Origin of the sequence: Paraburkholderia bryophila, assembly GCF_003269035.1 — a bacterium.
GTDB lineage: Bacteria > Pseudomonadota > Gammaproteobacteria > Burkholderiales > Burkholderiaceae > Paraburkholderia > Paraburkholderia bryophila.
In genome coordinates this window covers 1-52,531 of the sequence record NZ_QLTK01000043.1, presented here as the reverse complement: position 1 = coordinate 52,531, position 52,531 = coordinate 1, and the positions used below count along the sequence as shown (strand labels likewise).

Here is a 52,531-nt window from a genome sequence, read left to right as displayed (position 1 = left end):
CCCGCCCGTTGCCGAGCAGGTCAGTGTTCTACGTGGGTCAATATTCGATGCAAATTACTACGCAGGGTGGGTCAGGATTCCGTGCAAATCAACAAGAAGAGAAAAGACCTGTGGTGCCCCATCGTCGGCGTGGAATCCCATCTTGAATCGCAGTCGGCACAGCAGCGCCAGAGCAAGGTTGACGAGCAAGCGCTCAAGGCATCGTTGACCGAGAGCGAGCGCAAGGCATTGGGCTCGCTCTCGAAGGTACCGAAAGTTGGGGGAAAGAAGCCGAGGAAGGCTCAGGTGTTCTCAATTCGGCGTGAGCCAGACGATGCAGCAACGCTACTGAAGAATCTGGAGCTACTCGATTCGAAGCGGTGAAAGTCCGAGGGGAATTTTTCATGTCGCCCGGACGAGTTCATCATTTTTCGCGTTGATGCAACGGGCCGTATGGTTGGACTTGGGAGTAGACAATGACTGACAAACTTGCGGCTCCTGACAGTTTTTAGCGAAAGTTGTGGAGCGCATTCATATCACGTCGTCGAGCGCTACGTCGAATGTCCTACGTGTGCTGACGGGCAATGTATGCGCAGGTCGGGACATCGTTGAGCTTGCACGTAGTCCCGTCAGGTCGAGAGGATAGATAGGATTTTTGCCGCCAGGAGATTGCGATGCCCGTCTGGAGACCCCGTCCTGTTTCCGAACTGCCGAGGATTCCATTGTCTCGATGGCGCGTTTTCGAGACCGAGGATGGAAGCCGGCATTTTGTTGGCGTGGATATGTTTGACCGCTCGGGGCGCGTCAGTTCCCCGATAGTGACGTTCGACCCGGTCGCCATGGAGGGGACGACTGAGACGGGACGTATTTACGAACTTGTCGGCAGGCAAGGCTCGTCACTGAATGTTGAATACGTCTGGACGAGGTGGTGCGAACTGTACGAGGTGACGTCGTACACCGATGTCACAGAACGTCTACTTGGTGGAGCTGAAGATGACGACCCCTTGTGAACGCACGAAGGCTGTCACCGATACGCGCGAGCTGTTGCAGATGCTCGCCCGCGCCGACGAGATAAGGGTCGGCGGCCTAGTCCAGGCAGTGGCTCTCGGCCTGCTCAGACACTACCCACTCGACATTGACCTCGAGGTGTCGGCCTCGGCATTACCGGGACTCTGGGCCGCCCCCAAACGCCGACGGGTTGAATCTACGGCAGCGACAGGACGTCCGTCCCCCATCCCCGGTCGCGACGAAGCTGATGAAATTCGCAACCAAGGAGTTGATGATGGCCAGGCCGCATGTGGTTCCTGACGACTTCCCGAGAGAGCGCCCCTTTGGACTGGTGTCGGGTACGCAGCCAAAGCTTCTTGTGCACGAGGTAGCCGGGCGGTATTACACCGGCCTCACGGGCGAAGAGCTGTGGACGCGCTATGACGCATGCGAGGACCTTGCTAGTCAGCTGGCGGAGTACGCGTCGCGGAAGATGTCTGCGTCTGGCCTGTCGCTGGACGACGCACTTGGACGGGTCGAGAAGGGGCTGAACGCAAAGGTCGGAGCCGGCCAATGGGATTTTTCGCGTGCAGAGATAGCGTGGACGTTAAATCGCACGCGAACGTTACTGTCGTCAACATGAAGGAACACAAGAGACCGGCGGCGTCGACGCGAATACATGGCCCTCGCAATTCTCACGTTGTGAGGGCCGATTCATGAGGCGCTTGACATAGGAGGCCGTTGTGACTGTCTCAGAAGCAGCGAAATACCTGTTCGTCAGTCGTCCGCACATTCGTAAGCTCCTCGCTGCAGGAAAACTTATGGAGGTGTTGCCAAGAGACCCAAGTGGCAGCATCAATATCGATGTGGTTTCTGTAGAGGCATACCGCACCGAGATGGACGTCGCGATGCGCGCCTATCTCGACGCGCAGGCCGGGGACAACGACCCGTTGGGCCTTTGAGAGCCGGTTACGTCCGGCTGTGATTCGGTCGCCTCAGATTTTTGCAGGCGAAGTACACACGTGAATTGCTGTCGGAAACGTCAAAGGACGAGCGAGGTATGGATTTCCGGAATGTCTATGCACACAGGCCGTCCACTAACCTCCGGTCGCGCACTGACCACTCAACTACAGCCTGTGATTGGTGAGGGAAACATATGTCTTCGCAAAATTGTCTGAACCTCGAAATTGCGCTTCGGAAGATTCAAGAGCTTGCCCTTGCAGATGGCGATTTAGGGTTCGCATACTGGCACGAAGTCGGTCGGCTTCTACGGCGAGCAGGTGGGATGCAAGCCGAAATAGATTTCCTCAAAGATGAGCTGGAACGATGTCGCGCCGTGCTTGCTCGCAGCGAGGCTGAGCGTGCCCATCTCCAGCCGTTTTCTGCGTCCGGCGACGTCCCACCCCGACGTGCATCAATAAGGCCGAATCAATTCTGGTCGTTCGCCGCCGCGTTGCCGCGCACGCATCCGAAGCTGGCAGAAGCATCGATATTTTGTGGGCGACTCACGACAGTTTCGCGAGCAACTTGATGAAGTTGCGCTTCGCTCGATACGCCGCCCGAATCTCCTCCAGTTCACCGGCGAACTCTGTACGTTCATCCAGCCGCGCCCGCAGCATTCCGATAGCCCGCACGATTTCGAAGGCCTCGTCATATCGGGCGTTGCGCGTACCGCCCTCGGCAGCTATTGGCAGCAGCCGGTGATACAGGGCGATGGCATCGTGCGGATGAGTCTTGCCGCGAACAGCCGCCATTTCAGGCCATAGCTGCGTGGCGACCGGGCCGCTGGTAAACGTTTCCCATGCGACGTCGTTTTCCTTGCCAGCGAGAAAAATCCTGACCAGCTCGGTTCGCGCGCCGCGTTGCCAGACGGTGCGCTTCGATTTTGCCGCTGCTTCCTCTTCGCTGACCAGCGCCCAGAGATGTTTGAGTGCACGCTCCCGGGTTTCTGCACTTCTGCCCGTGACAGTAGCGACCTCCATCAAAGCCGGAAATGCTTCAGCCGTCGGACGCATCTCGAAACGTCGCCACGCGTACGCATCGGCCTTGTCGAATTCGCTGCGCCGCAGATACGCGTCGATGCAGAAGTCGAGCAGACGCTGGTCGAAGCTTTTGCCGGATTCCTTGATGCCGCGCTCGGCCCAAGCGAGCCCGTCGTCCGGACGACCGTGCTTCGCACAAAGCTCGGCGACCAGCAGAAAGCGGTACGGACTCGACAGGTCCTTCGAGCGGATGCGGATGAGCGCGTCGACGTCGCCGTCGAGTTCAGCCAGCGCCCCCATCGCATGTTCGAGCTGCATGCGCGGCGAATCGTATGACCGTCGATACTCCTTGCCAGCGGCGAGTGTGGGCATCGATGCCCATGCCTCGTTGACGAGTTCACGATAGCGGCGCAACCCGTTCTTGCCCAGTGGCCCCGCGTACGCCGGAAGGACGTTGTAGAAGGTGTCCCATCTGCCTTCTGTCTGGAAGCGGAAGAGCCGCTCCGCAAGCTTCACCGGGTCGGGGCCAGTTACCTTGCAGGCCTCGAGATGCACAGAGGCCAGTTCGAGAATCGCCGGCATCACGTCGCCATTGGAGTCGTCAATCTGTTCGAGACTCTTTTCCGCACCGGCAATCGCCAGCTCGCATAGCTCGACCACCTGTGCGGCGTGAGGTCCGGAAAGCCTTTGACGCAGCATGTCGGCCAGCGACATGAGCCCGTCGCCATATGCACCAGACTCGCGCCAGTCCAGCGGACGTGAAATGCGCGTCGCCTGCTTGACGGCAGCCTTCATGCCGGGCAGGTCGGAGGCCCCTGCCGCACGCGCAGCGAACAGCAGCTTGTCGCGCAGCGCAAGGTCCTGTTCGACGGCGTCCATCAACAACTCCTGAAGCGCGTCCCTGTCTAACGTCGCCACATATTCCCGAATGACTTCCTCGTAGGTCTTCCTCTTCTTGCGCGGCTTCCCCGGCCCAGGCTCTTCGGCGTGAAACACCTCCTCACCCGAATTTTCGAGCCAGGAGAGTGCAACGGCAACAGCGTGCTTGCAGAAAACGCCATCGTCTCCTACGGGGCAGTTGCAGTCGTATGCGAGTTCGCCATTGTCGACTGCGAGTTCGACCCGGTATCTGTGCGTGCCGCGTACAGTCGCACGAAGCGCCCCGTCGCGCTCGTCCAGGTGGGAGACGACGCCATCGAGGAAATAGGCCTTGCCGCGCGCAAACGTCTTCGTGTCAGCCAGCGACTGGACTTCGGCAAGCGTGAGAACCTCGGAAAGCTTTGCAGACTTGGACATCAGGTAACTGGTGAAAGAAGGGAGATGCCGCGACGGGCAGCGCACAGGCACGATGATACGGCGATGGGTGGGCGGTCGCCAGATACGGCACGTGTGCGCACTGACCTGTACAGCAACATGCTGCGCGATTCGGCGCAGTTTTGGTTCAGTTTCAAGGTGGGAATTCCGACGGGCAAACAGCAGAAGCTCACTGGAATTGTTAAACGCTGAGTGTCTCAATCAACCGGAATTGTCGAGCTGCGAAAATCCCCTTATTATTTCGCTCGACTTTAAGGGATGCCCCGACAAGGAAAATCTAAATGGGAGCGCAGGACATTATCTCATTTATGCAGTCTGCATTATTTCAGGCTGACCGGCTCGTAAAACTCGACTCCCCGGCGGGGGCGAATGCGCTATTGCCGCAAATCGTGATGGGTACATCACGGCTTGGCCGCAACTTCGAATACGTCATCGACGCTGTCTCGACGAACAGCTCGCTCGAGCTGAAGTCTCTTATTGCCCAGCCGGTCACGCTCTGGCTTCAGCGTGCGGACAAATCCTATCGCCCGCAGCATGGCTATGTCCATACCGTGCGGCGTCTGGGAGCCGACGGGCAACTGACTAGCTACCAGCTGGTCTACTCCTCATGGTTGTACTTCCTGAAGTTCCGTAAGGACGCGCAGATTTTCCAGGACAAGTCAGTAGAGGCTATCCTCGAATCTGTTTTCCAGATGCATCCGCAGGCGGCTGGTGCATTCCGGTTTGACATTCGAAATGCATCGCCTGTGCGTTCATTCTGCGTTCAGTACGAGGACGACTGGACTTTCGTGCACCGGTTGCTTGAGTCCGAAGGCTGGTTCTACTACTTCGAGCACGCCGATGACGGAAAGTCGCACACGCTTGTCATAACCGACGACCTCTATTCGCTCAAGGCCATGTCGCCCCAGGAGGTGGACTTCTACCGTGCCGGCACCTCCAGCCAGACGGAAGCGTTTGTGCAGTGGTCCGGCACGCGCACGCTTCAAAGCACGACCTACAGCACGCGCACCTTCGACTACAAGAATCCTGGCGCCACCAAGGAGACTTCGTTTCCGACTGTCGCGAATCAGGGCAACCTGCCGGAACAGGCAGAGGTCTACGAATACACCGGCGCCTATAGCTGGCAGGACAGCAGCCGTGGCGACAAGCTCACCAAGCTCAAGCTGGAAGAGTGACCGACAAAATCAGCCTCTTCGTCCAGAACGCAGGGATGAAGCTCTTCGCCGCGAAGGGCAAGGTCGAGATTCGCGCGCATTCGGACAACATCGAGCTGACCGCGCAGAAGACAGTGAAGGTGCTGTCGGCTTCCGAGAACGTGGAAGTGGCTGCGAGCCAGGGCGTCCTGCTGACTGCTGGGGGCGCGTACATCCGCATTCACGATGGCAACATCGAGATTCATGCTCCCGGACAGATAGACATCAAGGGTGCGCAGCATGCATTCAACGGTCCCACAAGCAGTCCATATGACCTGCCCACATTGCCGAAGGGCGACCTGCACAACAAGCTCGAGCTGAACCTCACCGACAGCAACCTCAAGCCTGTACCCGGCGCGCCGTACAAGGTCTTGTTCGAGAACGGTACGACGATGGCAGGCAAGCTGGATGCCAACGGCCACGCTGTACTGCGTGACGTTCCCGAAGGCACAGCCAAGGCATTTTTTGGCGAGGACGCACGCCCGTTCGCGCAACAAGCGCTGCCTGAAGCGAAAACGCTCGACCAGGCTGACGTATTGAAGGAGCTTGGCGCTGGTGGTCACGAAGGCATCAACGAGGAAAATCTCGCGAGCCTCTTCAATCAATTCTCGGGCCGCCCGGATATCCAATGAACGACAACGACCAACAGGCCGTCGAAGACGCGGTCGAGCAGATTGGCATCTCGATGGCGGCAAACGCGTTCCCGCTATTCTATGTCGCGCAGAACGTCTATGACACGTCGGAGAGTGTCTGGAACGTGTGGAATGCACGCAGCGCCACCGACGAGATGACGAAGATAGAGACGGGCATCGACCTGGTGTTCGCGGTCGTGGGCTGGGTGCCCGTGGTCGGTGCCGGCGTGAAGCGCACGTTCAGGCTCGTGAACCACCGGTCCGAAATCTACGGGCCGCTGCTCTTCGACATTCTGCGGATGGTGCTTCAGCGTGCGCACTGCCCGACGAGCCCGGAAGAACTGGTCGACAAGCTCTTTGACGCGTCGGGGCTGAAGAAGCTGCTGACCGAATCCCGCGAGCACATCGAGAAATCGTGGCTTTATCGTGAGATGCCGCCGACGGCTCAGACCACGTTCGAAGAGGCGCTCGGATTTGTTGAGACCAACCTGCCGTACTGGCTCACCCAGTTTATCGAGCGCAAGCTGATGCACTGGAAGAAGAAGCAGCCGAACTCGTCATCGGATGGAACAGTCGCCTTGCGAAAAGAGACTGAGAAGCCGGGGAAAGTGGGCGTCGAGGCCGAGGACGGTCACAACCGCTCGAAGTCCGCGCCGAGCGCCGGAGGGGTTGTGAATGCCAAGCTGGCAGTCAAGGACATCACGAACAAAATCACCGGGCTTCTCGGTGAGCACATTGCCGACTACTACTGCTATGAGCACATGAAATGGGGCGCCGGTTGGACCTCACACGACCAGGGCGCACTCGGCCATTGGGCGACGGCCCCGGGCGCCACGGTCCTCGGCAAGTTAAACGATGACAGGCAGCTCAACAAGCTCTTTGCGCCCAAGGCTCGTGGGCAAGGCATAGACGGTGTCTGGCGCGCGACGCCGGCAAACAATAACGGAAAGCCCTATGCGATTGTCGAAGCGAAGTCGTCAAGGGTCGCTTCAAAGCCGAAGGGTGACAGCAAGCCCAATGTGTCCTCCAAGCTCGGGATGGCAAGCCGAATCGCAGACGAGGTGCTTCCACGGCCCGACGAACTGCTCGAGCCGCCTATCGACGATGACGGCGCAACGCAAGCGGCATCCGCACAAGCGACACCGGGGGGCAGGAAGGGCGGCGGCAAGAAGGGCGGCAGGCGAGAGACCTCTGGGGCTCCGTCCACACCGCAATCATCCACGCCTACTCCGAGCACGGGTACGGTAGCCCCAGCAGGCGATAAGATTGCGCAAATGACGACGACCTGGGTTCGGCAAAGCCTTCCGGACGCGGTAGGCAGAACCATGGCCAGAACCATCGTGGAAGAGGGTTATGCGCGACACATCCTGTACGTTCCCTTCTACTTGCCCAGTGCGATTCAGCACGAGGAAGCGCTAATGATGGGCAAGGAGCACGACCACGACAACCATCACGTGCCCCTTCACTACACTGAAGGCGAAGTGGCCAAGGCGGCGAATGAAAAACAGGCACGTTTAGACAAGAAATTTGGAAGAGCGTAACGATGAGTGATTTTTCGAATCAACGGCGTCAGCGTTTCATCAGTGAGCCCTATTTCAAATGGCTCTCGCGCTTTCTCCTTGAGTCCATAGACAAATGGTCTCGCATTTTGCCTGCCAACGGTTCTGAGGACGAAAAGCAGGCCGGAGCTGCGGCTTTTCGCGCCAGTGACCGGTTTGAACTGGTGCTACTGCGCTACACCGCGGGAGAACCTATCGGACCAATGCGCGACGAGATGGACGGTATCGTTGCTGAGTATGAGGAACTCGCGAAATGGCAGCGCCTGGCGTTGGGACGCCCGGACTGGCCCGCCTTCCGGCTTAGTGACCTTGGTGAGTACGAGCGCGCGATGCAACTCATCGGCCTGTGCTTTTTGCTGCACCGCCAGGACTTGCTTCCGCGCATTGCTGCGCTTCAGGACCCTCTTTATCGGGGCCGCGACACACTGTATGAGGAGCTGCTGGACTACGGTTTGGACGGCAGGGTCGACGTCGACAGCTGGATTCACGAGTCGTACCGGAACTGTATCAATAGCATGTTCGGCGACTCGAATGAAGAGAGTCTCGCGGACCTGAACGCATATCTCGGTCAGTGGTACTCGTCCATGAGCAGCGTCGACTGGCATGACAGCCATCTCGACCTGTCGGAGGAGCGGGGCCTCTATTTTGGCTACTGGGCAATCGAAGCCGCCGCCCTCGCGTATCTGCTGGAACTCGACGACACCTCGCTGCGCGAGCACATTGTCTACCCGAAAGACCTCGTCGACTTCGCGCGTAGCTTCCAAGAGAACGCTCCGCGCGAGACTCCCCCGCCTGGACCGGTCACGGTCCGAACTGGGCAGGTTTGCCCCGAGACGGGTGTCTGGAAAGCACAAGGCCACAATGTTCCGGGCGTGCTGGTAAAGCAGGGAGACACAATGCCGGACGTCTTCGCACCCGACCGCAGCGGGGCGCACCGGCCGCAACCGGCGGTCTGGGAGTTCGAACGTAAAGCCTGACGGCTAGGTGAGTACCCGCCACGCTAGACTTTCGGATAGAGAAAATGAAGCTAGCAAACGCTTCCGTGGCTGATGTGGGCGGGAAGAAGGCGCGCTGGGTACATCGTGCTCAGAAAGCACTTATCGTTGCTGCGCTCGCGACAATAGGACTCACGTTTGCGCTGATTTTCAGCCCCGACCTCCTTTCCCTTAAGTCGTCGAACTCCGAGCCATCAGATGCGCAGACGGCAGGTAAGGCGACCGAAGCAGGTGTGCTGAAGAAATCGCACACTTCGCCGCCGGCGCCCGTAGCGACTACGAGTCGCACGTCGACTGTTCTCTCGACTTCGTCGCCAACGATGAAAGCGCCGCATTGAGAGAGGCGGCGGGGCAACGGACGTATCACTCGGGACTGGCAAAAATCACGGTCTATCGACCGTCCGTTAAGCAATGCGCGGCAGGGCATCGGTTGTCGCGACGGGTGAGACGACTGTACGTCCCGTTCTATCTTCCGTCCGCGGTGCAACACGTCGAAGCGCTAACTACGGGCGCTGAACACGACCATGCTGACCACGACCTTCCTTTTACTCATCAGTACAAGGAAGGAGAGGTTGAAGAAGCGGTCAAGCTGAAAGCGAGCAGGCTAAGATAGCCCGGGGCTAAGAGATTATGGATATGAACGAAGACTTCGATTCGACGCGGCGGCAACGCTTTCTTGGCGAGGACTACTTCAAGTGGCGGTTGGGCCTCCTCGATGAAGGCATCGCCTACTGGTCCGAAAATACTGCACCAACCGGCAGCAATGAGAACGAGCGGAAGGCGCTGACGCAGCGTTACCTTGTTTCCGATATCTATCGACGCTTCCTGCTCCGGTACACGAGCGGAGCGGACCTCAAGCTGCTGCGTGGTGAACTCGAGCCGGTTCTCGAAGCCTTTGAACGGTACGCGGAAGCTCAACGGCTAAATCGACAGGATGACAGCGAACCGCCGTTGGCCTTCGAAGCAATTGACGAGTATGAAACGGCGATGCAGCTAATCGGCTTTTGCTACCTGTTGCATCGACGCGACCTGCTGCCGCGCATTGTCGAGATGTTCGACCCGTCTTACCGGGGGACGGACACTTTGTATGAGGACCTGCTGGCTTATGAACTCGAAGGTCGAATCAACGTAGACAGCTGGTATCACGACGTGCCGTATAGGCCTCTCGTTTTCAGTCTCTATCGCGAGACGAAGAAGGAGTCTGTCGACGACATGACGGAATACCTCGAAGCGTGGTATCCGGGAATGGCCGCAGCTCCATGGCACGACGGACATGTGGAGGCCCAGAAAAATGGCAAGGGCACCTACGTCGGCTACTGGGCTATTGAGGCAGCGTTGGTTGCATTCCTGCTACAGCTCGACGACAGTGCCTTTCGAGACCATCTGTTGTATCCGAAGGACCTTGCTGATTTTGCGCGGAACTTCGATGCCGCGAAAAACGGCGCGCCAATGCGCCGGGACGGTGAACCAATGACGGTACGAACGGGGCAGCCGTGCCCGGAAACCAGCGTCGGGAAAGCACAAGGCCACAACGTACCTGGCGTGCTTGTGAATCAGGGGGACGTTATGCCGGATGTCTTCGCGCCCGACAGGAGTGGCGCGTACCGACCGCAGTCGGCGATGTGGGAGTTCGAACGTAAAGCCTAAGGGTTTGAGAGAGCTTCGTGGGCACGAAGTCGGTCAGCTTCTACGGCGGCTGGCGAGATGCCACCGCGCCGCGGGTAACCCTTATCACGTAAGGCTCGACAGACTTTATCGTCGCAAATCGTTGCTCCAGCGCCCAGGTTAGCGCGTCCGACAGACTTTGCTCGCAGTTTGTCCATTTTTCGATGCCAATAAAATCAAGGGCTTACAGTGGGTTTGCCCGACAGACTTAATTGTTTCCTATCATAGGCGCGGCTAGGGCTTCAGCGGCGTGCAAGCGCCGAGGCAACCGCTACGCAATGAACTTGCCACTACGCGCTTCTTCGGCATCGCGGAACCAGGTTTGCGCGTGAGAGCGGTCGGACACCCACGAACGTGCCTGCGGCGTATTGAACTCGCGATCGATGAACCGGCGGCCCCATTCGATTCCATCTCTCGCCGCTTCTGCTTCGGTGAGCCATTGGGGTTGAATCGTCGCCGGACGAATATCGACGACGGTTCGCGCGCCGTGGCTCACGCTCACGCTCGCGACCCACGCGCCGAGCCTGTTTGTCTCGGGGTGGACGATGATTTTGAACTCGCCGTAAGAAACAGTGCTTGCCGGCATTGCGTTCTCCTTCGCAGCGTTCACGACGGGTAGTCATCCGCGGATACCACCATGCGCCAACTGTCGCGTCATCATGCCGCAGTTCGATCGTGTCGAACCGATAGATCTATTCCGCCAGTATTAAACGCCGGAGAACCGGGCACTGCGCTGGCCGCTCCCTGCTCATAGATTAGTTGAAACGGTACGCCGCGCGAGGGGTCAAAAAGGCAGGAAGCCGGTTTCTATGTTTCTGCATTAATCTGAAGAAGCCGACACGTGTGCAACGCAATCAAGCCAAGGGAGCCAATCATGGCCGACCAGCAGAGCGACCTGAGTGAAGAGTTCATCGCGCGGCAGCGCACGCGCCTCGAGGCGCTGCGCCGGCAATTGCTGGGCGGCGAGGCGAGCACGACCGCGGATGACCGTGCGGCCGAGGAAGAGCATGGCGAGGAGGCGAGGGAATTCGAGGACACCGCGCAGAGCATGGCGCAGAACGAGATCAACCAGTCGCTGCACGACGTGAACGATCAGCGGGTGAGCGATATAGAACGCGCGCTGCGCAAGATCGACGAAGGCACCTACGGGCTTTCCGACGAAAGCGGCGAGCCGATTCCGCAGGGCCGCCTCGAAGTCATGCCGGAAGCCATCCTGACCGTCGCGGAGCAGAGCCGGCGTGAAACCGGGCAGTGAGCGTGTTGCGACGCCGCTCACCGTATCGGGTTGAAACTCGCGTCGAATAAGCCGCGAGACAGTCAGGGTCTCGCGGCAACCTCATCCAGATGCTCCAGCAGATCGGCCGGATCGTCATAAACGCGCAACGCGCCCGCACGTTCCAGTTCCTCCGTGCCATACCCACCCGACAGCACGCCCACACCGAGTGCGCGGCAGCGCTTCGCGGCCAGCATGTCCCAGATACTGTCGCCGACCACCACGCTCTGTTCGACCGGCACACCGAGCCGGATCGCCGCCGCAATGAACAGGTCCGGGTCAGGCTTCGCGTATTTGACGTCGTCGCGTGTGACGACCACGGCTTTGGCCGGGTCGACGCCCAGTGCCTCCAGATTGACGGCCGCGGTTTCCATCCGGCCACTGGTCGCCACCGCCCATGGCGTGCCGGCTTTCGTCAGTGCGGTGAGCAACTCGCGTGCCCCCGGCAGCGGGCAGACCTGATCGCGTAAGCGCCGATACGACGCGGCGTGCGCCTGGCGCAGCCGTTCCTGGAGTTCGGTACTGATCTCCTTGTGCGTTTCGCGCAGCAACTGATTCGTGAACAGGCCGCCGCTCATGCCGATCTTGCGGTGAATCCGCCAGACCGACAGCGGAATGCCTTCGCTGTCGAGTGCTTCTTTCCACGCCAGCACATGCTGATAGACGCTCTCGACCAGCGTGCCGTCGAGATCGAACAGGAATGAGGTTTGAATTCGCATCGTGAGCTCCCAGGGCAATTCGGTGCCAGGAATCATAGCAAGCCGGTGTGATGTCATGCGCGCGCGAGCACAACGGGCGAGCGGGCAGATTGCCGCACTTATAAAGGATCTGCGCTGCCGCGTTCTGTCACGAATGGCAGCCTACGCACCACGCAAAAGAACATCGGGCGATAATCATGTCTCCCGTCGTTACGCAAAAGCCGTTGCCACCCGGAGCCGCAGATCCATCATGGAACTCTTCGATGCTTTCCATCTCGCCAGGCTGCAGTTTGCGTTCACCGTTTCGTTTCATATTATCTTTCCCGCGATCAGCATCGGCATGGCGAGCTTCCTCGCGGTGCTGGAAGGGCGCTGGCTGATGACCGGCGACGTCGTCTATAAAGACATGTTCCTGTTCTGGTCGAAAATCTTCGCGGTCGGCTTCGGCATGGGCGTCGTGTCCGGCGTGGTGATGGCGTACGAGTTCGGCACCAACTGGAGCGGCTTCTCTTCGTTCGCCGGCAATATCACGGGGCCGCTGCTGACCTACGAAGTGCTGACGGCGTTCTTTCTCGAAGCCGGCTTTCTCGGCGTCATGCTGTTCGGCTGGCAGCGTGTCGGTCCCCGCGGGCACTTCTTCGCCACGCTGATGGTCGCGCTCGGCACGCTCATTTCGACCTTCTGGATTCTCGCGTCCAATAGCTTCATGCAGACGCCGCAAGGATTCGCCATCGAGAACGGCCGGATCGTGCCGGTCGACTGGCTGAAGGTGATTTTCAATCCGTCGTTTCCGTATCGTCTCGCGCATATGACGATCGCCGCGTTTATTGTCGCGGCCTTTATCGTCGCGGCTTGCGGCGCGTGGCATCTGCTGCGTGGCCGGCGCGACGGCCCGATCACGCGCAGTTTTTCGATGGCGCTGTGGATTCTGCTGCTGCTCGCGCCGGTGCAGATTTTCGTCGGCGACGCGCACGGTCTCAATACGCGGCAGTATCAGCCGGCCAAGATCGCGGCGATCGAAGGGCTGTGGCAAACCGAGAAGGGCGGCACTGCGCTCAACCTGGTCGGCCTGCCCGACATGGACGCGGAAGTCACGCGCTACACGCTGCAAATACCGCACCTGGGCAGTCTGATTCTGACCCATAGCTGGGACGGAGAAATTCGCGGACTGAAGGAATTTCCGGCTAAAGACCGTCCGTATTCGCCGATCATTTTCTGGACCTTCCGGATCATGGCGGGTCTCGGCATGCTGATGCTGCTGACCGCGCTGCTGGGGCTGTTTCTGCGGGTGCGAGGCCAGTTGTACGAGACCCGCTGGTTTCAGGTGCTGGTGCTGTGCATGGGACCGTCGGGCCTCGTCGCGTTGCTGGCCGGGTGGATCACGACCGAAGTCGGTCGCCAGCCCTGGACGGTGTATGGCGTGTTCCGCACCGAAGACTCGCTCTCGCCGATCAGCGCGCAACAGGCGGGCGTGTCGTTGCTGATTTTCGTGCTGGTGTACTTCCTGGTGTTCGGCATGGGCGTCTATTACATGCTGAAAATGATGGGGCGCGGGCCAGAGTCGCAGGTCGACAGTCCGCCTTCCGTCAAGCATCCGGTATTGCGGAATCGTCCGCTCGACGCGCTGAAAGGAGAGTGACGCCATGCAACTCGATCTTCCCGTGGTGTGGGCTGCGATCATCGGCTTCGGCGTGTTTCTCTACGTGATGCTGGACGGTTTCGATCTCGGCATCGGCCTGCTGTTTCCGTTCTTCGAGCAGAAAGCCGACCGGCAAGTCATGCTCAATACCATCGCGCCTGTGTGGGACGGCAACGAGACCTTCCTCGTGCTCGGCGGTGCCGGACTCTACGGCGCGTTTCCGGTGGTCTATTCGACGCTCCTGCCGGCGAACTATCTGCCGCTGATCCTGATGGTGGTGGGCCTGATCTTTCGCGGCGCGGCCTTCGAATTGCGCGCGCGAGCCACGCGCACGCAGCATGCGTGGGATCTGGCGTTCATGGCCGGGTCGGCGTTGGCGGGGTTGTGCCAGGGCATCGTGCTGGGATCGCTGCTGCAAGGCATCAAGATCGTCGACGGCCGGTTTGCGGGCGATCCGTTCGACTGGCTGTCGCCGTTCAGCTTGCTGTGCGGCATCGGCGTGCTCACTACTTACGCGACGCTTGGCTGCGGCTGGCTCATCCTGAAGACCGACGGCGACCTGCAACGCCGCATGCGCGAAGTGATGCGGCCGCTCGTGAGCGTGCTGCTGGGGGCCATGGCGGTCGTGAGTCTATGGACCGTGATCGGCTTGCCGGCGGTCGCGCACCGCTGGTTCGGCAGCGGCAAGCTCGGCTGGTTCCTGCCGGTGCCGATTCTGGTGGTGGCCTGCGTATGGGGAATTTTTCGCACGCTGCGGCTGCGGCATGAAGCGACGCCGTTCCTGCTCACGCTCGCGCTGTGCTTTCTGGGCTATAGCGGCTTGCTGATCAGCATCTGGCCGAACATCGTGCCGCCGTCGCTGACCATCTGGGAAGCCTCGTCGAGTCATTCGAGCCAGCTGTTTGCGCTGGTCGGCACGGTGATCGTGCTGCCGGTCATTCTCGTCTACAACCTGATGCAGTACCGCGTATTCCGCGGCAAGGTGCGCGAAGGCGATGCCGGTTATCACTGAGTGGTTCGATACGCGACGCCATCGCCGCGTGCGCGCAACGCGCGGCGATGGACCAGGCGACGTGCTACAGGTGCCGTTTAATCAGCTGACTACCCGGCCCGACTACTCAGCCTGGCTCAACGTCACCGACGCTTCGCTCGTCAGCATCAGGAACGTCAGCGACTCGCGCAGATAGAGGCGCACGGTCGTCTCGGTATGGCTCACATAGCCGATCGACACATCTTCACCCAGGTGCAACTCGAAGTCGCCGCCGCGCATGGACAGCACGCTGCCGCCCGCGAGGGCCGGCGCCCAGATGATCTCGCCGTTCACGATCCGCTTGATGTGTTCGAGGATCGGGTAGCCCTGGTCGCGTGCTTCGCCGAGCGCCGTGTAGGCATCGGCGCCGAGCAGCACGGAATAGGGGCCGTCCACGCCGGCCAGCCGCAACTGTTCGAGCGCTTCGCTGATCGCGTTCGGATAGTCGCTGATGTCGGCCGGCAGCGCGAGCACCGGATTCGACGAGCCTTCGCGCAGGCCACCGATGCCCGCCGCCTTATAACCGTCGAAGATCGCCCGGTCTTCGGCGTAGGCGAGCTGCCTGGCCGCTTCTTTCGCGGGTTGCCAGTCGGCGTCTTTTGCGCCGCGCAGCACGCTGTCGATCGCTTCGCGCTGCAGTTCGAACGGCACGGTCAGTTCGACCAGACTTTTGACTTCGGCCAGCTTTGCCACCACGCCGTCCTGCGGCGCGCCGATGGTGGTCTGATGCCCCGTGCCGACGCCGGACAGTTCCGTGCCGCCCGGACCCTTGACGTCGACCACGCGGCGGCCGGCGACGCTACGTTTGAAGGTGCGCGCCACTTCCTCTTCGAGTTGCGACCAGGCGGCGCGGGAGATGGGGGCCAGCTCGCGATGCAGATTGTTCATGTTGGGCGATTCCCTTTTGTGAGTCCGGTGGGTCCAGTGAGTCCGGTGAGTTCCTTGAGCGAGCCGATATTCAGCGAACCTTCGTGTTCGCGATCCGGCTCGGCGGATGAAGACGTGTCCGGCGGCGTCTCGACCTCCGCGGCGGGTTGCGGCTCGCGGTCCGCTAGTTCGTCGAGCATCGTGGCCGACGGCACGAAGTACAGGCTGCCGGTGACCGCCCGGCTGTAGTCGAGCAGCCGGTCGTAGTTGCCCGGCGGGCGGCCGACGAACATGTTCTCCAGCATCTGTTCGATCGGCGCGGGCGAACGCGCATAGCCGATAAAGTACGTGCCGAATTCGTTCGAGCCGGGGCGGCCGAACGACATGTTGTCGCGCAGGATTTTCACTTCCTTGCCGTTCTCGGTCAGCGTGGTCAGCGAGCTGTGCGAGCGGGACGGTTTCACCGCATCGTCGAGCTCGATATCCGACAGCTTCTTACGGCCGATAATCAGTTCCTGGGTCTCGACCGGCAGCGCGTTCCAGCCCGCCATGTCGTGCAGATACTTCTGCACGAGCACATAGCTGCCGCTTTCGAAGCCCGGGTCTTCGTCGCCAATGAGCGTAAACTGCACCGCCTCGCGGCCCGCCGGATTTTCCGTGCCGTCCACGAAGCCCACCAGGTCGCGCATATCGAAGTAGCGGAAACCATGTACTTCGTCGACCACGGTCACGGCGTCGCCGAGCGGCGCCAGCAACTGCGTGGCGAGTTCGAAACACAGGTCCATGTGCTCGGCGCGAATGTGCAGCAGGATGTCGCCCGGCGTTGCGATGGCGCGGCGCTCGCCGGTGCCGAATTCGCGGAACGGATGCAGGCGGGCGGGACGCGGCGCGCCGAACAACCTGTCCCATGCGTCGGAGCCGAAGCCGCACACGCACGAGAGGTCGCCGGCCGGCACGCGCTTGCCGACGGCGCGCACCCGCGCGGCGATGTCGCCGGTCCAGGCGCGGACTTTTTCCACGGCGTCGGTGTCGCTGGAAATAGTCGCGACCAGAAAGATCGCGCTACGGGAGACGTCTTTGCAGATGCCCTGCGGCTCCGGAGGATCGGCGCGTTCTGGCGTGACGGGGAGTTCTTTAGTCATCGGATTGAAGGTGGGTAGGTCGTGACGGGTTCCGATTGCAATGAAACGGCTGTCGAGGGTCTTTACGCCTGCGCGGTGACGTTTTTATGGCGGTGGCCGACTCTGTTCGAATCGGCGCGAATCGCCGGAGCAGGTTGGCGGTCGGGTGCGTTGCCATCGGATGTTATACCGACTACGCAATTCATGACCGCTACGCTGCCTTATCGTTGCCTCAGGTTGCCAATGAGGGCGTTGCACACCTTGCGCGCAGGCATCCCGGATGCGGGCTTATGATGGAAGCGGCGAGCGTATCGGGCTCGCCGCGACCCTTCCCCGGAGCCACCGATCATGACGTCGCCCGCCAGCGAAGCTCAGATTCACCAAGCCATCGACACGTTCTATCGCGCCTTCGAGCAGAAGAGCGTCGCCCTGTTGCGAACCGTCGTCACGTCCGACTGGGAATACGTTCCGGAGCCCGCCGGCGTGGCGCCGGGACCGGACCAGATGATTCCGGTCTTCGAGGACCTCGCCACGGCGCTGCCCGATATGCGCGTCACGATTCTCGACGTGCTGATTCACGGCGAGCGGGTCGGCGTTCGCGCGGAGATCAGCGGCACGCAAACGGGGACGCTGCTCGGCATGGCGCCGAGTTCCAAGCCGATCAGATTCGCGATCCACTCGTTTCATGAAATGCGCGCGGACCTGATTGCGAAAACCTGGCACCTCGAGGACTGGCTCGCGGTGTTCCGGCAACTGGGGCAGTTGCCGGCGTCGCTCGAGCGGCCTTGAAGCCGACGCGACGGCGCTCAACTTCGCGCTCGACTTCGCGGTTGGCGATGCGCGCGGCGTCCGAACGACAGGGGAGCGACAAGGCTAATGATGCATTGCCGCGGCGATCATGAGATGAAACGGCAGCACCAGTAGTGCTGTGCCGGCGACGCCGAGCAGCCACAAGGCCACGAACCATAGGAAGCGGTGACGCGGTGCCGGCCTGGCGGCGTCGCGGGGTGTGGGTGGTGACATCGCATCTCTCCTGGCGGTTTGGCCTTCGCGCATCTTATCCACAGAAAATGTTCATATCCTTGTGGACAAGTCCTGGCCAACCTCGCCAACTGCTTGAACACAGAGCGTTTTCCCGGCGGGAGCAGCGAACGCGCGATTGCCTGCCAGATGTGGATAGCCAGGCATCCCACGCCTTCGTCAAACCGGCGTTTTATTCTACCGGCGAAGCCAGCAGCGCCACCTGCACGCCGTCGCAAATCACCTTGGCTACCACCGACGCGCCGAGCGGCGCCCCGGCGCGTGCGTGGGAATCGAGCGTGCTTTCGGAGCGGTCGACCCGCAGGATGTTGATCGGCCACGAGGCCCGCGACAGCCGCTCATGCGCGAACGAGCCGACCCACAGCGGCGTGGCCGAGATGCCGTTCTCCACCGCGTAACCGCTCGGCCAGAAGCGCAGCACGTCGCGTTCGTCGCGGGTGTCGCCGGCACGCATGAAGACCAGCGAGGACGGCACGCCGTTGTTGAGTTTCGGCAACACCGGCAGCGACACCGCCGCGACGTTGGGCGACGCGAGCGAGAGCAGGCTGTGCGCGGACAGGTCCGTGCCCTCGACCCACCCTTGCGCGCGCAGTTGCCCGCGAATCGAATCGGCGTTCGACAGCCACTGCAGCGTAAGCGGCTCCTTGTGGTCGCCGCCCATGTCCGAGCGATAGCAGGGCAGACGCTTCCAGGCCGAGAGCGTCCACTGAGCCTGCGTGACAAGCACGGGCGGCCGTCGCAAGGTCGTGTCGGGCCGTGGCGCGGGCATCGCGACACCCAGTTGCACGCCGACGCTGACCAGCACGACCGCCAGCACCACGACCGGCATCAGCGTACGGGCCGGCGGCGTCTCCGGGTGCCGCCACATCGCGGTGAGCGCGACGATCGCGACCCACACGTAGGCGAGCGCCGCGCCGCCGATCGCGTCGGATACCCAATAGCGGCCGAAGTACAGTCCCGCGAGTGCGACCACGATCACCACGATCGTGCTGACGGTCGCGACGAACACGCCCTCCAGCTTGCCGACCCGTCGCGCCAGCAGGAAGGCCAGAAAGCCGTAGACGATCACCGTCGCCGCCACGTGATTGCTCGGAAACGCGTACGCGTTGGAGATCAATTCGTTGGGCGGCGCGCGGCGCATGGCGAACTGCAGCGCGTAGATCAGCAATTGGGAAAACACGACCGCGGCGAGCCAGTAGCCGATGGTGCGCCAGCGCCGCTCCCACAGCATCCACACGACGACCGTGACGACCAGCGCCGTCAACGTGAGCCCGCTGCCGAGCGTCGCGAGACTCGCGAGGACGGTGTCGCCCCACGGCGTGCGAACCGACTGTAGAAAGTGATAGACCGACAGATCGACTTGTGTGAGCGGGTCGCCGCTGATCACGTCGTCGAGCACGCCGAAGAACAGCGCGCCCGCCACCAGCACGACCAGTGAGGTGAGCAGAACGCTGCTGGCGTCCGGCGTCTCGGGATCGAGCATTTTGCGCGCGAAACGGCCGAGCGGACCCGGGTGCCGGCACGCCCAACTGCCGATAAAGCGGCCCGCAGCGCCCGACCAGGCATTCGCATGCGAAAGCAGAAAGCCGGCCACGCGAAAGCTCAGCCAGACGATCGCCACCAGCAGCGCGAGGATCACGACGAGCCGGAACGACACCGCGCCCGCCAGCAGCACCGACGCGCCGAACACCACGCCGGGCAGGATATGGGCCGGCGCCCACAGCAGCGCGGACAGCACGTTCATGGCGTAGAAGCGCAGCGGCGACATGCCCAGCATGCCGGCCACGACCGGCACGATGGCCCGCAAAGGTCCGACGAAGCGGGCCAGCACGACGCTCTTCGCGCCATGTTTGCGAAAGAAGCGGTGCCCCGCTTCCAGCACTTCGGGATGTCGGCTGAACGGCCACATCCGCACGATGCGGTCCTTGTAGCGACCGCCGAGCCAGAAGCTCATGCCGTCGCCGGCAATCGCGCCCGTGATCGCCCAGACGAATACCCAGACGAGACTGAGCGAACCGGTGCCGGTCAGCGCACCGGCGAGAAACATCGCGGTGCTGCCCGGAATGAAGGTGCCGATAACCGCGACGGCTTCCAGGAAGGCCGCGAGAAAGACGACCGCGAGCATCCATTGCGGATGCCCGGCGAGCGAATGCAGGAAGTGAAGGTAGGCGTGCTCCATCGTGCGCGATCGGGCGTCCTCGGGTAACGCTTGATCATAACGCGGAGCGGCGCCTTCTTATTCCCTCGCTGACACGTGCCGGCCATGTGCCGGCCGGCAGAACCGGCCGAATCGGCAAAACCGGCTAAACGCTCACGAAGCGCTCAACGAATCGCCCGAAACGCGCACACGTTCGCCGATCTGCACGGGCGGTTGCGTTTCATAGTTGAAGTTGCGGTAGCTGCCGTCCTGCATGCGCACCTGGACCTGATACGAAGTCTGCTTGCGCACCGCATGCTCGATGCCGTTGCCCGCGAGACCGCCGCCGACCACACCCGCAATGGTCGTGAAAATCTTGCCTCGTCCACCGCCGATCTGATTGCCGACCAGACCGCCCGCCACCGCGCCGCCTAGCGCGCCGAGGCCGGTGGTCGGCTCAGGCGTCTGCACCGTGTTGATGGCGACGACTTCGCCCGCGTACGGATCGGCGATCGGCCGCTGCGCCGGGGATTGATACGGAGGTTGGTATTCCTGATTGTTCGCGTAGGACGGCGCGCTCACGGGGGGGCGCGGGCGAACGTGATGCACCGGCGGGCGCACCGGTGCGGCTTGTTGCATGGGTTGTTGCCCGGCTTGCTGCGCGATTTGTTGCGTGGGTTGCTGAACCTGTGCCGGCTGGGGCGCGGCGATCTGTGCGCTGGCGGTCGGCGCAGGTTGCGCGGAGATCGCGCCGATTGCGGTGGCCGGCGTCGCCGGTTCCGTGACGGCGTGCGAGGTAGGCAGCAGGCCGGTCATCGCCGCGATGCCGGTTGCGCTTGCGAGGATCACGGCGACCGCGGCCCCCGCGACCAACGGATGAATGCGACTGCGTTGCGGCTGGGTGGAAGTGAGGTTGTTGTTCATGACGGACTCCGCTTGTAGGTGCGTGTAGGTGCGTGTAGGTGTCTGCAATACCGCCGCAGCGAGGCGAGCGGTGTACGCAAACAGCAAGCGGCTTTGTAAGGATTTGTATAGCTTTGTCCGCCTTGTTACAGATTCAGATTTCCTCGCTGAATTCGTCGAGAAAACGCTGCAGACGGGCGTGCCGAATGCCGGCTAAACGTATGCCGGTCGCGGTCTGAAAACCGGAGGCCAGCTTCAGCAACTTGGTGTGGAAATGGTCGAGCGCGTAGCGCGTGTCGTCCAGCGGCCGGTGCGTCGCGTGCGGGTCGGCCGGATCGTATAACGCGCGGCCCATCCGTCCGGCGACGTAGAAGCAGCGCGCCACGCCCAGCATGCCGAGGGCGTCGAGGCGGTCGGCGTCCTGCAGCGTTTTCGCTTCGAGCGTGGCCGGCGTGACGCCGGCGGAAAAACTGTGCGCCTCGACAGCGTGCGCGGTGGCCTTGATGGCCGCGTCCGTCCAGCCGAGCGACATCAGCACGCGTGTCGCTTTCTCGGCCGACAGTCGCGAGGCCTGCGCGCGTAGCGGCGAGTTTTTCTCGACGGCGACGCAGTCGTGCAGCAGCGTCGCGGCGAATAGCACTTGCGCGTCGCCGCCTTCTTCGGCGTGGATGGCCGCGGCGTTTTTCCATACGCGCTGCAGATGCGAGGTGTCGTGCGAGCCGTCGCCGTTGTCGTCGTAAGCGTGCGGCAGCAGGGTTTGCGCGAGGTCCTGGAAAGGGGCGAAAGCGGTGGCGGTCATCGGTGCGGTCCGTCAGGAAAGCCGGCGATTATCGCGCATCGCCACGCGATTGTTGATTGCCGATTGCCGATGCGTCGACGCTGAACAAAGCGGGAATTGCGTCGTCATACACATTGAGCGGTCGCCTTTCAGGCGCGACGCTCGCGGGCGAGAGCAGTTCGACGACGTAACGGAGTGGGCGATGAAGATCGTAACGGGTAGGTTTGCCGTGTCGGTGTTGGTGTCGGCATGGGTCTTGGGTGTCGCGGGCGCGGCGTACGCGCAGTCGGGCGGCAGTAGTGGCGCCGCCGGCATGAGTGGCGCGCCGTCCGGGGGCGCGAATAACGCAGGACTCCCGGGACTTGGCTTGACGCCGGGGGGCGGTCCGAACGCCAGTCCCAGTCCGATGCCGGGCTTGGGCACAGCGCCCGCCGTACCCGCGATGGGCGCAACGGGTGGTGCAACAGGCGGCGCGGGTTCCAACGTCAGCACCGCACGGGCCAACGGCACGAGCGTGTACGCGAATCCGGACCCGCGCGCGCCGGGGCTTGCGGGCCGAGTTGCGCCGCCGTCACACTAATGCTTAACGACAACCAGCCAGCGCAGCTTGCGCCGCCACTTTGGCGCCCACCACTGGCCGCTCACTCTGCCACCCTGACGCGAAACGCCAACGCCAACGCCAACGCCAACGCCATCGGCAACGCCGCCGCTGCCGGTACGCATATAAAATGCACGTCCCGACAACCGAATCCGGATCAATCACCAAGGAGAAGGGCATGGCGCACGGCGAGCACAAATACGACGTATCGGTGCAGTGGACAGGCAACCGCGGCAGCGGCACCTCGGGATATCGCTCCTACGGCCGCGATCACGTGATCACGTCAGGCGGCAAGCCGGCGATACCCGGCTCGGCGGACCCGGCCTTTCTCGGCGACGCCGAGCGCTGGAATCCTGAAGACCTGCTGGTGGCCTCCGCCAGCACCTGCCACAAGCTCTGGTATCTGCACCTGTGCTCGGACGCCGGCATTATCGTGCTCGACTATCGCGACGACGCCGAGGGCACCATGCTCGACGATCCGCAGCAGGGCCGCTTCTCGCAGATCGTGCTGCGCCCGCACGTGGTGATCCGGGCGGGCGGCGACGTGGAACTGGCTGCGCATCTGCATCACGCGGCTCACGAAAAATGCTATATCGCGAATTCGGTCAACTTTCCGATTCTCTGTGAGCCGTCCATTTCGACCGACGCACCGTAAAAAAGCATAGACCCCGCATTAACGCAGCGCAGCCGCATGCAATACGGTCGCCGCGCCCGCACTGAACAACAACAGCGAGCGCGGCAAGCGGCGAAACTTCCCTCAGTGCAGCAACGTCATCTGCACGACTTTCACAATCACCAGCGCGACCGCCACGATCAGATAACCGCGCAGCACGCCCATCCATACGCGTTTGGACATCGTCAATTGCGGCGCCGGCAGATCTTCCAGCGGCGGCATGCGCCACGTGTCGCGTGCGCCCTTTGCATAGGTCGGTTCGGTTTCGCGAGCCATGCCGTTAGCGGCGTCGAGCCGGCGCTTGCGCACCACCAGCGTCGCCGCGTAGCCCACCACCGCCATCAGCGTGCCGCCGGCGAGTACTTCGAGAATCGTTTCGCCGGTAATGTCCGGGTACATGACCGATGCCGTCAGAATGATGGAGAGCATGACGAGTACCCAGACCACCGCGCCGGTGAATAGGTTGAGTTTCTTCGAGTTGACCCACGGGCCGAGGACCGCGCGGTCGTTGCACAACAGCAGCAGGAACACGGTCGCGCTCGGCAGCAGCACGCCCGCGAGCGTTTGCACCGCTTCCGTCAGCAGGCCGAGCGGGCTGCCTGGAATCAGCACCAGCGTCGCGGCCGCTGCGATGATGCCGAAGTAGACCAGATAGAAACCCTTCGCGTCCGACACGCCGCGATGCAGCGAGTGGCGAATCCTGAACACGTCGCCGATCGCATAGGCGGTCGACAACGACACCGCCGCCGCGCCGATGATGCACGCGTCGAGCAGGGCAATCGCGAACAGCACGGCGGGGGTCCGGCCAGCGTATTTCTCGAGGCCGGCGAGCACGCCGCCCGCATCCGTGAAATTGCCGAATTCCGGCTTGCCGGCATACAGTGCCGCGCAGAACGAGATCATCGCCACGGCGCCGATCATCACGAAGACGATACCGATCCACAGGTCCGCTTTTTCATATTTCATGAAGCGCGGCGTGATGCGCTTATCGACAATGTAGCTCTGCTGGAAGAACAACTGCCACGGCGCGACGGTCGTGCCGACAATGCCGATCACGAGCAGCATCACGTCGCTGAGTTTCGAATGGGCGGGCCAGCCCGGAACGAAGAAGTCGTGCGCCATCTGGCCGACCGGCGGATGGATCGACACCAGCACTGGCACCAGCAGCAGGCTCAGCAGACACAGCACCACGGCGAAGCGCTCGAAGCGCCGGAAGTTGCCGGTACTGACCGCGGCCATGGTGACCGCCGCGGCGATACACACACCGGCCACTTTCGGAATGCCGAAAAAATCCAGCACGAAGGTAATGCCGATGAACTCGGTCACGATCGTCAGCGCATTCAGAATGAACAGATCGACCACGCTGAACGCGCCCCAGAACTTGCCGAAGCGCTCGAAGATCAACCGGGCATGGCCGACGCCGGTGACGGCGCCCAGACGCAGCACCATTTCCTGATTGACGAACAGCACGGGCACGAGCAGCAGCATGGTCCACAGCAAGGTGGTGCCGTAGTTCTGGCCCGCTTGCGTGTAGGTGCCGAAGGCGCCGGCGTCGTTATCGCCGACCATCACGATGAGACCGGGGCCGAGGATCGCGAGCAACGTGCGAAAACGCGCCCACCAGCTATTGCGCGGCGCGGTGTCGTGATGGGCGATGGTGCCCAGCGCGCCTTTGATATCGCCGAGGTGCGCCTCGTCGAGCACCGCGCTGCGAGGCGGTGAAACATGGATGGGAGTGGACATGATGTGCGCCTGATTGGTTTGACGGGTTGAACGGATGCGGCGCGCCTTCGGGATCCGCTGGGCGGCAGTCGTCGAACGACTGCCGTTCATGCGGATCGCGATGGCGTGCTGCCGATAGGGGTAAGTCGATTACGAAACCGAGAACGTCACGGCGTGGGCAGCGACCGCTTTGACGCGGTGCCAGAACACGGTCAGCCAGTGCGGCTTGATGCTGTGCAGCGCGAGGGCCGCGTCGCTGTGAATGTGGGTTTGTTGCAGCGTGGGAACGAGGATGGCGATGTACATGTTTTTTCTCCGTGCGCAATGTCTTACGTGGCATTTGCGCGGGCTTTACGCGGTGTGCGGAAAGCCGGTAGACACGGAGCGGCGGCGCCAGGCGCGCGGCGGCATACGTCTACCTGCTTTCCTTGGGCAAAACCAAACCTGAAATGGCGATGGATCGGCATATGGGATAACTGTCACTGTCCGGCATGGCGGCTCCTTATCTGCGGTGTGCGTACCGGTGCGCATGGCGATATGCCAGGCGCTCGCGGTACCCACGTGTTTAACCACGCGGGACCACACCGCGATTCGAACGAAACGCACCATTCGAACCGGCGTGAGCCAGCGAGGCCGCGAGCCGAAGCTCGCGACGCGGTGCCAGACGGAATGCGGACGTGCGAAAGCACACCGCGCCCGAATGGCGCTAGTGAATAAGGTGCACGGAGAGGGTTACTACGGCGCGCACCGTCTGCCTGTTGGCATGACGGCGGCTGAGAGAAGAAAGCGCGGGCGTCGTGCGGTCAGGCAGTGAAACTGTTCGAAGATCGACTACTGCTTGAGTCCAAGGCATTGGCCCCGTTTGTGAAGACGGGCGAATTTTATGCACTCCCGCAAGCAGAAGTCAACATGCTTCGTTAAGCGAAGCAAATATTCCTGGGCCGCCCTGCGAATAACACGCAGCGCGTTGCGAAAAGGCCGTGAAGTCTTTCAGCAGCGACAGGAAGGAAAGGCGGATGAAGGAACCGGGGACCGTGGTGAATGTTCTCGGAATCGTGCTCGCGCGCGTTCATTACGAGGATTCGGAGTGCGATATCTCTTACGCGATCTTTGCGCGGTTTTTACTTGCGATTTTCCAGACGTGCCGAATACAATCCGCCCGTCTCGTCAAATGGAGTCCCTCGTGGACACATGCTCCAGTAGTGGAAGTCCGACGCCGGTCTACGCCGGCGCAGTATCCGCGGGTTAGCAGCAGGATCCTTCCTTCGCCGCTAACTCGCTCCGTTCGGGTTAGCGCGCTTCTTCAGTGACCGGTTCTCGCCGGTCAGTCAGTCGCACGCTCCCTCTTTTTGATCGCTATCGCAACGTTGCTTGCGAGGGACGATCACGTCTTTACATCGCCCGGTTCAAGCCAGGCTCGATGGGAGTGAGCTTATGTCCGTAAAAAAGTCGTTGGTAGGTGGGGTGGCGCGCTGGGCGCGCAATGTGCAGTTCGATGCAGTGGAACTCGACGCCGGCAGGTCCGCAAAAGCAGGGCGATGGCAGGCCGGGGTGCCGGTTGGATTGAGCGTGCTGTTGTCGGTTGGGATCGTGCCTTCGGTGCTGGCGCAGACGGCGGGGGCTGGGGTCGCGCCGAATCCTGCGCCGAATTCGGCGCCGATGTCCGCGCCCGTGTCTTCACCGGAGCCGACGCCTGCCGCGGCCGACTCGACGCTCGCCGCGCCGACCGGTTTGTGGGAGCGTTCGAACCTTCTCGGCGACATGGGCGGTTTGCGTCCGTGGCTCGACAATGACGGCGTGACCTTCACTCTGCAGGAAACCAGCGAGTATCTGAACAACCTGAGCGGCGGCACCCAACGCGGCGGCGCTTATGACGGCCTGACCCAGTTCGGCCTCGTCGTCGATACGGACAAAGCGCTCGGGCTGCCGGGCGGCACTTTCAACGTGTCGGGCCTGCAGATTCACGGCACCAATCTCAGCACGCGCAATCTGCAGACGCTGCAAAGCGCGAGCGGCATCGAAGCGGATAGCACCACGCGGTTGTGGGAACTCTGGTACCAGCAAGCGCTTCTCGGTGGCAAGGTCGACGTGAAGGTCGGGCAGCAAAGTCTCGACCAGGAATTCATGGTGAGCCAGTTCGCCACGCCCTTCGTCAACGCGACGTTCGGCTGGCCGGTGTTGCCGTCGATCGATTTGCCTGCGGGTGGTCCGGCGTATCCGCTTGCGTCGCTCGGGGTGCGCGTGCGCGCCAAACCGTCGGATGCATGGACCGTGCAGGCCGGCGTGTTCAATGGCAATCCGGCAGGGAGCGACGTCGGCGATCCGCAGCAGCAGAACCGCCACGGCACCCAATTCAATCTGCGCGGCGGTGCGTTGTTCATCGGCGAAGTGCAGTACGCGATCAATCAGCCGCCGGCGAGTGGGTCGGGCGCAGCGTCAAGCGGATTGCCGGGGACTTACAAGCTCGGCTTCTGGTACAACACACAGCATTTCGCCGACCAGCGTTTCGACAACACCGGGCTCTCGCTCGCGAACCCGGCGAGCAGCGGCGTGGCGGCGAATCATCGGGGCGATTACAGTTTTTATGCGGTCGCCGATCAGACCGTCTGGCAGCGCGGCGGCGACAGCCCGCAATCGGTAGGCGTGTTCGCGCGAGTCATGGGCGCACCGGGTGACCGCAATCTGGTGGACCTCGGTGTGAATGCGGGCGTGACGCTCAAGGCGCCGTTCAAGGGACGCGACAACGATGTCGCCGGCCTGGCGGTCGGCTACGCAAAGATCGGCTCGCATGCGCAGGGTCTCGCGAGCGATACCGCGGCGCTGGGCACGCCGGGTTATCCGTCGCGAAGTGCGGAGACGGTGGTCGAGGCCACGTACCAGTATCAGGTCGCGCCGTGGTGGCAGGTGCAGGCGGACTTCCAGTACGTGTTCCGACCGGCGGGCGGTGTGCCGGATCCGCTGAATCCGGCGCAGCGTGTGGGCAATGAAGCGGTCGTGGGGTTGCGGACCCATATTGTTTTTTGAGCGGATGCGGCCGCAAACCCACTCCCTTAACGATTGCCGTCGAGCAGGTCGCCCAGCAATTCGTCGAACGCGGCTTGGGCGTCTTCGAGCTCCTGCAGCGCGGCGTCGAACGTGGTCAGCGCGAATTGCGACGGCTGACCGCTACCGGCCGGCGGAAATTGCGATTGCAGCGACGTGAACGCCGTCTTGACCCGCTGGGTCGCGGTCAGGACGCGTTCCATCGCGGCGGCTTCTTCGGCTCGCGCCTTGTCGTGTTCCATGAAAAACTCCGTGCTCGTTCAGGCGGCTCGCGCCGCATCAAAGGGGTGACTATGCCACGATCCGCGCTTCGCGTTCAGAACAGCGGCAAGCCGCCGTTGGCCTTCACTTCGCGCAAGGACAGCGCCGATTCCACCGACGTCACGCCCGGCAAACTGCGCATCTCGTCGCGCATGAAGGTGCCGTAATCGTCGAGATCGCGCGCCACCACCTGCAGGATGTAGTCGGCGCTGCCCGATACGTTGTGGCACGACAAAATGCGGGGAATCGCCTGCACCTCACGTTCGAAGCGGGTCGCGACTGCGCGGTCGTGTACCGCGAAACGCACATAAACGAACGCCACCACGCCGAGGCCGAGCGCGGAACGCGACAGCACCGCGCGGTACTCGTCGATATAGCCGTCGTGTTCGAGGCGCTTCAGCCGACGCGCGCAAGGCGTCTCGCTCAACCCCACCAGATCGGCCAGGCGCGCATTCGACATGCGGCCGTCTTTCTGCAGCGCGGCCAGGATCGCGCGGTCGGTTTTATCGAGGTCGGTTGTCATGATGTTGGGCGTTTGCGGGGCGCTTAGGGAAAATCGTGCCGGGGAGGCGAGATATTAGCGTATTCCTCCAATTCTAAGGTGTGTGGACCTGCAATTCGCCAGCAAACCCTCCGCCGGCAGCGGCAAGATAAAGCCCTTAAAACAAGAGGTTTCCATGATTTCCGCACACTTGCTGGTCGTCTATATCGCTGCGCTGTTCGTCGTCTATGCCGTGCCGGGGCCGGACATGGCGCTGGTCCTGCAAACCAGTATCGGACGCGGCGTACGCAGCGGTTTCGCGGCCGCCGGCGGCCTCGGTCTCGCGCGTGCCACGCACGTCACGCTATCGGCCTGTGGCGTGGCCGCGTTGTTGCGCAACGCACCGTGGTTGTACGACGTGGTGCGTTATGGCGGCGCGGTGTATCTGGCGTGGGTCGGCATTCAGATTTTCCGTTCGCCGGTGTTTGCGCTGCCCGAAGCGGGCGCGGCGGCAGCCGTTGCGAGCGTGGAGTCGCAGCCGTTGCGGGCCTCGTTCGTCAAGGGCTTGCTGACGAACCTGCTGAATCCGAAGGCGTTGTTGTTCTGCTCCGTGCTGCTGCCGCAATTCGTGCGTCCGGAAGCGGGACCGGTTGCGTTGCAGATGGTCGAGCTGGGCCTGGTGCTGCTCGCGGTCGGCGCGTGCTTTGACATTTCGTTTGCCGTCGGCGCAGCACGCATTGCCGGCTGGATGCGGGCGCATCCGCTCGCGCAGACTTTGCAGCGCTGGACGTTTTCGGCGGCGCTGATCGGTTTCGCACTGCGGCTTTCGCTGGATTGAGCGGCTTGATCTGACTCCATGAGTCAAGGCGGCGCGGCAGTGGCCTGATGGGTCGCCGCCGCGCCAGATTTCCAACGCGGCGCACCTGGCCGTCGCGTCTATTTATTTAGCTTATGCTCGCGCCGCGAACGGTCTTGGATAATTTTCCGGCGATGCTTGTCTTTCATCTTCTTCCAGCTTTTGCACTCGTCGCGCGTACGCAAACAGCCAATACATAAACCGGTTTTGCTGTCGAACTTGCAGATGTCGATACAGGGAGAATCGGTGCTCATAGTGAATAGCAATGGGTAAAGGACAGCAGGACTCTCGCATGCACCGTGCCCGCCCGCCAACTGATTGTGTTAATACAGCCGATAGAGAACCGCGCACGGGGATGCGGTTCACGCTCATTCGCTAACCACCTTCGATGAAAACTTTCCTGCTGTATGCCGTGACCGCCGTCGCTGAAATTGTCGGTTGCTATCTGCCGTGGCGCTGGCTGAAGGAGGGCGGCTCGATCTGGCTGCTGGTGCCCGGCGCGCTCAGCCTCGCGCTGTTCGCGTGGCTGCTGACCTTGCACGGCACCGCCGCGGGCCGCGTGTACGCGGCTTACGGCGGTGTGTATGTGGCGGTGGCGATCTTGTGGCTATGGGCCGTGGACAAGGTGCGGCCCACGCTGTGGGACCTGGCGGGCGTCGCGTTCACGCTGGCCGGCATGGCCATCATCGCGTTCCAGCCGCGTGTTTAAGCGTTGCCAGGCGTTCCCCGGCCTTATTTGATCCCGCCCAGATAATCGAGCTTGCCGAGTTCGACGCCGTTGTGACGCAAGATGTCGTACGCCGTCGTGACGTGGAAAAAGAAATTCGGCAGCACGAAGCCGAGCAGATACGACAGGCCCGTGAACTCGATCGGGCCCGTGCGCATTTTCAGCGTGATCTCACGCGCTTCCGAACCGTCGATCTGTTCCGCATTGAACTCCTTCAGATAATCAATCGTCTTTTGAAGGCGGGCATGCAGGTCGTCGAAACTCAGTTCGACGTCTTCGTATTTTGGCGCTTCGACGCCGGCCAGACGCGCGGCGCATCCCTTCGCCGTGTCGCTCGCGATATACACCTGGCGTACCAGCGGCAGCATATCCGGCGCGAGGCGCGCGTTCGTGAACACCGACGGGTCGATCTGTTTTTCCGCCGCGTGCGCCTGAGCCTTGCCCAGGATGACCTGCAGGTTCGTCAGGCCGCGAATCAGCACGGGCAGGGATGCTTGATACATCGAAATTGACATGGGGTTCCTCTGATTCTTCGATCGTGCGCGCAGGTGGCGCGCGAGGCAATGTAACGGCTGGATTGCCGCAGCAGCATCATAGCGCGGGCAGTCGGCCATGCGTATTGATGCAGCGCGGCGTTAGCCATCCGGCTAACTGCCGCGCGCGCCGGAACTGTGGTCGAATGCATTGGTCGGACGGTTTGGCGCAGTCCTCGAATCAGCACGGTGCCGCGCGAGCCCGTCTCGTCCGGCAATGAGCTTGTAGCGACGCGTGCGGTGCGTCGGGTCCGCTTTGCGGCCCGCGCCGTCACGCCAACAGGAGAGTCGACACCATGGTCAATCAACACCCGCTGCCAGGCAGCGAGCGCAAGGCAGAGCAAGGTTCGAAAGTCGTGGGGCAATGCGATCCGGCGGAGCGGATCGAAGTGTTCGTGATGGTGCGCCGTCGGCAGCAGGCGCAGTTCAATGCGTTGATGAGCCGTATCGAAGCGGGCGACCCCAGCGTCCAACCATTGTCGCGCGAGGCCTTCGCCAAAGATTACGGCGCTGCGCCGGAAGACCTCGCGAAGGTCAAGGCATTCGCAGCCGCGCACGGTTTGACGGTGGTGCGCGACGACCCGGCGGCGCGCTCGGTCCTGTTGAGCGGCACGATCGCGCAATTCCAGAGCGCGTTCGCGGTCAAGCTGGAGCACTACGAACATCACACCACCGGTCAATTCCGTGGCCGTACCGGCACGATCAGCGTGCCGGACGATCTGAACGGTGTGGTCGAAGCCGTGCTCGGGCTCGACAACCGGCCGCCGGCGCGGCCGCACTTCCGCATCCGGCCGCCGTTCCAGCCGGCCAGGGGGCATCAGGTGTCGTTCACGCCGCCGCAGCTCGCGGCGCTCTATCAGTATCCGCAGGGCGACGGCAGCGGGCAGTGCGTCGGTATCGTCGAACTCGGCGGCGGCTACAACACGTCCGACCTGAAAGCATATTTCGCGAGTCTCGGTGTCGGTTCGCCCACGGTGAAATCGGTCGGCGTCGATCAGGGCAGCAATCAGCCGAGCGGCGATCCGTCCGGGCCGGACGGCGAAGTCACGCTCGACGTGGAGATCGTCGGCTCGATTGCGCCGGGCGCGACGGTCGCGGTGTATTTCACGCAGAACAGCGACGCCGGTTTCATCGACGCGGTGAGCCGCGCGATCCACGACACGACCAACAAGCCGTCGGTGATTTCGATCAGTTGGGGCGGCCCGGAATCGAACTGGACCAGCCAGTCGCTGCAGGCGTTCAACAGCGCGCTGCAGTCGGCCGCCGCGCTCGGCGTGACGGTCTGCGTGGCCTCGGGCGACAGCGGTTCGAGCGACGGCGTGAGCAGCGGCAACGAGGTCGATTTTCCGTCGTCGAGCCCGTATGTGCTGGCTTGCGGCGGCACGAATCTGACCGCGTCGGGCACGTCGATCACGCACGAGGTGGTCTGGAACGACGGCTCGCAAGGCGGCGCGACCGGCGGCGGCGTGAGTCGGGCATTTCCGGTGCCGGTGTGGCAGCAGGGTTTGTCGTCCACCTCGGCCAAGGGCGTCAAGACGGCGCTCAGCGGGCGCGGCGTGCCGGACGTGGCGGGCGACGCCTCGCCGGTGACCGGCTACAGCGTGCTGATCGACGGCTCGCAGACGGTGGTCGGCGGCACCAGCGCGGTCGCTCCGCTGTGGGCCGCGCTGATCGCGCGGATCAACGCGGCAAAGGGCCAGCCGGTCGGCTTTATCAACCCCAAGCTGTACAAGGCGGCCGGCGTGTGCAACGACATCACGCAAGGCAATAACGGGAGTTATGAGGCGTCGGTGGGTTGGGACGCCTGCACGGGACTCGGCAGTCCCAATGGTCAGAAGGTAGCGGCCGCACTATAGTCAGGTTTGCAGAGACGGCCAACCAGACGTGAACGTACCCATGGAGCGATCATGACGAACACCGAGTCAGCTTCCGCTAGTCCGCAGTCGTCGCACAATGCGCATGCTTCGGCCGCCGCCGGGGCCGCGCACAAGGGCGGCGATCAGCCGTTCTTCGATCCGGTTGCCTACGGCAATGGGCCGGACGATTCCATTACCGAAACCGCCGAGACCGCCGCGGTGACCCATCATTCGATCTCGATCGGCGGGCACAAGATCGATTACACCGCGACCGCGGGTCACCTCGTGATCGTCGACCCGAGCAGTTCGCTGCCGGAGGCCAGCCTGTTCTACGTGGCCTTCACGCAAGACAACCAGAAGGAAGAAACGCGCCCGGTCACGTTCTTCTATAACGGCGGCCCGGGGTCGTCTTCGGTGTTCGTGCTGCTGGGCTCGTTCGCGCCGCGCCGTATCAAGACCTCGATGCCCGGCTTCACGCCGCCCGCGCCGTACGAGATGGAAGACAACCCGGACAGCCTGCTCGACAAGAGCGACCTCGTGTTCATCAACCCGGTCGGCACCGGCTACTCGGCGGCGATCGCACCGAAAACCAACCGCGCCTTCTGGGGCGTCGATCAGGACGCGGATTCGCTCAAGCAGTTCATCAAGCGTTTTCTGACCAAGAACAACCGCTGGAATTCGCCGAAGTATCTGTACGGCGAGTCGTACGGCACGGCACGGAGCTGCGTGCTGGCCTATCGGCTGCACGAAGACGGTGTCGATCTGAACGGCATCACGCTGCAATCGTCGATTCTCGATTACACACAGTCGGGCAATCCGGTCGGCGCGTTGCCGACAGCGGCAGCGGACGCGTGGTATCACAAGAAACTCGGCATCGCGCCACGGCCCACGGATCTCGGCACGTTTGCCGAAGAGGTGGCGCAATTCGCGCGCACCGACTATCTGGCCGCGCTACGCAAATTTCCCACCACCGATTCCGCGACGGTCGAGAAACTGAGCGAATACACCGGCATCGACCAGGCGACGCTGCAAGCGTGGAGCCTCGATATCGCCTCGTACGACAGTCGCGGCAATTCGCTTTTCCTCACCACCTTGCTGAAGTCACAGGGTCTCGCGCTCGGCGAGTACGACGGCCGCGTGACGGCGATCGACACGGGCATTGCCGGCAAGATCGACCCGAACTCCGGCGGCAACGATCCGACCATGACGGCGGTCACCGGCGTCTATACGACGATGTGGAACGTGTACCTGAACGAGCAGTTGAAGTACACGTCGAATTCGTCGTTCACCGATCTGAACGATCAGGCATTCCAGTATTGGGATTTCAGCCACATCGATCCGACCGGCGCGCAGAAGGGCAAAGACGCGAAGGGCAACATCATTCTCTATACCGCCGGCGATCTCGCCGCCGTGATGGCGCTCAATCCCGATCTCAAGGTGCTGTCGGCGAACGGCTTCTACGATTTCGTCACGCCGTTCTATCAGACCGTGCTCGACCTGCAGCAAATGCCGTTACTCAGTGCGCAGGTGCGGCAGAACCTGTCGGCGCGCTTCTATCCGTCCGGGCACATGGTGTATCTCGACGGCGCGTCGCGTACCGCGTTGAAGGCCGACCTCGCGAAGATGTACGACACGACGGTATCGAACACGCAGGCGCTCGGGCGGATTCGCGCCTTGCAGGCTCGCGTGGCGAAGTAAGGGGAGCGGCAAGGGGCGAAGTGAGTCGCGAAGTAACGGGCTTGGCAGCGCGAGGTAACGGGCACTCACGCTTGTCCACGGACAAGCGTGAGGTACTGCGTTTTACGTAAGCATTTTGAATGTGTTCTAATTGGTCCGCGAATTGAACTATTGCGTGCCGCTGCCGGCGCGCCGACCGATGAACGCAGGCATTGCAACCGGGCGTCGCTCTCATTCCAGCGACCCGACCAGCGGTACTTACGAAGAAGCAGTTGCATCGGTGCTAACGCGCCGTTGCGGCCTGGCGCGTTTTCGCGGCAGGGCGCGCGTCGCGTTGCTGCTCGGCTTCACCATGGCACTCGCTATGCGCATGGGCGAGGTCCGCGCGCAAGATGCCGACATGCTCGACGAACGCGTCACGCAGCAATCCGTCGGCGAGACGATCTGCCGGACCGGTTATGCGGATACCGTGGCGCCGCCGTTCGGCGAACTGATGGCGCACAAAAATCGCCTGCTCGCCGAACGCGGCATCGAGGCCGACAACGGCACGGCGTTCGCTATCGACCGGCGCGTGCCTGTCGTATTGGGCGGTTCCCCGAACGCACCCGCCAATCTCGATCTTCTGCCTTGGGCCGGCCAGCAGGGCGAGCGCCGCAAGGCGCGCGCGGCGGTCATGCTCAAGCGTTGCGTCTGCGAGGGCAAGTTGAGCCTTGCCGAGGCGCAAGCCGCGATCGTCGGCAACTGGTCGGTGGTGTATTCGGGTTTCAGTCAAACGTCCTGCGATATCAGCCGGCTCGACGTTGCGATCGGCGAAAGCGCGGAGCGCGGCGCCGGGCACGGCAGTCCGCCGTGAGACCCCGCGCCTTCGCGCGGCACGGTTTCGTTCATCCACGCGTGTCGAGTCGCGTCGCTTCGCTTGCCGAGGGCGGCGCGCTGCCCCACATTTTTTTCCGGAGAGTCATCATGAGCCATTCACGTCTTGCCGCTGCGGCGCTCGCTTTAAGCTGCCTGTTCGGCAGCGCCGCTGCATTCGCCGCCGCGCCCGTACCGTGCGGTAAAGCCGGCGCCTTGCAGATTCGCGGCGACGTGCCCGCCGCCATCAGCTTCGACGTGTACAAGCAACTGCGACCGTTGAGCGCGCAACGTATCGCGCTGTTCCAGGAGGCCGGTGAGGTCAAACATCTGCCGGACGGTCTCGCGGTGTGTGAAGTCGCGGACGACGGCGTCGACGATCCGTCGGCGGTGCTGGTTCAGCAGCCGCACGGCAAGAATGCGTGGTGGGTGAGCGCGGCCAACGTGCAAGCAGCGGACTGATCGGATCCCCGCGATCAGCCCGCGCCTTGCGCACGTCCCCCGGCAGGATGCTGCGGCACTGCATATCGAGGCCCGTTTTTTGCAACCGATGTGTGACGTTGGTCGCAAGAGCGGGCTTGCATCGGTAAATGAACCGCTGTTTTGCTATTTTTGACCGGCCTTATTCAGGTACAGTGCATTGAGGCAGGTCTTTAAAAGTTCATCTTCGACAACGCGGTGTCGCATCGCTTTCGTGGTCGATGACGACTATGCTGAAATTAGGACGAATTTCGCTGGGGAGATTTGAATGATTGCCTTCTATTTGTCATTGGCTGCATTGGGCGCCGCCGGCGCCGCGCTGATCCGCGAACTCGCGGCGGCACAGGCGAAGCAACGCGCGGCACTGCGCCCTGTGCGCGTGCAAAGCGCGGATCGTGACTCCGATCGCGGCGCGCGCCGAGGATAGGCTGCATGAACCTGATCGTGCGCAACATTGCGCAAGCCTGTAGTGCCGAAGAGGTGCGGGAATTCCTCAAACGCGAGCTCGGGCATTACGCGAAGCATATCGAGGTGGTCGACGCCGGCAAGCCCAGTGCGTACGCCACGGTCGAGCTGAATGCGGACGTGCCGTATGTGGGCGACGTGATCGCGCGCGAGATTCATGGCAAACAGTTGCACGGCCAGACACTCGAGGCGAGCGCCGATCTGTTCGGTGATGAGCCGCCGGCCGCTCGCTGATCTGCTTTGCTGCTTTACTGCTTGGCGCGGTTTTGTCGACTGACATCGCAGATGTAGCGTAGGTGTGGCCACGCCCGCGCGCATGGCGTCGTAGAAGTTCGCTTTCGCCTTGGCCTGTTGTGCGGCCGGTGGTGAGACGGAGGCGCGCGCTTTTTTCAAGACTCCGCGCTTGCACTCCGCCGTCTGCGGTCCACCTTCCTTCGTCTTTCGTCTTTCGTCCTTCGTTCGCTAACTTGCCGGTTTCGTTCCTTGCTGGCTTGCGCCGGCCAGTCGAACGGCGTGTACGGCAACGCCCGCTTGTGACGGGTCGACTCGTAAAAACGCAAGATGACCTGACGAGCCGCATTGCTCACCGGCTTGCCTTCCAGAAAGTCGTCGATGTCGTCGTAGGGGATGCCGTAGGCGTCTTCGTCGGGTCGTTGCGGACGCAACATTTCGAGGTCGGCGGTCGGCACTTTGTGCGCTAATTCCTCGGGTGCGCCCAGTGCTTTGGCCACCGCGCGCACGCGACGCTTGTTCAGGCCGGCGAGCGGCAGCACGTCGGCGCCGCCGTCGCCGAACTTGGTGAAGAAGCCCATCAGCGATTCGGCCGCGTGATCCGTGCCGATCACCACGCCCGCGCGTGCGCTGGCCACTGCGTATTGCGCGATCATGCGCTGCCGCGCCTTGATATTGCCGTGCACGAAATCCTGCTGCGATTCGTCTGCGAACGGCACGCCGCTTTGATGCAGCGCGGCCAGCATGGCGTCGGCGGCGGGTTTGATGTCGATGGCGAGGTTTTCGTCCGCGCGGATAAAGCGTAGCGCTTGCTGTGCATCGGCTTCGTCTTTCTGCTCGCCGTAGGGCAGGCGAACCGCGACGAAGCGCGCGTCGTACTGCGCCGCGCGCAGTCGCTCGACGGCGAGTTGCGCAAGCCGCCCCGCCGTGGTCGAGTCGACGCCGCCGCTGATACCGAGCACGTAGGTCTTCAGGCCGCTGCCACGCAGATAGTCGGCCAGAAAAGCGACCCGGCGCTCGATCTCCCGCGCGGCGTCGAACTCGGCGCCCATGTGCATTTCCGCGGCGATGGCGGCTTGGCGTGCGAATGGATCCTGTTGCGTCATGATTCTCTGGTGCTCCCTCGCGCGATTGCGCAGTGTTGCAGCTTTGGCGTTGGCGCGCCGGGGAAAGTGAGGCGGGTCGGCTCGCGAGGCAGGATCGACAGATCGCAATGCGCTAAGTAACATCCTCGTTCCGAGCGCCGCATGAGCCGGCGAGCTGTCAATAATAATCAGGTTTGCTCAAACACGCGATGAACTACTCCAATCGGCCTGGCCAGCCTGTTTCCGATCGCTCGCCTTGCGTATCGGCGAAGCGTCGGCACGACGTGAAGAAAGTGATGGGTATGCCGGTTTTCTCTTCCGTTTCGCACGCGCAATGCGCGGGCGGTCATCTTCGTCGTCTGACTCGTGTGTGTGTGGCTGTGTTGTGCTCGCTGTCGTGTAGCGTCGCGTCGGCGGTGCCGGTGTCTGCGGCGGCGTCGAATCCGGACGGGCTTTCTGCATCGGCGGCTGCGGCGTCGTCGAACGGTGCGCCGTCGCGGTCGGCATCCGCGCCGGGAGCTGCATCCACGGCCACGAACCGTCCGACAGCTGCCGCGGCATCAACCGCATCGCCCGCATCAACCGTCGCCGCACCCGACGCCGCGGGCGTGGTCGACCCGCATCGCGCGTTACTGCTGCGCGACATGTTTGCGAAAGACGTCACACGCCGCTTGAAAGTTCCGCTCACGGAACAACGCGCCTACGCCGAGCGCCTGCAAACGACGCTCACCGACCACGCGCTGGGCAATCTGTCGGGCCAATACGTCGTGATGGTCGATCGCAACGCCAACGTGCAGGCGCTGTTCATCTATTTCCGCGCCGCGCCGGCCGACACCTGGCAGATGATCGGCGCGGCGCCGGTTTCCACCGGTCGCCCGGGCGAGTACGACCACTTCATCACGCCGCTCGGCGTGTTCGACCATACGCCCGCCAATATGGATTTCCGTTCCGAAGGCACGCCGAACGAAAACCACATTCGCGGCTACGGCAAACGCGATATGCGCATTTTCGACCTCGGTTGGGCGCAGGGCGAACGAGGCTGGGGCAAGGGTGGCATCTCGCAGATGCGTTTCCAGATGCACGCCACCGACCCCGATCGCCTGGAGCAGGTGCTCGGCATTCGCCACTCGAAGGGCTGCGTGCGGATTCCCGCGTCGTTGAATGTCTTTCTCGATCACTACGGCATTCTGGATGCCGGCTATGTCGCGTTGGTCGAATCGGGCAAATCGCTGTGGGTGTTGAAAAGCGATCGTCAGGTCACGCCGTGGGCGGGCCGCTACATCGTCGTGGTGGACTCCGGGCGCAAGAGTCGCCCGGCGTGGTCGCCGCTGCCGGGCGGCAAGGCGCGCGCGAAGGTGCCGGCCGCGGCGGACACGGCGGATTGATTTGTCGCAGCCGTAGTCGCAGCCGCAGTCACAGTCGCAGTCACAGTCACAGTCACAGTCACAGTCACAGTCACAGTCACAGTCACAGTCACAGCTGCAGCCGCTGATGGTCGCGCTGGCAGCTTGCCCGCCGGCGCATCAATTCGCTGCGCTTGGCAGACCACGAGCGCCGTCGCACGCCACATTCACGAGCGCGCCAGCAACACCCCCACCAGAGCGACGCCGAACCCCGCGATCTGCACCGGCAGCAACGTCTCGCCGAAGCCGATATACCCTTCGAGCGCGGCGAGCGGCGGGGCGAGAAACATTAGCGCGGTAGCGCGCGCCGCGTCGCCGCGCCGAACCATCCACACCAGCAGCGTGACGCCGATACCGGACAGCATCACGATCCCCCACGCCAACGACGCCCACAACGTGAACGATACGATCCAGCGATGCTCGCCCAGCGCGAGCGCCAGCAAACCGGCGACGAGCGCCGCGCCGAAATTCTGGACCGCGCTTGCGCTGCGAATATCGGCCTTGGCCAGCGATGTCTTCTGAAACAAGGTACCCGCTGTGATCGCGCCGACCGCGACCACTGAAATCAGCACCACCAGCCACGCCGGCGCGTTGCCATGCGACGCGGGCGCGGCGGCGGATGCCAGCTTCGGTTCGAGCACCAGTGCGACACCGGCCAGACCGAGCGCCATGCCGGTCCAGCCGCGGCGCGACAGGCGTTCGCCGAACAGTGGCGCCGCGACGGCGGCGGTGGCGAGCGGCTGCAGCGCGCCGAGCAAGGCCATCACGCCGGCGCTGAGCCCTTGCGCCACGGCCCAATAGCCGGCGCCGAGATAGACGCCTTGCAGCAGCGCGCCCGCCAGCAGATGCTTGCCGAGGTCGCGGCCGCCTGGCCATGTTGCGCGAGCGCCCAGCGCGACGAGCGCGAAGATCAGCGCCGTGCCGCCGAAGCGCGCCAGCAGAAAGAGATTGGGATCGGCGTAGGGCGTGATCGCGCGGGCGACCACGAAACCGGTCGACCACAACACGACGAACAGCGCGGCGATTGACGAAGCGAGCATGGGTGAGGGTGGCGTGGAAAAACCGCCATCTTGTCGAGGTGCATGCAGTGTGTCTTGTTCGAAGCTGCAATGGGCGCAGGCTTACAGGTGAACGTTGGCGCTCGCGCCTGCGTCGTACAGGCGTCGGCATCCGCATCGCACAGACATCGACGCCTCGCACGCCCACGATCTCACCACATCAACAAAACCGTCCCCGCCCCCAGCACCCCGCCGCACACCGCGCACGCCCACAGCAACACCCGCGTGCGCCGATATTCACGACCGATATCCGCCATCAGTTGCGCGCTCTGCCGCGGCGTCCGCGCGCGGTCGTGCTCGTGCTGCAGATAACGCACCGCCAGTTGCGGCACGCGCGGCAGCATGTGCGCGAGATGCGGCAATTCACGCGACAGACGCTTGATCCAGCCGCGATGATCGAGATCGCGCCGCGCGATCCCCGCCAGCACGCCGCGCGTGATATTCCACGTATCGACGCCCGGATGCAGCGCACGCGCCAGCATCTCCGCTTGCTGGAACGATCGTTGCGCCGTGGCGAGCCGCCCCGGCACCGCGCCGTCGAACGGATGCACCGCATGCAGCAGATGATGAAACAGCGAGCCCGCCGAGCGGTCTTCCGGTGCGGCCGCGAAGTGCGCTTCGGCACGCGTGCGCAATTCGGCTTCGAGCATTTCCGCGCGCGTGTCGTGCGGCACGTGTCCGGCCGCGCGATGCATGTCGGCAAGGCGCGCGTAGTCCTGGTCGAACAGCGCGCTCGCGCCGTGTACGAAGAACTCGCGTTCGCCGGTCGACAGACTCGACATGATCGAAAACTCCGCCAGCACGAGACGCCCCAGCGTGTCCGGCTCGATGCTCACACGCACGCGCCGGGCGTCGAGCGTGGCGTGGAAGAAGCCGTGCTCGAACGCCTGCTCGGTCACCACCTCGACGATATGCGCGGCGAGCGGCGCGAGCCTGACGCGATGCGCATGCAAGCCCGGCAGATCGCTCGCCGGCAAGGTGCTGATGCGTTGCATGGTCAGCGTGTGATTGGTGCACAGATTCCAGATCACGTCCGGCACGACGATGCGCTTGTCGCCGTCGAAATGGTGGCCGGTCTGGCTCAGATTGGCGGCCTCGGCGCGCAGATCGAAGCGGCGCTGGATGTCGTCGGTAAAACGCTGCGCGAGCGCGCGCAACTGCAGGCGGCGTGCGCGGCGCGAAAGTTTTTCCATCCAGCGCGCGACCCAGCGCAGCAGCGCGAGCTCGTCGCCGATCTGTTGCAACTGGTCGGCGCGCAGCAACTTGATTGCCACTTCGCTATGACCGTTGACCGGCACGAGCAGGCGCGCCAGGTGCGTCTGTTCGGCGAAGCCGCCGCGCACCGGCGTCAGGTCGACGGCGCTAAACAGGGTGTCGAGCGGCCGGCCGAACGCGCGCGCCAACGCCGCTGCGGATTCTTCGGGCGGCAGCGGGGCTTCCATGTGATCGATGGCGTCGATCGCGTCGTGCAAGGTGCCCGTGGCGAGTTCGGGCCGCTCGGCGAGCGTCTTCGCAAAGCGGCTGGCGAGCGGCCCGAGCGCCGGCAGCACGCCGTGCAGACTCGCGCCGCTGCGACCGGACGCCTGAACCCGGCCGACCAGCTGGATCATCCAGTGCAGTTTGTGGTCGGGGGGCGCAGCCAGCCAGATCAGACGCGCGCCGTAGCGCAGCGCGTGGAACAGCAGCAATAAGCGGCGAAGCAGTGGCGGCATCGGCAGTTCAGTGGAGGGACGAGGCGGGTTCGACAAAACGTCGGCGCGCGGCCAGGGTGATCAGGTTAGCAGGTCGGCGCGTCAATTGGCGCATCGCCGCGTCACGCGTAATACAATACGCCGGCCTTCTCCAACCGTGGCGAAACCCCAATGCGCCGGCTTCCGGCCATCACTCGATGCTCGCAGAACAACGTCATCAATACATCCTGGCGCAAGTCGCCAAAACCGGCGCGCTGTCGGTCGCCGAGCTGGTGCGCGAACTGAACGTGTCGCGCGAGACGATTCGGCGCGATCTGAATGCGTTGGCCGGGCGCGGTCTGCTGGTCACCACCCACGGCGGCGCGCTCTCGAGCGACCGGCGCGAGCCCGATCTCGATACGCGCGAAGCCGCGAATGCCGGCGCGAAGCGCGCCATCGGCGAGCGCGCGGCGGAGTTCGTGCCGGACGGCGCGTCGCTGATCGTCGACTCGGGCAGCACTACGCAGGCAGTGGCGCGGGCGCTGCTGGACCGGCATCGCTTGACGGTCTACACGAACGACTGGCGCATCGCGTTGCTGCTCGGCCGGCGTAACGACAATCGCGTCACGCTGCTGGGCGGCGAGCTGTCGGATATCGAAGACGCCACCTTCGGTCTCGACACCGTGCATCAACTCACGCAGTACCACGCGGATTTCGCGTTCATCGGCGCGGGCGGCATTTCGCCGGACGGCTATCTGACCGACTACAGCCGTATGGCCGCCGAGGTGCGCAGCCGCATGATCGCCGCCGCCGACATGGTGGTGATCGTCGCCGACCATTCGAAGTTCGGCCGCGTGACGCCGGTGCGCATCAACGGCATCGAGTCGGCGCGTTATCTGGTGACCGAACTGGCCCCCGAGCGCACGCTCGGTAAGGCGATCGCGGCGCACGGGCCGGAAATTCTGATCGCGTAGCAGAAGCGGTCGGGCTGTTACCGCTAATTCGCGCTGGCCGTGCGCAAAGGCGGCTCCGCCTGAAGCTACTCCGCCTGACGCACCCGAATCCCCAGCCGCACGAGCGTGCGATCGATCGCCGCGACCGCGTTGCGCAGATCGTCCGCATCGATCGCGCCGATGCAACCCACGCGAAACGTCTCCACCTGCGTCAGCTTGCCGGGATACAGCACATAGCCTTCGTCCCGCACCGCTGCATAGAAATGCGCGAAGTTCCAGGCCGGATCGCGCGGCGCATGGAATGTGACGATCACCGGCGCCCGTACCTCCGCTTGCAGAAACGGCTCGAAGCCGAGCGCTTTCATGCCGCTCACCAGGGTTGCGCAATTGCGCGCATAACGCGCGCCGCGCGCCGGCTGACCGCCTTCGGCCGCGAACTGGTCGAGCGCCTCGCGCAATGCGGCGACCACATGCGTGGGCGGCGTGAAGCGCCACTGCGTCGTCTTCTGCATATACGCGTATTGATCGTACAGATCGAGCGCGAGCGACGGCGAGCGTCCCTCGCTCTGTTCGAGCTCGCTGCGGCGCACAATCACAAAGCCCATTCCCGGTACGCCTTCGAGACATTTGCCGCTCGCCGAGATCATCGCGTCGATGCTGCCGCGCCGCAGATCGATCGGCAGCGCGCCGAACGAACTCATCGCGTCGACGATCAGGCGCCTGCCGTGCCGCTGACATACCGCGGCGATATCGTCGAGCGGATTGAGCAGGCCGGCGCTGGTTTCGAGGTGAACCAGCGCGACGTGGCTGATGCGCGAATCGCGATTGAAGGCGTCTTCGACGGCGGCGGCGCTGACCGGTTGGTCCTCGCGCAGCGCCAATTCGACATAAGCAAGCCCCATACGCTGCAATATCCGGATCAGACGGGCACAATACGCGCCGTTGTTCGGCACCAGCACACAGCCTTGACGCGGCACCAGCGTACCGATGGCCGCTTCGACCGCGAATGTGCCGCTGCCTTGCAGCGGCACACACACGTAGTCGGTTTCGCCATGCACGATGTTCACCAGCTCGGCGCAGACGCTGTGCGTCATGCGATTGAAAGCGGCGTCCCACGAACCCCAGTCGCGCAGCATCGCCTTGCGGGTTCGCGATGACGTGGTGAGCGGCCCTGGAGTCAGCAGGATCGGGTCGTGGGCAGGGTTCACGCGGGCCTCCGTCGGCTGGGGAAATGGACGGTTGAAGGATCGCCGCCCGCTCGGGTCGACGAAACGACGATTTGGATATTATTGGCGAATTGTGTCATTTTTTGGAATTCGCCAGAATCGTCATGGCGTTGTCATGGAAACCTGTGATCCTTGCACTGCCCGTTCAGGCATGGCAGTGCAGCGAGTGTGTCGTAGGTGAGCTGTAAGTCAGGCTGAAGAGGAAGCGGCAAAGTTGTCGGCAATCTGCAATATGCGGAGTCGGGCACGACGACTGGCTGCGGGCAACACGCATGCGGCGCGGCGCTACCGCCGTTCAATCACAACAGGTATCGGGACATCCCGACCGTCTGGTTTTTTGCCTTTCGGAGAGAGCGACATGACAAAGACGAATTCCCTTCACGCCACCGCCGGTCTCGCACGCAAGCTGTTGCCGGCACTGGTCGCCGCGGCAGCGTTCGGCGGCACGGCCATTCAGGCTCACGCGGCTGACGCCGTGGTCCTGTACACCGCCGACGGCCTCGAAAACCTTTACAAGGATGTGCTGCCGGCCTTCGAAAAGAAGGAAGGCGTGAAGGTCAACATCGTCACGGCAGGCAGCGGTGAAGTAGTGAACCGCGCCACCATCGAAAAAGATCAGCCGAAGGCCGACGTGATCGTCACGCTGCCGCCGTTCATCCAGCAAGCCGATCAGAGCGGCCTGCTGCAGGCGTATCAGAGCGCCAACTACAAGAACGTGCCGGCCATCGCCAAGGCGCCGAACGGCGCGTGGGCGACCTTCGTGAACAACTATTTCTCGTTCGCGATCAACCCGGAAGTCACCAAGACCCAGCCGAAGACGTTCGCCGATCTGCTGCACCCGGACTTCTCGGGCAAGATCGCCTACTCGAACCCGGCCACGGCCGGCGACGGCATGGCGGTGATCATCCTGACGTCGTCGCTGATGGGTGAAGACAAGGCGTTCGACTATCTGAAGAAGCTCGAAAACAGCGCCAAGTTCCACACCAAGGGCACGGGCTACCTCGACGTGCTGCTGTCGCGCAACGAAATCGCGGTCGCCAACGGCGATCTGCAGATGGATCTGGACGATGCCGCCAACGGCGGCCTGTCGCTCAAGCCGGTGTTCCTCGCGGCCACGGCCGGCGGCCAGCCGACCACGTTCCAGTTGCCGTACGCGATCGGCCTGATCAAGAACGGTCCGAACCAGGCGGAAGGCAAGAAGCTGATCGACTATCTGATGTCGACGGACGTGCAGTCGAAGGTGCCGGACATCTTCGGTATTCCGGGCCGCACCGACGTGCCGCTCGCCGGCAAGAACGGCGAAGCCGTCAAGCAGGCGATCGCCGGCGTGAAGCTGATTCCGGTCGACTGGAACCAGGTGATGGCGAAGAAAGCCGACTGGACCGCACGCTGGAAGAACGACGTGATCGGTTCGTCGGGCAAGCAGCTCGACGTGGTCAAGCCGAAATAAGCCGTGATTCGCCGCGCGCCTGAAACGCACGGCTGAACCGCGCGGCCGAAGTGGCAACGCTATTGAAGTAGCAATGCAACGCGGTTGAAGCAATAGAGTCAGGCGGCGCCTCCGGGTCTCCCGGGGCGCCGCGTCAGCATTAATCTTGTTGGAGGATGAACCCGGTGAATACGGCCAGTCTTGCTCACCCAGGCGCACTCGGCGCCTCACCGGACGCGCTCGACGCCGCGCGTTCGACCACGCCGGGCGGCGTGCAGATCGATCATCTGACGGTGCGCTTCGGTTCGCGTACGGTGCTCGACGATCTGTCGTTGACCATTCAGCGCGGCGAACTGCTCACCGTGCTGGGCCGCAGCGGTTGTGGCAAGACCACCTTGTTGCGGTTCATCGCCGGGTTTATCGAAGCGGACGGCTTGTCCGGCACGCTGACCGTGGCCGGTCACGACCTCACGCACGTGCCGCCGCACAAGCGCAATCTGGGTCTGCTGTTCCAGAGCTATGCGCTGTTTCCGCATCTGTCGGTGTTCGATAACGTCGCGTTCGGTTTGCGCGCGCGCCGCACGCCGTCCAAGGACGTCGCCCGGCGCGTGGCCGATGCCTTGAAGCTGGTGCAGCTCGGCGACGCCGGTCACGTCATGCCCGCGCAACTGTCGGGCGGCATGCAGCAGCGCGTGGCGCTCGCCCGCGCGCTGGTGATCGAGCCCGACGTGCTGCTGCTCGACGAACCCCTTTCCGCACTCGACGCCAATCTGCGCGCCTCGGTGCGTTCCGAACTGAAGGCGCTGCACGAGCGCCTGCCGAATCTGACGATCGTCTGCGTGACCCACGATCAGGACGACGCGCTGGTGCTGTCCGACCGCACGCTGCTGATGCGCGAAGGCCGCATCGCCCAGCTCGGCACGCCGCAGCAGCTGTACGACACGCCGAACGACGGCTTCGTCGCGCGCTATCTGGGCGCGGCCAATCTGCTGCCGCCGCAGGTCGCCTTCGGCATGGGCGACGTGCGCTACAACGAACGCGACCGGGTTGCCTGTCTGCGTCCGGAGGCGTTGCGCATCGTGCCGCTCGGCGAAGGTCAATTGCACGGCGCGATTACCTCGGTCGAATGGTACGGCGCGGTGTTGTCGGTATCGGTCCTGCTCGACGCCATGCCCAACGAACCGGTGCTGGTCCAGATGCAGCGCGGCCACGGCATGATGCCGGAGAAGGGCGCGCGTGTTTCCCTGCATTACGAGGCTGACGATGTCGTCCTTATCAACCCCTGATACGTCCGATTCGCTCGGCGCAGCCGCCGCTGCCGATGCCGCCGCGGCTCGCCGCCGCGCCAGCGCCGCCTCGCACACGGCGGCGGTAAAGCGGCGCGAGCGCATGGCGCAATGGCACCTTCTGTTCATCGCGGTAGTGGTGCTTGGTCCGCTGGTGATCTATCCGCTGATCCGCCTCGTGTTGCTGAGCCTGACCGGCGCGCACGGCTTGAGCGTGCAGGCGTATGCGCAATTCTTCGGCAATCCGGAAACGCGCGGCGTGATCGGTACGACGCTGTGGATTCTGTTCGCGAGCGCCGGGCTGGCTTCGCTGCTCGGCGTGGCGCTGGCGTCGTTGCTGTTTTTCAAGCCGTTTCCGGGCGCGCGCATGGTGACGCGCTTTCTCGAACTGTTCGTCGCGTTTCCGTCGTTTCTGGTCGCGTTTACGCTGATCTTTCTGTACGGCTCGCAAGGCTCGGTCAGTATCGGCTTGCAGCGGCTGTTTCATCTGCAGGCGCCGCCGCTCGATTTTCTATTCGGCGTGGGCGGCGTGATTCTCGCGGAAGTGGTGTTCTACGCGCCGTTCGTCGTGCGTCCGACGCTGGCCTCGTTCGCCACGCTCGACATGCGTCTGATCGAAGCCGCACGCAGTCTCGGCGCGAGCACCTGGATGGTCGCGTTCAAGGTGATCCTGCCGCTCGCGTGGCCGGGTATCGCGGCCGGCACGATTCTGTGTTTTCTGCTCACCTTGAACGAGTTCGGCATTCTGCTCGTGCTCGGTAGCGCGCATCTGATCACGTTGCCGGTGGCGATCTATAGCTCGGCCACCGTCGATCTCGATCTGCCGACCGCCGCCGCCGGCGCGGTCGTGATGCTGATCATGTCTTTGTCGCTGTACGCGTTGTACCGCCAGGTCAACCGTCGCAAGGTGAAAGGAGCGGGCCATGGCCGTTGAACTCGACCCGACCGTTTTGCCGGTCATGCACAAGAAAGCGCGGCCGGTGCGCCGCAGTCTGCCCGCACGCCTGCTCGGCGGCCTGTTTCTCGGCTTCGCCGCGCTGCTGTGTTTCTGGTTGTTCGTGTTGCCGGTGCTGGTCGTCGCGTTGTCGAGCGTGGCCGCGCACTGGTCCGGCACGATCCTGCCCGACGGCTTCAGCATGCGCTGGTTCGAACGCCTCGGTTCCAGCGACTTCGACGCGCTCAGCACCAGCCTCGAAATCGGTATGGGCGTCGCGGTGCTCGGCACGATGCTCGGCCTGTGGCTCGCGCTGGCGCTCGAAGGACGCGACCGTCGCGGCCTCGGCGCCGTGGTCGACACCATCGCGATGATGCCCAACGGCGTGCCGAGCGTGGTGCTCGGGCTCGCCGTGCTGATCGCGTATCACAAGCGGCCGCTCGATCTGTCGAGCTCGGCGGCGATCGTCGTGTTCGTGCAGCTCGCGCTGGTGCTGCCGTTCTGCTACCGCTGCGCGGCCGCCGCGTTGCGTCCCGAGCTGACGATTCTGCGCGAAGCGGCCGCGAGCCTCGGTGCGCCGCCGTCGATGGTGCTGCGCCGCGTCGTGCTGCCGCAACTGGTGCCGGCGATCCGCGCCAGCCTCGCGCTCGGCTTCGCGTTGTCGCTCGGCGAGCTCGGCGCCACGCTCACCGTGTACCCGCCCGGCTTCGCGACGGTGCCGATCGTCGTCGTCGGCCAGGTGGAGCGCGGCTACTACCTGCCGGCCTCCGCGCTGTCGCTGATTCTGCTGATGGTGTCGCTCGCCGCGTTGCTGTTGATCGCCGCGCGCGTGCCACGTCGCCGGGCAGACTGACGAACCTCTTTTCGGGAAGGGTGCCGGCGTGCCGCCGTCGCGCGTCGGCACATTTCGATGTGGCAAAATTTGTCAAAATGACCGAATATATGCAAACGTCTTCAGTCGATCCGATCGACGTGGTGCGCAGGCATTCGTTGACCACGCTGGTACGCGACGAAATCGAGCGGCACATCGTCGAAGGCGCGTTGACACCCGGCGACAAACTCAACGAAGCCGACTGGGCCGCGCGTTTGCAGGTGTCGCGCGGACCGGTGCGCGAAGCGTTTCGCGCGCTGGAGCAGGCCGGCCTCGTGCGCACCGAGAAAAACCGTGGCGTGTTCGTGCGGACGGTGTCGCTGGCCGAAGCGGATGAGATTTACGCGGTGCGCGCGGTGCTCGAAGAGGCGGCGTGCCGGATGCTGGCAGTGCGTATCGACGCGCGCATGCTCTCTGTGTTGCGCGATTGGCTCGACGCGATGCGCGCGGCGCTCGACACGCAGGATCACGACGCGTACGCGCGCGCCAACGTGGGGTTTCACGATGGGCTGGTGGCGGCGTCGGGCAATCTGAAGCTGTATGAGACGTATCGCAGGCTGGTCAGCGAATTGAGTCTGTTCCGGCGTGCCGCGCTGGAGGTGCATGCGAGCGCGATGGAGCGCTCGCTGGCCGAACATCGCGCGATTCTCACGGCGCTCGCGTCGCGCGACGCCGAGCAGGCCGCGGCGCTGATGCGCGCGCATGTGACGGGCGGCCAGCAGCGCGCGCATGCGGCGTGCGAGGCGGTTTGCGAAGTGACGGCGGCGTCGGGCGTGGTGCGGATGTCGCCGGCGTCGAACGAATGAGAGTCGTGGCAACTTGAATACAACGCGCGTGGCGCGCACGCATGGAAGGCAACGATGGCAGACGCAAACCTGAATGCAAGCGAACGTACGATCGACGTCAACGGCCGCCACTACCGGCTGCCTACGCAACCGACGGTGGTGGTGTGCGTCGACGGCTGCGAGTTCGATTACCTCGAGGCCGCGGTCGCGGCTGGCGTCGCGCCGTTTATCGGCACGATGCTCAAAGGCGGCGCCGCGTTCAAGGGCGACTGCGTGATCCCGTCGTTCACCAACCCGAACAACCTGTCGATCGTCTGCGGCGTGCCGCCGTCGGTACATGGCATTTGCGGCAATTACTTCTGGGACCCGGACGCGAACGGTGGCAAGGGCGCGGAAGTGATGATGAACGACCCCGCCTATCTGCGCGCCGGCACCTTGCTCGCCGCGGCGGCGGAAGCGGGCGCCGCCGTCGCCGTGGTCACCGCGAAAGACAAGCTGCGCCGTCTGCTCGGCTGGCAACTGAAGGGCATCTGCTTCTCGGCGGAGAAAGCCGACACGGTCTCGCTCGAAGAAAACGGCATCGGCGAAGTGCTCGATCTGGTCGGCTTGCCGGTGCCGGACGTGTATAGCGCCGGGCTCTCCGAGTTCGTGTTCGCGGCCGGCGTGCGGCTCGCGCAGACGCGCAAGCTCGACCTGATGTACCTGTCGACCACCGACTACATCCAGCACAAATGGGCGCCCGGCACCGCGGGCGCGAATGCGTTCTACGCGATGATGGACGGCTACCTCGCGAAGCTCGACGCGCTCGGCTGGGTGATCGGCCTGACCGCCGACCACGGCATGAAGGCCAAGCACGATCCGCAAACCGGCGAGCCGAACGTGATCTATCTGCAGGACGTGCTGGACGACTGGCTCGGCGACCGGATCGCGCGCGTGATTCTGCCGATTACCGATCCGTACGTGGTGCACCACGGCGCGCTCGGTTCGTTCGCGACGATCTATCTGCCGCGCGAGGTCGACGCCGCGCAGGTGATCGAACGGATCGGCCGCTTGCAGGGCATCGAAGCCGTGCTCGACAACCGCGCGGCGTGCGAGCGTTTCGAGCTGCCGAACGACCGCGTCGGCGATATCGTGGTGGTGAGTACGAAGCATGTCGTGCTCGGCACGCGGCGCGCCGACCACGATCTCTCGGGACTGACGGTGCCGTTGCGCTCGCATGGCGGCATCTCCGAGCAGGAAGTGCCGTTGCTGTTCAACCGGCGTGTCGACGGGTTGCCGTCAGGCAAGGGCGGCAAGCGCCTGCGCAACTTCGATATCTTCGAGGTTGCCTTGAATCGCGTGTCGTCGTCATGAACGCGACGTTGCGGGACCATCCGGCGTTCCGGGCGGAAGCGCTGCGTCTCAAAGGCGAGCGCGTCCTGCGCTCGCGCACGCTCGACGTGTTCGATCCGTATACCGGCACGCGCGTCGGCACGGTGCCGCTCGCCAGCGTCGACGACGTGCGCGCCGCGTTCGAATACGCCGCCGCGTACAGCGCGAAGCTCACGCGCTATGAGCGCTCGCAGATTCTCGAACGCGCGGGCGCATTGTTGCGTGAGCGAACCGAGCAGGCGTCGGATCTGATTTCGCTCGAGTCCGGTTTGTCGAAGCAGGATTCGCGCTACGAAATCGGCCGTGTCGTCGACGTGCTCAAGTTCGCCTCGATCGAAGCCTTGCGCGACGACGGGCAGAGTTTTTCCTGCGATCTGACGCCGCATGGCAAGCAGCGTCGCGTGTTTTCGCAGCGTGAGCCGCTGGCGGGCGTGATCGTCGCGATCACGCCGTTCAATCATCCGATGAACCAGGTCGCGCACAAGATCGCGCCGGCGATCGCGACCAACAATCGGGTGCTGTTGAAGCCGTCCGAGAAGGTGCCGTTGTCGGCGTTCTATCTGGCCGACGTGCTGTACGAAGCCGGTTTGCCAGCGCCGATGCTGCAGGTGCTGACCGGCGATCCGCGAGAAATCGCCGACGAACTGATCACGCATCCGCTGGCGGAGCTCGTCACGTTCACGGGTGGCGTGGCGATCGGCAAATACATCGCGGCGAAGGCGGCGTACCGGCGCGTGGTGTTGGAGCTGGGCGGCAACGATCCGCTGATCGTGCTCGAAGACGCCGATCTCGATCGCGCCGCGACGCTGGCCGTGCAGGGCTCGTACAAGAACTCCGGGCAGCGCTGCACGGCGGTGAAGCGGATGCTGGTGCAGCAGAGCGTCGCGGCGGATTTCACCGACCTGGTGGTTGAAAAGACGCGGGCGTGGTCGTTCGGCGATCCGTTCGATATGGCGAATCAGATGGGCACCGTGATCGACGTGGCCGCCGCGCAGTTGTTCGAAGCGCGCGTGAACGAGGCGGTCGCGGCCGGGGCGCGGCTGCGGCTCGGCAACCAGCGCAATGGCGCGCTGTATTCGCCGACCGTGCTCGACGGCGTCGATCCGTCGATGGCGGTGGTGCGTGAGGAAACCTTCGGGCCCGTGTCGCCGATCATCACCTTCAATACGCTCGACGACGCCATTCGCATCAGCAATGGGACGGCGTTCGGGTTGTCGTCGGGCGTATGTACGAACCGGCAGGACGCGATCACGCGCTTCATCAACGAATTGCGCGTGGGCACCGTCAACGTGTGGGAGGTGCCGGGTTACCGGATCGAGTTGACACCGTTCGGCGGCATTAAAGATTCCGGGCTTGGCTATAAGGAAGGCGTTCAGGAAGCCATGAAGAGCTTCACCAATCTGAAGACCTTCTCATTACCGTGGGAGTAAGGCAGTGGCATTGAGTTTGAACGACATCCGCTCGCTCTTCGAGCAGTACGGCAAGATCGCCTACAGCGGCGAGCCGGTGACGCAACTGGAACATGCTTTGCAGAGTGGGGCGTTGGCGGAACAGGCGGGCGCCGGCGACGAACTGGTCGCCGCGGCGTTTTTGCACGATCTCGGGCATCTGCTCAATCTGCAAGGCGAAACGCCGACGGAGCGGGGCATCGACGATCTGCATCAGTATTTCGCGCTGCCGTTCTTGCGGCCGGTGTTGTCGGACGCGGTGCTGGAGCCGATCCGCTTGCACGTCGACGCCAAGCGCTGCCTGTGCGCGATCGACGAGACGTACTTGGGGCAACTGTCCGTCGACTCGGTGCGTAGTCTGGAACTGCAGGGCGGCATCTTCAGCAGCGAGGAAGCCAACGCGTTTCTGCAGAAGCCTTACGCGGAAGATGCATTGCGTCTGCGCCGATGGGACGATCTTGCCAAGGAAGAGCACCGCGTGACGCCGGGCCTCGATCACTATATGAGCGTCGTCGAACGAGCGATGAACAGGCGTTTGGCTGCTTGATTGCCTGACTGTGGGTGTTTTCTTTGCGCCCCGGCCGATGTCGGGTCGTGTCTTTTTGCGCTATTTCTGGCGCGATCAATGCAGATCAAAATAACGCTTGCAAGGCCCTGCGCGGGTCGTTAGAATCTCGCTCTTTCGTGCTTCGGACACCGGGGCACGGGAGGCGGGAGAGCCAGCAATGGCAAGGGTTTCAGCGAAGTGAACGGGTTGAGAAAGTT

General features: G+C 63.3%; 54 protein-coding genes. 35 read left to right on the top strand and 19 right to left on the bottom strand.

Going from position 1 to position 52,531, the window contains the following annotated elements:
- The 4 genes from BX591_RS33755 to BX591_RS33735 all read left to right on the top strand — a co-directional run.
- Positions 1–363, top strand: a 363-nt coding sequence (locus tag BX591_RS33755; protein ID WP_208644756.1) for a hypothetical protein, incomplete at its 5' end; no start/stop codon positions are given.
- A gap of 576 nt (positions 364–939) precedes the next feature.
- On the top strand, positions 940–1,287 hold the full coding sequence (locus tag BX591_RS37280; protein ID WP_338068913.1) for a BPSL0761 family protein: 348 nt from the start codon (positions 940–942) through the stop codon (positions 1,285–1,287).
- Positions 1,235–1,609, top strand: coding sequence for a hypothetical protein (locus tag BX591_RS33740; protein ID WP_244147192.1), 375 nt, complete (start codon positions 1,235–1,237; stop codon positions 1,607–1,609). Before BX591_RS37280 ends, BX591_RS33740 begins: the two co-directional genes overlap by 53 nt.
- Positions 1,610–1,709: 100 nt before the next feature.
- Entirely contained in the window at positions 1,710–1,928 is a 219-nt protein-coding gene (locus BX591_RS33735) for an excisionase family DNA-binding protein (protein ID WP_111935637.1), read from the top strand.
- Positions 1,929–2,471: 543 nt separating this feature from the next.
- Here the strand turns inward: BX591_RS33735 and BX591_RS33725 are convergent.
- Positions 2,472–4,244 (bottom strand): SWIM zinc finger family protein, encoded by a 1,773-nt coding sequence (locus tag BX591_RS33725; protein WP_111935636.1) that lies wholly within the window; start codon positions 4,242–4,244, stop codon positions 2,472–2,474.
- 299 nt (positions 4,245–4,543) lie between these two features.
- Between BX591_RS33725 and BX591_RS36710 the strand changes: the two genes are divergently transcribed.
- The 6 genes from BX591_RS36710 (at position 4,544) to BX591_RS33705 (ending at position 10,288) form a co-directional block, all read left to right on the top strand.
- Positions 4,544–5,437, top strand: coding sequence for a type VI secretion system Vgr family protein (locus tag BX591_RS36710; protein WP_167444672.1), 894 nt, complete (start codon positions 4,544–4,546; stop codon positions 5,435–5,437).
- Positions 5,434–6,087 carry a DUF2345 domain-containing protein gene (locus BX591_RS36705; protein ID WP_167444671.1) on the top strand — a complete coding sequence of 218 codons (654 nt, stop codon included), beginning with the start codon at positions 5,434–5,436 and terminating at the stop codon, positions 6,085–6,087. The genes BX591_RS36710 and BX591_RS36705 overlap by 4 nt, the downstream gene beginning before the upstream one ends.
- Complete coding sequence (locus BX591_RS33715) at positions 6,084–7,628, top strand: hypothetical protein (RefSeq protein ID WP_111935635.1); 1,545 nt, start codon at positions 6,084–6,086, stop codon at positions 7,626–7,628. Before BX591_RS36705 ends, BX591_RS33715 begins: the two co-directional genes overlap by 4 nt.
- Before the next feature lie 2 nt (positions 7,629–7,630).
- Complete coding sequence (locus BX591_RS33710; RefSeq protein WP_111935634.1) at positions 7,631–8,623, top strand: PoNe immunity protein domain-containing protein; 993 nt, start codon at positions 7,631–7,633, stop codon at positions 8,621–8,623.
- Positions 8,624–8,667: 44 nt separating this feature from the next.
- Positions 8,668–8,979, top strand: coding sequence for a hypothetical protein (locus BX591_RS36275; RefSeq protein WP_146749850.1), 312 nt, complete (start codon positions 8,668–8,670; stop codon positions 8,977–8,979).
- Positions 8,980–9,277: 298 nt separating this feature from the next.
- Positions 9,278–10,288 carry a PoNe immunity protein domain-containing protein gene (locus BX591_RS33705; RefSeq protein ID WP_111935649.1) on the top strand — a complete coding sequence of 337 codons (1,011 nt, stop codon included), beginning with the start codon at positions 9,278–9,280 and terminating at the stop codon, positions 10,286–10,288.
- 289 nt (positions 10,289–10,577) lie between these two features.
- Here the strand turns inward: BX591_RS33705 and BX591_RS33700 are convergent, their stop codons facing one another.
- On the bottom strand, positions 10,578–10,892 hold the full coding sequence (locus BX591_RS33700) for a DUF6566 family protein (protein WP_111935633.1): 315 nt from the start codon (positions 10,890–10,892) through the stop codon (positions 10,578–10,580).
- A 288-nt stretch (positions 10,893–11,180) separates the two neighbouring features.
- Here BX591_RS33700 and BX591_RS33695 point away from each other — a divergent pair, with 288 nt between their 5' ends.
- Positions 11,181–11,561 carry a TraR/DksA family transcriptional regulator gene (locus BX591_RS33695; RefSeq protein ID WP_111935632.1) on the top strand — a complete coding sequence of 127 codons (381 nt, stop codon included), beginning with the start codon at positions 11,181–11,183 and terminating at the stop codon, positions 11,559–11,561.
- Positions 11,562–11,623: 62 nt separating this feature from the next.
- On the opposite strand, the gene BX591_RS33690 is transcribed toward BX591_RS33695, so the two are convergent.
- A complete protein-coding gene (locus BX591_RS33690; RefSeq protein WP_111935648.1) occupies positions 11,624–12,298 on the bottom strand; it encodes an HAD family hydrolase in 675 nt (224 codons plus the stop codon).
- 229 nt (positions 12,299–12,527) lie between these two features.
- Here BX591_RS33690 and BX591_RS33685 point away from each other — a divergent pair, with 229 nt between their 5' ends.
- Together BX591_RS33685 and cydB are read left to right on the top strand one after the other, a co-directional pair.
- On the top strand, positions 12,528–13,916 hold the full coding sequence (locus tag BX591_RS33685; protein ID WP_111935631.1) for a cytochrome ubiquinol oxidase subunit I: 1,389 nt from the start codon (positions 12,528–12,530) through the stop codon (positions 13,914–13,916).
- 4 nt (positions 13,917–13,920) lie between these two features.
- Entirely contained in the window at positions 13,921–14,928 is a 1,008-nt protein-coding gene (gene cydB / locus BX591_RS33680) for a cytochrome d ubiquinol oxidase subunit II (RefSeq protein WP_111935630.1), read from the top strand.
- Positions 14,929–15,030: 102 nt separating this feature from the next.
- Here the strand turns inward: cydB and BX591_RS33675 are convergent, their stop codons facing one another.
- Together BX591_RS33675 and BX591_RS33670 are read right to left on the bottom strand one after the other, a co-directional pair.
- The gene (locus tag BX591_RS33675) at positions 15,031–15,834 is read right to left on the bottom strand and encodes a family 1 encapsulin nanocompartment shell protein (RefSeq protein ID WP_111935629.1); all 804 of its coding nucleotides are present in this window, start codon (positions 15,832–15,834) and stop codon (positions 15,031–15,033) included.
- A complete protein-coding gene (locus BX591_RS33670; protein WP_111935628.1) occupies positions 15,831–16,955 on the bottom strand; it encodes a Dyp-type peroxidase in 1,125 nt (374 codons plus the stop codon). The genes BX591_RS33675 and BX591_RS33670 overlap by 4 nt, the downstream gene beginning before the upstream one ends.
- Before the next feature lie 327 nt (positions 16,956–17,282).
- On the opposite strand from BX591_RS33670, the gene BX591_RS33665 reads away from it, so the two are divergent.
- The gene (locus BX591_RS33665) at positions 17,283–17,723 is read left to right on the top strand and encodes an ester cyclase (protein ID WP_111935627.1); all 441 of its coding nucleotides are present in this window, start codon (positions 17,283–17,285) and stop codon (positions 17,721–17,723) included.
- An 84-nt stretch (positions 17,724–17,807) separates the two neighbouring features.
- Here BX591_RS33665 and BX591_RS36700 read toward each other — a convergent pair whose 3' ends face one another.
- From BX591_RS36700 to BX591_RS33650, 4 genes are all read right to left on the bottom strand, one after another.
- Positions 17,808–17,957: a hypothetical protein gene (locus tag BX591_RS36700; RefSeq protein WP_167444670.1), complete on the bottom strand. Its 150-nt coding sequence runs from the start codon at positions 17,955–17,957 to the stop codon at positions 17,808–17,810.
- Positions 17,958–18,147: 190 nt separating this feature from the next.
- A complete protein-coding gene (locus tag BX591_RS33660) occupies positions 18,148–20,154 on the bottom strand; it encodes a bifunctional DedA family/phosphatase PAP2 family protein (protein ID WP_111935626.1) in 2,007 nt (668 codons plus the stop codon).
- Positions 20,155–20,286: 132 nt separating this feature from the next.
- Positions 20,287–21,036 carry a glycine zipper 2TM domain-containing protein gene (locus BX591_RS33655; protein WP_111935625.1) on the bottom strand — a complete coding sequence of 250 codons (750 nt, stop codon included), beginning with the start codon at positions 21,034–21,036 and terminating at the stop codon, positions 20,287–20,289.
- 133 nt (positions 21,037–21,169) lie between these two features.
- Entirely contained in the window at positions 21,170–21,814 is a 645-nt protein-coding gene (locus BX591_RS33650) for an HD domain-containing protein (RefSeq protein ID WP_111935624.1), read from the bottom strand.
- A 181-nt stretch (positions 21,815–21,995) separates the two neighbouring features.
- Here BX591_RS33650 and BX591_RS33645 point away from each other — a divergent pair, with 181 nt between their 5' ends.
- Both BX591_RS33645 and BX591_RS33640 read left to right on the top strand, forming a co-directional pair.
- Positions 21,996–22,373: a hypothetical protein gene (locus tag BX591_RS33645; RefSeq protein ID WP_111935647.1), complete on the top strand. Its 378-nt coding sequence runs from the start codon at positions 21,996–21,998 to the stop codon at positions 22,371–22,373.
- A 196-nt stretch (positions 22,374–22,569) separates the two neighbouring features.
- The gene (locus BX591_RS33640) at positions 22,570–23,046 is read left to right on the top strand and encodes an OsmC family protein (RefSeq protein ID WP_111935623.1); all 477 of its coding nucleotides are present in this window, start codon (positions 22,570–22,572) and stop codon (positions 23,044–23,046) included.
- Between the two features lie 102 nt (positions 23,047–23,148).
- Here BX591_RS33640 and BX591_RS33635 read toward each other — a convergent pair whose 3' ends face one another.
- Positions 23,149–24,807 carry an NRAMP family divalent metal transporter gene (locus BX591_RS33635; protein WP_111935646.1) on the bottom strand — a complete coding sequence of 553 codons (1,659 nt, stop codon included), beginning with the start codon at positions 24,805–24,807 and terminating at the stop codon, positions 23,149–23,151.
- 129 nt (positions 24,808–24,936) lie between these two features.
- Positions 24,937–25,092, bottom strand: a complete 156-nt coding sequence (locus BX591_RS36695; RefSeq protein WP_167444669.1) for a hypothetical protein — start codon at positions 25,090–25,092, stop codon at positions 24,937–24,939.
- A gap of 1,128 nt (positions 25,093–26,220) precedes the next feature.
- Here BX591_RS36695 and BX591_RS33630 point away from each other — a divergent pair.
- Positions 26,221–27,810, top strand: coding sequence for a carbohydrate porin (locus BX591_RS33630; RefSeq protein ID WP_111935622.1), 1,590 nt, complete (start codon positions 26,221–26,223; stop codon positions 27,808–27,810).
- Between the two features lie 26 nt (positions 27,811–27,836).
- On the opposite strand, the gene BX591_RS33625 is transcribed toward BX591_RS33630, so the two are convergent.
- Together BX591_RS33625 and BX591_RS33620 are read right to left on the bottom strand one after the other, a co-directional pair.
- Positions 27,837–28,070 (bottom strand): hypothetical protein, encoded by a 234-nt coding sequence (locus tag BX591_RS33625; protein WP_035556356.1) that lies wholly within the window; start codon positions 28,068–28,070, stop codon positions 27,837–27,839.
- A gap of 74 nt (positions 28,071–28,144) precedes the next feature.
- Positions 28,145–28,612 (bottom strand): Lrp/AsnC family transcriptional regulator, encoded by a 468-nt coding sequence (locus BX591_RS33620; RefSeq protein WP_176343152.1) that lies wholly within the window; start codon positions 28,610–28,612, stop codon positions 28,145–28,147.
- A 154-nt stretch (positions 28,613–28,766) separates the two neighbouring features.
- Between BX591_RS33620 and BX591_RS33615 the strand changes: the two genes are divergently transcribed.
- Complete coding sequence (locus BX591_RS33615) at positions 28,767–29,408, top strand: LysE family translocator (RefSeq protein WP_111935620.1); 642 nt, start codon at positions 28,767–28,769, stop codon at positions 29,406–29,408.
- Positions 29,409–29,506: 98 nt separating this feature from the next.
- Here the strand turns inward: BX591_RS33615 and BX591_RS33610 are convergent, their stop codons facing one another.
- On the bottom strand, positions 29,507–29,680 hold the full coding sequence (locus BX591_RS33610) for a DUF1289 domain-containing protein (RefSeq protein WP_111935619.1): 174 nt from the start codon (positions 29,678–29,680) through the stop codon (positions 29,507–29,509).
- Positions 29,681–29,814: 134 nt separating this feature from the next.
- Between BX591_RS33610 and BX591_RS33605 the strand changes: the two genes are divergently transcribed.
- Positions 29,815–30,135: a YnfA family protein gene (locus BX591_RS33605; protein WP_111935618.1), complete on the top strand. Its 321-nt coding sequence runs from the start codon at positions 29,815–29,817 to the stop codon at positions 30,133–30,135.
- Positions 30,136–30,158: 23 nt separating this feature from the next.
- On the opposite strand, the gene BX591_RS33600 is transcribed toward BX591_RS33605, so the two are convergent.
- Positions 30,159–30,668 (bottom strand): DUF1993 domain-containing protein, encoded by a 510-nt coding sequence (locus BX591_RS33600; protein ID WP_111935617.1) that lies wholly within the window; start codon positions 30,666–30,668, stop codon positions 30,159–30,161.
- Between the two features lie 314 nt (positions 30,669–30,982).
- On the opposite strand from BX591_RS33600, the gene BX591_RS33595 reads away from it, so the two are divergent.
- The 6 genes from BX591_RS33595 (at position 30,983) to BX591_RS33575 (ending at position 36,250) form a co-directional block, all read left to right on the top strand.
- Positions 30,983–32,542: a S53 family peptidase gene (locus BX591_RS33595; protein WP_111935616.1), complete on the top strand. Its 1,560-nt coding sequence runs from the start codon at positions 30,983–30,985 to the stop codon at positions 32,540–32,542.
- A 51-nt stretch (positions 32,543–32,593) separates the two neighbouring features.
- Positions 32,594–34,240, top strand: coding sequence for a S10 family peptidase (locus tag BX591_RS33590; RefSeq protein WP_111935615.1), 1,647 nt, complete (start codon positions 32,594–32,596; stop codon positions 34,238–34,240).
- Positions 34,241–34,418: 178 nt separating this feature from the next.
- Complete coding sequence (locus tag BX591_RS33585) at positions 34,419–35,072, top strand: hypothetical protein (RefSeq protein ID WP_111935645.1); 654 nt, start codon at positions 34,419–34,421, stop codon at positions 35,070–35,072.
- Positions 35,073–35,182: 110 nt separating this feature from the next.
- On the top strand, positions 35,183–35,533 hold the full coding sequence (locus tag BX591_RS33580; RefSeq protein WP_111935614.1) for a hypothetical protein: 351 nt from the start codon (positions 35,183–35,185) through the stop codon (positions 35,531–35,533).
- Positions 35,534–35,819: 286 nt separating this feature from the next.
- Positions 35,820–35,978 (top strand): hypothetical protein, encoded by a 159-nt coding sequence (locus tag BX591_RS36690; RefSeq protein ID WP_167444668.1) that lies wholly within the window; start codon positions 35,820–35,822, stop codon positions 35,976–35,978.
- Between the two features lie 5 nt (positions 35,979–35,983).
- Positions 35,984–36,250, top strand: a complete 267-nt coding sequence (locus BX591_RS33575) for an RNA-binding protein (RefSeq protein ID WP_111935613.1) — start codon at positions 35,984–35,986, stop codon at positions 36,248–36,250.
- Between the two features lie 155 nt (positions 36,251–36,405).
- On the opposite strand, the gene nadE is transcribed toward BX591_RS33575, so the two are convergent.
- Entirely contained in the window at positions 36,406–37,353 is a 948-nt protein-coding gene (gene nadE / locus BX591_RS33570) for an ammonia-dependent NAD(+) synthetase (RefSeq protein ID WP_111935612.1), read from the bottom strand.
- A gap of 188 nt (positions 37,354–37,541) precedes the next feature.
- On the opposite strand from nadE, the gene BX591_RS33565 reads away from it, so the two are divergent.
- A complete protein-coding gene (locus BX591_RS33565) occupies positions 37,542–38,717 on the top strand; it encodes a L,D-transpeptidase (RefSeq protein ID WP_111935644.1) in 1,176 nt (391 codons plus the stop codon).
- Positions 38,718–38,902: 185 nt separating this feature from the next.
- Here BX591_RS33565 and BX591_RS33555 read toward each other — a convergent pair whose 3' ends face one another.
- A complete protein-coding gene (locus tag BX591_RS33555) occupies positions 38,903–39,775 on the bottom strand; it encodes a DMT family transporter (protein WP_111935611.1) in 873 nt (290 codons plus the stop codon).
- A 170-nt stretch (positions 39,776–39,945) separates the two neighbouring features.
- On the bottom strand, positions 39,946–41,505 hold the full coding sequence (locus BX591_RS33550) for an ABC1 kinase family protein (RefSeq protein WP_111935610.1): 1,560 nt from the start codon (positions 41,503–41,505) through the stop codon (positions 39,946–39,948).
- Between the two features lie 176 nt (positions 41,506–41,681).
- Between BX591_RS33550 and BX591_RS33545 the strand changes: the two genes are divergently transcribed.
- Positions 41,682–42,437 (top strand): DeoR/GlpR family DNA-binding transcription regulator, encoded by a 756-nt coding sequence (locus tag BX591_RS33545; RefSeq protein WP_105512175.1) that lies wholly within the window; start codon positions 41,682–41,684, stop codon positions 42,435–42,437.
- A gap of 65 nt (positions 42,438–42,502) precedes the next feature.
- Here BX591_RS33545 and BX591_RS33540 read toward each other — a convergent pair whose 3' ends face one another.
- On the bottom strand, positions 42,503–43,624 hold the full coding sequence (locus BX591_RS33540; protein WP_111935609.1) for a 2-aminoethylphosphonate--pyruvate transaminase: 1,122 nt from the start codon (positions 43,622–43,624) through the stop codon (positions 42,503–42,505).
- A 376-nt stretch (positions 43,625–44,000) separates the two neighbouring features.
- Between BX591_RS33540 and phnS the strand changes: the two genes are divergently transcribed.
- The 8 genes from phnS to BX591_RS33500 all read left to right on the top strand — a co-directional run bounded on the left by phnS (position 44,001) and on the right by BX591_RS33500 (position 52,313).
- The gene (gene phnS, locus BX591_RS33535) at positions 44,001–45,092 is read left to right on the top strand and encodes a 2-aminoethylphosphonate ABC transporter substrate-binding protein (RefSeq protein WP_111935608.1); all 1,092 of its coding nucleotides are present in this window, start codon (positions 44,001–44,003) and stop codon (positions 45,090–45,092) included.
- A gap of 164 nt (positions 45,093–45,256) precedes the next feature.
- Entirely contained in the window at positions 45,257–46,357 is a 1,101-nt protein-coding gene (gene phnT / locus BX591_RS33530) for a 2-aminoethylphosphonate ABC transport system ATP-binding subunit PhnT (protein WP_111935643.1), read from the top strand.
- Positions 46,335–47,291, top strand: a complete 957-nt coding sequence (locus BX591_RS33525) for a 2-aminoethylphosphonate ABC transporter permease subunit (RefSeq protein ID WP_105512148.1) — start codon at positions 46,335–46,337, stop codon at positions 47,289–47,291. The genes phnT and BX591_RS33525 overlap by 23 nt, the downstream gene beginning before the upstream one ends.
- Positions 47,281–48,144: a 2-aminoethylphosphonate ABC transport system, membrane component PhnV gene (gene phnV, locus BX591_RS33520; RefSeq protein WP_111935607.1), complete on the top strand. Its 864-nt coding sequence runs from the start codon at positions 47,281–47,283 to the stop codon at positions 48,142–48,144. The genes BX591_RS33525 and phnV overlap by 11 nt, the downstream gene beginning before the upstream one ends.
- A 77-nt stretch (positions 48,145–48,221) precedes the next feature.
- Positions 48,222–48,968: a phosphonate utilization associated transcriptional regulator gene (locus tag BX591_RS33515; RefSeq protein ID WP_111935642.1), complete on the top strand. Its 747-nt coding sequence runs from the start codon at positions 48,222–48,224 to the stop codon at positions 48,966–48,968.
- A 54-nt stretch (positions 48,969–49,022) separates the two neighbouring features.
- Complete coding sequence (gene phnA / locus BX591_RS33510; protein WP_111935606.1) at positions 49,023–50,300, top strand: phosphonoacetate hydrolase; 1,278 nt, start codon at positions 49,023–49,025, stop codon at positions 50,298–50,300.
- Complete coding sequence (gene phnY / locus BX591_RS33505; RefSeq protein ID WP_111935605.1) at positions 50,297–51,748, top strand: phosphonoacetaldehyde dehydrogenase; 1,452 nt, start codon at positions 50,297–50,299, stop codon at positions 51,746–51,748. Before phnA ends, phnY begins: the two co-directional genes overlap by 4 nt.
- Positions 51,749–51,752: 4 nt before the next feature.
- Positions 51,753–52,313: a phosphonate degradation HD-domain oxygenase gene (locus BX591_RS33500; RefSeq protein WP_111935604.1), complete on the top strand. Its 561-nt coding sequence runs from the start codon at positions 51,753–51,755 to the stop codon at positions 52,311–52,313.
- Positions 52,314–52,531: the final 218 nt, after the last annotated feature.

Excerpts from the sequence above, each read along its gene's own strand:
- BX591_RS33690 (WP_111935648.1), bottom strand. The coding sequence starts at position 12,298 with ATGCGAATTCAAACCTCATTCCTGTTCGATCTCGACGGCACGCTGGTC.
- BX591_RS33740 (WP_244147192.1), top strand. The coding sequence starts at position 1,235 with ATGAAATTCGCAACCAAGGAGTTGATGATGGCCAGGCCGCATGTGGTT.
- BX591_RS33700 (WP_111935633.1), bottom strand. The coding sequence starts at position 10,892 with ATGCCGGCAAGCACTGTTTCTTACGGCGAGTTCAAAATCATCGTCCAC.
- BX591_RS33670 (WP_111935628.1), bottom strand. The coding sequence starts at position 16,955 with ATGACTAAAGAACTCCCCGTCACGCCAGAACGCGCCGATCCTCCGGAG.
- BX591_RS33615 (WP_111935620.1), top strand. The coding sequence starts at position 28,767 with ATGATTTCCGCACACTTGCTGGTCGTCTATATCGCTGCGCTGTTCGTC.
- BX591_RS33595 (WP_111935616.1), top strand. The coding sequence starts at position 30,983 with ATGGTCAATCAACACCCGCTGCCAGGCAGCGAGCGCAAGGCAGAGCAA.
- BX591_RS33705 (WP_111935649.1), top strand. The coding sequence starts at position 9,278 with ATGAACGAAGACTTCGATTCGACGCGGCGGCAACGCTTTCTTGGCGAG.
- BX591_RS33555 (WP_111935611.1), bottom strand. The coding sequence starts at position 39,775 with ATGCTCGCTTCGTCAATCGCCGCGCTGTTCGTCGTGTTGTGGTCGACC.
- phnY (WP_111935605.1), top strand. The coding sequence starts at position 50,297 with ATGAACGCGACGTTGCGGGACCATCCGGCGTTCCGGGCGGAAGCGCTG.
- BX591_RS33725 (WP_111935636.1), bottom strand. The coding sequence starts at position 4,244 with ATGTCCAAGTCTGCAAAGCTTTCCGAGGTTCTCACGCTTGCCGAAGTC.
- BX591_RS33585 (WP_111935645.1), top strand. The coding sequence starts at position 34,419 with ATGAACGCAGGCATTGCAACCGGGCGTCGCTCTCATTCCAGCGACCCG.
- BX591_RS33635 (WP_111935646.1), bottom strand. The coding sequence starts at position 24,807 with ATGTCCACTCCCATCCATGTTTCACCGCCTCGCAGCGCGGTGCTCGAC.
- BX591_RS33580 (WP_111935614.1), top strand. The coding sequence starts at position 35,183 with ATGAGCCATTCACGTCTTGCCGCTGCGGCGCTCGCTTTAAGCTGCCTG.
- BX591_RS36695 (WP_167444669.1), bottom strand. The coding sequence starts at position 25,092 with ATGTACATCGCCATCCTCGTTCCCACGCTGCAACAAACCCACATTCAC.
- BX591_RS37280 (WP_338068913.1), top strand. The coding sequence starts at position 940 with ATGTCACAGAACGTCTACTTGGTGGAGCTGAAGATGACGACCCCTTGT.
- BX591_RS36690 (WP_167444668.1), top strand. The coding sequence starts at position 35,820 with ATGATTGCCTTCTATTTGTCATTGGCTGCATTGGGCGCCGCCGGCGCC.
- BX591_RS33675 (WP_111935629.1), bottom strand. The coding sequence starts at position 15,834 with ATGAACAATCTGCATCGCGAGCTGGCCCCCATCTCCCGCGCCGCCTGG.
- BX591_RS33575 (WP_111935613.1), top strand. The coding sequence starts at position 35,984 with ATGAACCTGATCGTGCGCAACATTGCGCAAGCCTGTAGTGCCGAAGAG.
- BX591_RS33545 (WP_105512175.1), top strand. The coding sequence starts at position 41,682 with ATGCTCGCAGAACAACGTCATCAATACATCCTGGCGCAAGTCGCCAAA.
- BX591_RS33525 (WP_105512148.1), top strand. The coding sequence starts at position 46,335 with ATGTCGTCCTTATCAACCCCTGATACGTCCGATTCGCTCGGCGCAGCC.
- phnV (WP_111935607.1), top strand. The coding sequence starts at position 47,281 with ATGGCCGTTGAACTCGACCCGACCGTTTTGCCGGTCATGCACAAGAAA.
- BX591_RS33645 (WP_111935647.1), top strand. The coding sequence starts at position 21,996 with ATGAAGATCGTAACGGGTAGGTTTGCCGTGTCGGTGTTGGTGTCGGCA.
- BX591_RS33695 (WP_111935632.1), top strand. The coding sequence starts at position 11,181 with ATGGCCGACCAGCAGAGCGACCTGAGTGAAGAGTTCATCGCGCGGCAG.
- BX591_RS33655 (WP_111935625.1), bottom strand. The coding sequence starts at position 21,036 with ATGAACAACAACCTCACTTCCACCCAGCCGCAACGCAGTCGCATTCAT.
- BX591_RS33660 (WP_111935626.1), bottom strand. The coding sequence starts at position 20,154 with ATGGAGCACGCCTACCTTCACTTCCTGCATTCGCTCGCCGGGCATCCG.
- BX591_RS33600 (WP_111935617.1), bottom strand. The coding sequence starts at position 30,668 with ATGTCAATTTCGATGTATCAAGCATCCCTGCCCGTGCTGATTCGCGGC.
- BX591_RS36710 (WP_167444672.1), top strand. The coding sequence starts at position 4,544 with ATGGGAGCGCAGGACATTATCTCATTTATGCAGTCTGCATTATTTCAG.
- BX591_RS33565 (WP_111935644.1), top strand. The coding sequence starts at position 37,542 with ATGAACTACTCCAATCGGCCTGGCCAGCCTGTTTCCGATCGCTCGCCT.
- nadE (WP_111935612.1), bottom strand. The coding sequence starts at position 37,353 with ATGACGCAACAGGATCCATTCGCACGCCAAGCCGCCATCGCCGCGGAA.
- BX591_RS36275 (WP_146749850.1), top strand. The coding sequence starts at position 8,668 with ATGAAGCTAGCAAACGCTTCCGTGGCTGATGTGGGCGGGAAGAAGGCG.
- BX591_RS36700 (WP_167444670.1), bottom strand. The coding sequence starts at position 17,957 with ATGTCACCACCCACACCCCGCGACGCCGCCAGGCCGGCACCGCGTCAC.
- phnA (WP_111935606.1), top strand. The coding sequence starts at position 49,023 with ATGGCAGACGCAAACCTGAATGCAAGCGAACGTACGATCGACGTCAAC.
- BX591_RS33630 (WP_111935622.1), top strand. The coding sequence starts at position 26,221 with ATGTCCGTAAAAAAGTCGTTGGTAGGTGGGGTGGCGCGCTGGGCGCGC.
- BX591_RS33605 (WP_111935618.1), top strand. The coding sequence starts at position 29,815 with ATGAAAACTTTCCTGCTGTATGCCGTGACCGCCGTCGCTGAAATTGTC.
- BX591_RS33685 (WP_111935631.1), top strand. The coding sequence starts at position 12,528 with ATGGAACTCTTCGATGCTTTCCATCTCGCCAGGCTGCAGTTTGCGTTC.
- BX591_RS33620 (WP_176343152.1), bottom strand. The coding sequence starts at position 28,612 with ATGACAACCGACCTCGATAAAACCGACCGCGCGATCCTGGCCGCGCTG.
- BX591_RS33625 (WP_035556356.1), bottom strand. The coding sequence starts at position 28,070 with ATGGAACACGACAAGGCGCGAGCCGAAGAAGCCGCCGCGATGGAACGC.
- BX591_RS33665 (WP_111935627.1), top strand. The coding sequence starts at position 17,283 with ATGACGTCGCCCGCCAGCGAAGCTCAGATTCACCAAGCCATCGACACG.
- BX591_RS33710 (WP_111935634.1), top strand. The coding sequence starts at position 7,631 with ATGAGTGATTTTTCGAATCAACGGCGTCAGCGTTTCATCAGTGAGCCC.
- BX591_RS33590 (WP_111935615.1), top strand. The coding sequence starts at position 32,594 with ATGACGAACACCGAGTCAGCTTCCGCTAGTCCGCAGTCGTCGCACAAT.
- BX591_RS33550 (WP_111935610.1), bottom strand. The coding sequence starts at position 41,505 with ATGCCGCCACTGCTTCGCCGCTTATTGCTGCTGTTCCACGCGCTGCGC.
- BX591_RS33650 (WP_111935624.1), bottom strand. The coding sequence starts at position 21,814 with ATGACCGCCACCGCTTTCGCCCCTTTCCAGGACCTCGCGCAAACCCTG.
- BX591_RS33640 (WP_111935623.1), top strand. The coding sequence starts at position 22,570 with ATGGCGCACGGCGAGCACAAATACGACGTATCGGTGCAGTGGACAGGC.
- BX591_RS33610 (WP_111935619.1), bottom strand. The coding sequence starts at position 29,680 with ATGAGCACCGATTCTCCCTGTATCGACATCTGCAAGTTCGACAGCAAA.
- cydB (WP_111935630.1), top strand. The coding sequence starts at position 13,921 with ATGCAACTCGATCTTCCCGTGGTGTGGGCTGCGATCATCGGCTTCGGC.
- BX591_RS33715 (WP_111935635.1), top strand. The coding sequence starts at position 6,084 with ATGAACGACAACGACCAACAGGCCGTCGAAGACGCGGTCGAGCAGATT.
- BX591_RS33515 (WP_111935642.1), top strand. The coding sequence starts at position 48,222 with ATGACCGAATATATGCAAACGTCTTCAGTCGATCCGATCGACGTGGTG.
- phnS (WP_111935608.1), top strand. The coding sequence starts at position 44,001 with ATGACAAAGACGAATTCCCTTCACGCCACCGCCGGTCTCGCACGCAAG.